Raw genomic sequence first — 55,031 nt, 5'->3', positions numbered from 1 at the left:
TCGGCGATTGAAGGTCTGCCTTTTACGTTGACCAGCGACGGCGACGATGCCGAGCTGGTGCTGATCGCCGCCAGCGAAGGCGATCGCTACGACATCGACCACTATCGCAGACTTTTTGCACCGGCAGCAGCGCGGCAGGTGCCGTGCTTCTGCACCAATCCCGACAAGATCATGCTGACGGCAGTGGGGCCTCGCTTTGGCGCCGGCCAGCTTGCGGATCTCTACGAGAGCCTCGGCGGCAGCGTCACCCGCATTGGCAAGCCCTATGCGCCGATCTTCGATGCCGCGCTGGCACTGGCGGGTAATCCGGACCGAAGCACCGTGGTCTGTGTCGGCGACAGCGTCGAACACGATATCGCCGGTGGAATTGGTGCCGGCGTGGCGACTGCGCTGGTCTTGTCAGGAATATTAGCAGACACCCGCGACCTGGCCGACCTTTTCGATGGGCTGAACGCATACCCGGATTACACCACCGATTTTTTCAAGTTTGCTGATTGAGGACGGTAATTTCCCCGGGTGATCACTGCCTCCTGGTCGTGCTACTTTCGAGGGCACAACTCTTGGCGCCATCGCTAGTTCGGAGGCTATTGATCCTGCATGCGTGATTTTCAGCTCCCCGGACGGTCGCCGGTTCGTGCAACGGAAGCGATGGCCGCGACATCGCACCCGCTGGCGACATTGGCGGCGGTCGAGATGCTGCGGTCCGGCGGCAACGCAATGGACGCAGCCGTGTGCGCGGCGGCAGTGCAGGCAGTCGTCGAGCCGCAATCGACCGGCATCGGCGGCGACTGTTTCGTCCTCTACTGTCCTAATGGCCAAGGCGAGGTTCTGGCCTTCAACGGCTCGGGCCGCGCACCTGCCGCAGCGACGGCTGAGTGGTATCTGGACAGGGGGCATGACGCGCTGCCTGAGTCCGGCCCGCATGCGGTCACCGTGCCGGGCGCCATCGACGCCTGGTGCCGGCTGCTCGAGGATCACGGCAGAAAGGGCATCGACGCCGCGCTCGCGCCCGCCATACGCTACGCCGAACAGGGCTATGTCGTCCAAGACCGCGTCGCCTTCGACTGGGCCGAAAGTGCTGCCCTGCTGGCCGCCGACGAACATGCGGCGCGGATTTTTCTGCCGGATGGAAAGGCGCCGCTGGCCGGCGAGTTGCACCGGCAGCCGCAATTGGCCGACACGCTACGCATCGTTTCGCGCCGTGGCCGTGCCGGCTTTTATGAAGGTGAGGTCGCCGACGACATGGTGTCGCGTCTGCGCGCGCTTGGCGGGCTGCATGCGCTTGAGGATTTCGCGGCGACGAAGGGCGATTATGTCAGGCCCGTCGGCACGTCCTATCGGGGTTACGACATCCACCAGATGCCGCCGAACAACCAGGGGCTGACGGCACTGATCATGCTGAATGTGCTGTCGGGCTTTTCGCTCGGCTCGCTGGAACCGAGCGGTGCCGAGCGCCTTCACCTCGAGATCGAGGCGGGGCGGCTTGCTTATCAGGACCGCGACAATTTCATCGGCGACCAGAATCACGTCCATGTTCCCGTGGAGCAGTTGTTGTCCAGCTCCCATGCGGACCGGCTGCGTGCCGCCATCGATCCGGCGCACGCGATGACGCATCTGCCTCGCCTTGAGCTTCAGCCAAGCGATACCGTCTACATCTCCGTGGTCGATCGCGACCGCAACGCGGTCAGCTTCATCAACTCGACCTTTCATTCGTTCGGCAGCGGGGTGGTCGGCCCCAGGACCGGCGTCGTCCTGCAGAATCGCGGCAGCAGCTTCCGTTTGGCGGCAGACCACCCAAACTGCATCGCCCCGGGAAAACGCCCGATGCACACCATCATGCCGGGCATGGTGACAGCCAAGGGCCGGGCGGTCATGCCGTTCGGCGTGATGGGTGGCGGTTACCAGCCGTTCGGCAATGTCCACCTGCTCACCAACATGATCGATTTCGGCATGGACCCGCAGGAGGCGCTGGATGCGCCGAGGGTGTTTTACCGACAGGATATGGTGGAGGCGGAGCGCGGCGTTCCGGCCGATGCGATCGCCGGCCTGCGCGAGCGGGGCCACCAAGTGTCCATCCCGACCGAGCCGCATGGCGGCGGTCAGCTGGTGCTGATCGACTGGGACAAGGGTACGCTTACCGGCGCGTCCGATCCACGCAAGGATGGTTGCGCGCTGGGTTATTGACGATCTGCTGCGCCCTGCGTGCTGGTCCTGTTCAGTTTTGGCGCTGCCGCCACCAGCGCTTTGCCGATCGCCGACTGCGGGGCACCGATGACCGCACGGGCATCGCCGCTCTCGGCGACGTGGCCGGCGTCGAGGATGACGACACGATGAGCGATGGCGCTGATAACGCCGAGATCGTGCGAAATGAACAGATAGGCGATCCGTTCCTCGCGCTGCAGGTCGAGCAGCAATTGCAGGATCTGTCGGCGCACCGATACGTCGAGCGCGGACACTGCCTCGTCGAGCACGATCAGCGACGGCTTTGTGGCGATGGCGCGGGCAATCGCGACGCGCTGGCGCTGGCCACCCGAGATCTCGTGGATGGCGCGGCTGGCGAGATCAGCGCCCAGGCCGACGCGGTCCAGCAAAGCAGCAATGCGGTGCGGACGCTCGGTGCGGGATGCTATGCCATGGATGCGCAGAGGGTCGTCGAGCACGCGCGCTACGGTGGCGCGCGGGTTGAAGGCGGCGAGCGGGTCCTGAAACACCATTTGCAGACGCGCGCGCCGCGCGCGCAAGGCAGCGCCGTTCAGGGCCAGGAAATCGCCGCCTTCGAACTCGATACGACCAGCGTCCGGTTCGATCAGCCGCAGCAGCAGCCGCGCGATCGTCGACTTGCCGCTGCCGGAAGGCCCGGCCAATGCCAGCGTCTCGCCGGACCTGATGTGAAAGGAAACGTCATCGACGGCGGCGATCGTCTTGCCGCCGCGACGATATCGTTTGGTCAGGCCGGAAACGGCCAGCAATGGACGGCTCACCCCGACGCTCCTGCCTGCCGCAGCAGCGGTTCGGCGTCGAGGCCGAGATGGGCGTCGAGCAGCGCTCTCGTGTAGGCGTGGCGTGGGCTGGCGATGATCTGCGCCGTCGCACCGAGCTCGACCAACTCGCCGTGCCGGAACACGGCAATACGCTCGGCCAGCTCGGCGGCCAGCGCGATGTCGTGGCTGACGAACAGCAGCGTCATGCCGTCCTCGGCCACCAACTGCCGGATCAGCGCGACGATCTCGGCCTGGATGATGGTGTCGAGCGCGCTGGTCGCCTCGTCGGCGATCAGCAGTTTCGGACCGGCCGCGATCGCTGCGGCGATCGCCACGCGCTGCTTCTGGCCGCCGGAAAGCTGGTGCGGAAAGGCGCGCAAAGCGGCGTCTGGATCGGGCAGCCGGACGCGTTCGAGCAGGGTTTTTGCCCTGGCATAGGATTGCGACCAAGTAAGGCCGAGATGCGCGTGCGCGACCTCCGCAATCTGCTCGCCGACCGCCATCACCGGATCGAGGCTGGCCGACGGGTCCTGGAAAATGAAGCCGATGTCGCGGCCACCGAGGGGAATGAATTTAGGCTGGCGTTCCGTCCCACCCCCCTCTGTCCTGCCGGACATCTCCCCCGCAAGGGGGGAGATTGCTCTTTCACCCCTGCTTTCGCCAATCGCCGAAGTTGGCGAAAAGGAGCCGGCGATCGAATGGCCGATCTCCCCCCTTGCGGGGGAGATGTCCGGCAGGACAGAGGGGGGTGCCTTGGCACCAAAGGATGGCGACGATGGCAAAAACCACTCGATGCGACCCTCAACCTTGGAAGATCCCGGCAGCAGCCCGGCTATCGCCAGCGCCAGTGTGCTCTTGCCCGAGCCGCTCTCGCCGATGATGGCGAAGCGCTCGCCGGCGGCGACATCGAGGCTGACATGTTTCAACGCCGCCACCTCGGCGCCATCGCGGCGGTAGGTCACCGTCAGATCGCGGATCGAAAGCAGCGCCGTCACGACAGGCTCCTTCTCACAGCGGTCGTCTCGACGACGCCTTCGCCGGCGAGATAGACGCCGAGCACTGTCAGCACGAGTGCTACACCCGGAATGATCGACAAAAAGGGCGCGGTGCGCAGCACGGCGCGGCCTTCGGCGATCATGCCGCCCCAGGTCACGCGGTTGGGGTCGCCGAGGCCGAGAAACGAAAGGGCCGCCTCGGTGAGGATTGCGGCGGCGACGATCACCGACGACAATGCCAGCACCGGCGGCAACGCGTTGGGCAGCACTTCGCGAAAAGCGATCTCCAGCGGATGCATGCCGACAACACGGGCGCCGGCGACAAAATCGCGTTCCCGGATCGACAGCACTTCGGCGCGGGCGACACGCGCCGGCCCCGTCCAGGCGCCGAGCGCGATCGCCGCGATGACGACGCCGAGCGATGGCCCGACGACGCTGACGAAGGCCAGCGCCAGCAGGAAGCTCGGCACGGTCTGGAAGGCGTCGGTGATACGCATCAGCACTTCGTCGACGCCGCCGCCGGCAAAGCCGGCCAGCGTGCCGACTATCGCGCCGACGGCAAGGGCTGCGGCTGCCGCCGCCAGCCCGACCGCCAGCGAAGTGCGGGCGCCGTGGAAAAGTTCGGCCAGCACATCACGGCCGAGCCGGTCGGTGCCGAGCGGCAGCGACCAGTCCTGAAAGGGCGGCAGCAATGCCGGCCCGGCAATCGCCTGCGGATCGCCGGGAAAGACCAGCGGTGCGGCAAGCGCCATGGCGAACAACGCCGCCAGGATGATCCCGCCGGCGAGCGCTTCCGGCGTGCGGAAAAAACGGCGAAGCGGGCTCACGCACTGGCCTCGCTGGCGCCGACGCGCGGATCGAGGACGGTGTAAGCGATGTCGACGAGAAGGTTGATCACGATAACCAGAACGGCGCTGGTGAGAATGATGCCGAGCAGCAGAGGCGTGTCGCGCGCCGCCACCGCTTCCTGTGCCAGCCGGCCAAGGCCGGGCACCGAAAAGACGCTTTCGATGACGACGCTGCCGCCGAGCATCTGCGCCGATTGAAGTCCGAGCATGGTGACCAGCGGCAACAGCGCATTGCGGGCGACGTGAGCGAGCACGATGCGGCGGCGGGACAGGCCCTTGGCGCGAGCGGCGAGGACAAAATCCTGCCGCCAGACCTCGGCCATGCCGGCGCGCATCATGCGCAGGTAGAGCGCCAGATAGATGAAGCCGAGTGCGGACACCGGCAGGACGAGATGGCGGGCAATATCGGCCGCGCGGTCGAGGCCGGTCTTGGCCGACGCGAGGCTCTCGATGCCGCCGATCGGAAACCAGCGCAGGTCGACGGCAAAGACGATGATCAGCACCAGCCCGAGCCAGAAGCCGGGTACGGCATAGAGCGCCAGCGAGCCGATCGACAGGAAGCGGTCACGAAAGCTGCCGGGCCTGGCTCCGGCATAGATGCCGAGCGCTGAGCCGAGCCCGAAGGAGAGCGCGGTCGCGCTGCCCATCAAAAGCAGGGTGTTGGGCAGGCGTTCGAGGATCACCTCGCGGATCGGCCGCGAGAAAGTCACCGACTGGCCGAGGTCGAGATGCAGCAGTGCCCAGAGATAGTTCGCCAGCCGCGTCAGCGCCGACTGGTCGAGGCCCCAACGATGGCGCAGCAATTCGATCATGCCGGCGTCGCCGCCGGTCGAGGCGATATAGGCGTCGACCGCATCGCCGGGCGCGGCTTCCAGCAAAAGGAAGGTGCCGATGACGACAATCAGCAGCACGAAGATGCTGCCGACGAGGCGGCGGCGAAGGAGGAGGAGTGCGCGCGTCATGGCGCACCGACATTGGCAGGTGGGCCAATTCTTCTGGGTTGTGTTCTACGGCGCCCCCCTCTGTCCTGCCGGACATCTCCCCCACTTGGGGGGAGATCGGCGGTCATTGTCGTTTTCGCCAATCTCCAGTGTTGCAAAGCTGCCTTTAACGCCGAAGCTGCCAATCTCCCCCCTTGTGGGGGAGATGTCCGGTAGGACAGAGGGGGGCGCCGTAGAACTCTCATCACCGAAGCTGAGCACCCGGATACACCATGTGCAAGTCTGGAGCGAACCTTGCTAAGCCTCCAGCCAGGTGTCCGCCCAGTTCGACACCGCCCAGCGCGGGTTGTTGGCGACATTCCCCACCGTGTCTTTGATAACGCTGATGAAGCTCCATTCGGCGACGTTGATCAGCGGCAGGTCGGCTGCGACCTTTTTCTGAAACTCCTTGTAGAGTTCGGTGCGGGCTGATGTGTCGAGCGTCTCGGATGCCTTGGCGATGAGGGCATCGAGTTCATCGTTCTTGTAGCCGCCCTGGTTGGAGAACGGCACGCCGTCGGGAATGCCGCTCTGCACCAGGATGGTGGTCGAGATCGCAGGGTCGCCGCGGAACACCGGCGGCCCGACCGCAAGGTCGAAGGCGTGGTCGGTGTAGACGGCCTTGATGTGGGCGGCGGAGTCGTTGTTGACCAGCTGGGCGTCAATGCCGATGGCGGCGAGTGCCTGGCGCAGATAGTCGCCGAACTGCTTGGTCTCGTTGAAATAGGGCGCCGGCAGCAGCTTCAGTGAAAAGCGTTTGCCGTCGTCACCCCTGATGTAGCCGGCTTCATCGAGCAGGGCGTTGGCCTTGGCCACGTCGAAGGCATAGGTCGGCACGTCGGCCGTATAGAATTGCGGATCGTTCTTGGGCACCGGGCCGGTGGCTGTGGCGGCGTAGCCGAGGAACACTGTCTTGACGACGAAATCCTTGTCGATGGCGTGGGCGATCGCCTGGCGCACCTTCAGGTCGGCCAGTTCCTTGCGGCGATGGTTGATCTCGACGACGAGCTGATAGGTTAGCCCCTCATAGCCCTTGGTGATCACCTTGAGGCCAGGCACTTTGGAGATGCGGTCGAGATCGGCCAGAGGCACGGCGGAAAAGGCGGCGAGCTGGATCTCTTCCGCCTCAAGCGCGCTTGCCGCCGAAGTGCGGTCGGGCAGCACCTGATAGATGATCTCGTCGAGGTAAGGCTGGTCCTTGCCCCAGTAGTCGGCATTCTTCTCCAGCCGGTAGTATTCGCCAGGTTTATGTTCGGCGAATTTGAAGGGGCCGGTGCCGACAGGCGCATTGTTGGCCGGGTTTTCTTCGATCTTACCTGTTTCGTAGATGTGCTTGGGCACGACGCTGCTCAGCGCCGGCAAGGCGTTGCGGATCAGCTGGAATGGTGTCGGCTTGGCGAATTTGAACACGGCGGTCAGTTCGTCGGGCGTATCGACCGCCTCCAGGTCTTTGAACACGGTACGGCCGAGATTCTGCAGCGGCTTCCATATCTGCAGCGCCGAGAACGCGACGTCGGCGGAGGTGAAAGGTTTGCCGTCATGCCATTTGACGCCTTCGCGCAATTTGAATGTCACCGACAAGCCGTCGGCGGCGCCCTCCCAGCCTGTCGCCAGGCGTGGGTCGAGCCCGTCCTTGCCATCAAAGGATGCCTCGGCGAGCGGTTCCACGACCTTGCTCGAAATGAAGAACACGCCGTTGGACGCGACGATCGCCGGATTGAGGTTGCGCGGCTCGGAATCGGCGGCGACGATCAGCCGCCCGCCTTTCTTCGGCGTCTGTGCCCGACCGATGGTCGGCAGCGCCGTCGAAGCCAGAAGCAATGCCGAACCGGCAAGCACGGTGCGTCTGGAAATCGTGAACTCTGACATGATCGAACTCCGTCCCTCTCAGCCACCCGGCCGGGTAGGCCACCCTCGGACGCCAGGTGGCATCCTTGCAAGGGTGATTATGAGCTTCGCCAAGGGTTTCGCCAGAGACGGATTTGGCGCATCCTCACGTGGCTTTGAAAATTTCGTCCGCTGGACCAGTTAGAGGGAAGCGGTTCATTCGAGCTGATCTGGTAGGACCAGATTTGGTTAAGTCTTGCTATATACGAAGACGAAGTATGCCAGAATGGCCGTTCCACCTGTTTCTGGCTGGACCAGGCAGGGGAAAATGGTGCAGATTTGACTGACAGCCAGAATATCATGACCAAAACAGCCGGCGATCCGACCGGTCGGCCACGGAATTCAGGGAGAGAGAAAGATGAACGTCGTCCCGGGCAAGAATGCCGTCAGCACCATCCCATTCGACCATGCCAGGGTCGATCGACTGATGGAGGAGGCGGGCATCGATGTGCTGCTCGCTACCTCCAAGCACAACACGCAATATCTGCTTGGCGGCTACAAGTTCATCTTCTTCGCCGCCATGGATGCGATCGGCCACAGCCGCTATCTGCCTGTTGTTGTCTACGAGAAGGGTGGGCCGGAGCATGCCGCTTATATCGGCAACCGCATGGAGGGCGGCGAGCACCAGAACAACCCGTTCTGGACGCCGACCTTGCACGCCGCCTGCTGGGGCACGCTCGACGCCGCCAACCTTGCGGTCGAGCATCTGACGAAAATCGGCAAGGGCAACGCCCGCATCGGCATCGAGCCGGCTTTCCTGCCGTCGGACGCCTACACGCTAATCCGCAAGGCATTGCCCGACGCCAAGCTGATCGATGCGACTGATATGCTGGAGCGCATGCGTGCCATCAAAACCGAAGCGGAGCTGGAGAAGCTGCGCATCGCCTCCGAACTGATCACCGATTCCATGCTGGCAACCATTGCCTGGGCACGTGAAGGCACGACCAAGACCGAGATCATCGAGCAACTCAGGCGCGAGGAAACCAATCGCGGCGCGCATTTCGAATACTGCCTGCTGACGCTGGGCTCCAGCCACAATCGCGCCGGCTCGCCACAGGCGTGGAAAAAGGGCGAGGTGATGTCGATCGATTCCGGCGGCAATTATCACGGCTATATCGGTGACCTCTGTCGCATGGGCATCTTAGGCGAGCCGGACGCTGAACTGGAGGATTTGCTGGCCGAAGTCGAGACGGTGCAGCAGGCGGCCTTCTCCAAGGTCAAGGCAGGCACGCTGGGCGGCGACATGATTTCTCGCGCGGAGGGCGTGCTGAAGAGATCCAAGGTCGCGTCCTATACCGATTTCTTCGCCCACGGCATGGGGCTGATCACGCATGAGGCGCCGTTCCTGATGACCAACCACCCGGTGACCTACGAAGGCACCTATGCCGAACAGCCATTGGAGAAAAACATGGTGCTGTCGGTCGAGACAACGATGCTTCATCCAACGCGCGGCTTCATCAAGCTGGAGGACACGGTTGCGGTCACCGACACCGGCTATGTGATGTTCGGCGACCGGGGCCGGGGATGGAACAGGGGCGGGGTGGCTTAGCGCGCGTTTTTGCGGCCAGAACCCAGTAACTCTGGAAGAGTTCGATCCCCCTTGGAAGACGGCGCGAAACCGTCGGTGCCTCGATAGACCTCAAGGCGCCGTTGCGTCGAAATCGATTGCAAATCCCGCGCCAATAGCGCTTCGCGCAATGAGATCGCCAAGTTCCCAATCCGTGAGTTCGCAAAGCGGAAACGCTCTTCTCACGACGTGGCTGACCTCGGATATCGAAACGCTCGGGTGGTCGACATTGTCGATCAGGTAGCGGACGATCGCCAGGCGAACGTCCGACAAGGTAGGCGTCTGCGCGAGCGCGGGCATCTCCGGCCTTACGAATGGAGCCGTGGTTCTGTGCCCTCGGCCGCCGTTACGTCGAAAGCGACGGGCACACCGTGAGTGACGCATGCCGCCGCCAGCATCTCCTCCAACTCGCGGTCGGTGGCCTTGCAAGCCGGCATGAGCGTTCGGATGGCGCGGATTGCCTGTACGATCGAAAGGAAGCGGGCCTTGGCTCTGGAAAGAACATAGGCCTCGGCCGCCCTTTCAACCGTGACGGTGTGAAAAGTGTTGGTCATCAAGATTCCCTCCCTGAAACCCGTTACCAACATGATTTACGGCCAACTCGCGGCGGTCTTCAAGATTATGTCTGAAAGCGGACAATCAGGCGGAGGCCAGGCCGAAATAGCGCTGCTCCTCCTCGCCGTAAGCGCCCTGGGTCAGCTTGATCATTCCGGCGCGGTCGACGATGGTGATCTCGCCGCGCCTGGCGTGAACCAACCCCCGATATTCAAGCATTTGGAGGGCAGTGGTAACCCCCGGGCGCCGAGAGCCAAGCATCGTCGCCAGAAATTCATGTGTCAGGTAGATCTTATTGCCTTCAGCGCGATCATGGACCATCAGCAACCAGCGGGCCAGCCGTTCCTCGATTTTCGAATGACCGTTGACCAGTGCCGTCCGGGACGACTGGACGAGGAACGCGTGGGCATAGCGCAGCAGTGACTCGCGAAGGGTGGACCTTTCTGCAACCGCAGAGCGAAGATTTTCAACCGGCAGGCTCCAGCCATTGCCGGCGACCTGGATATAGGTTTCATTGGGAGACCTGTCTTGGCCGAGAATGACCGCAACCCCGGTCATGCCGTCGTTGCCGATGATGCCGACTTCGCTTTGTCGCCCTCCGGTCATGGTGGCGACCACCGAAGCGATACCCACCTCTGGAAAATACACGTGCTCGATCGGATGATAGGGGATTTCCAGCCGAGCTTTGATGCCCAGTTCGACGTGACGCATTGCCGGCTGCAAAAGCGCGAAATCCTCTGAGGAGAGGGCTTTCAATATCTGGTTGCGAAAAAGGGATTGCGGCATGGCTCTCTCCCTGGCGGGCAAGAGCACGTACCCTCTTACTGTCGGCTGCATCCGAAGCGCTGGCGGCCGATGTGACAGCATAGGCTGTTAAAGCGTGATTGGCAAAGCTTCGCCGGCGCTGAAGCTGGGTGCGACGGTTTGCCGGCAAACCGGTGAGAGGTATTCGAACTGCCACCGGCGAACGGTACTATCAATGGCTCCCGCCCGGCGGCAGCAGCCGGAAATCCGGAAGGTCGCGCAGCGCCAGCTCCGGCCCAGCTGGTGAGTAAACGACGAAGAGCTGCATCGGCGCGTCGCCGGTGTTCAGCGTCGAATGGAAGCGGCTTTCCGGCACATAGATAGTGCAGCCGGGGCCGACCTTCGCAACAACCGGATTGCCGTTCTCGTCCTCGACCATCTGCTCGCCGTTCCCCGATATGACGAAGATGATCTCTTCCGCACCCGGATGGTTGTGGCGCGTGTGGCCCTTGCCGGAGGGCAGGTCGACGACGCCGCCGGAGAAGCGTGTCGCGCCGTTCACCTCGGGCGCTACTGTCAGCGAGAGCTTGCCCCAGTCGAAGCCGAAGGCGCTGACGTCCTTCGGATAGACAAACACCTTGCTTTTGTCAGTCATCGTCTCATCCCTTCTTTTTCTTCGCAGTCGTTTTGGCACCAAGCGTGACGGCCTTGAAATCCGCGGTTTGCCTGGCGATCGCCGCTTCCGCCGGGAGCCGCTCCATCGAGCTGGCACCGTAGAAACCATGCAGGCCCTTGCAGCGTTCGAGGATGTAGCGGGCGTCGTCAGGCATCGAGATCGGCCCGCCATGGCAAAGCAGGATTACGTCCTTGCGCACGACACGCGCCGCTTCAGCGATGGCGTCGATCTCCTTGACGCAGTCGTCCAGTGACTTGGCCGACGTCGCGCCGATCGAGCCGCCTGTCGTCACGCCCATATGGGCAACGACGATGTCGGCGCCAGCCTTGGTCATGGCGCGCGCCTCGTCGGGATTGAACACATAAGGGGTGGTCAGGAGGTTGAGTTCGTGTGCGGCGGCGATCATGTCGACTTCGAGCCCGAAGCCCATGCCGGTTTCTTCAAAACTCTGCCGCATCTGGCCGTCGAACAGGCCGATTGTCGGAAAGTTCTGCACGCCGGAAAAGCCCATCGTTTTCAGCTCGGCCAACAGCAGCGGCATGATGACGAAAGGATCGGTGCCGTTGACGCCGGCCAGCACCGGCGTCTTCTTCACCACGGGCAGCACCTCGTAGGCCATTTCCTTGACAATCTCGTTGGCGTTGCCATAGGCGAGCAGGCCGGCGGCCGAGCCGCGCCCGGCCATGCGATAGCGGCCGGAATTGTAGATGATGATCAGGTCGATGCCGCCGGCCTCTTCGGCCTTGGCCGACAGGCCGGTGCCGGCGCCGCCGCCGACAATCGGCACGCCGCCGGCAATCATCTTGCCGAACTTTTCCAGGATCTTCTTGCGCGGTATGGCGGCCATGTCTTTCTCTCTCACTGTCTGGGGATATCGAGAAAGGCCGCTGTTGCAGCCTTGGCGAATTCCGGATCGTTGATATGCAGCGGCAGGCGCGTCACACGTCGCTTGTCATCAGGCAGGATCGTGCGCTCGATGGCCTCGAAGAGTGCTGCATCGGCTTCAGGGTCGAAGAAGGCGCCGCCTTCGATATCGAGTGCCGAGACGCCCTTTTCGGGAATGAGGAACCGGACCGGGCCGTCGCAGAGGCTCAGTTTGGTGCCGATCCATTCGCCGATCCTGCGGCTTTGGTCAGGTGTCGTGCGCATCAGCGTCACGTTCGGATTGTGCTCGTAAAACAGCCGCCCGCTGTAGCGTTCCGGAATGGTCGGCGGCGCCCAGAAATTCACCATATCGAGGGCCCCGACCGAGCCAACATAAGGTAGCCCAGTGCGGGCGATCGCGCCGAAGCGGTCTTCGGTTGCCGGCAGCACGCCGCCGAACAAGAGGTCGCAGACCTCGGTCGTGGTGATGTCGATGACACCGGACAGCAAGCCGCTGTCGGCCAGTTTTTCCATGGTGCGGCCGCCGGTTCCGGTGGCGTGGAAAACCAGGCAGTCATAGGTCGAGCGAAGCTGCTCGGCGATGGAAGTCACGCATGGTGTGGTGACGCCGAACATGGTGAGGCCGATCGACGGTTTGCCGTCGGGGGGCGGCGCCGGCTTTGCCGCCATGCCTGATATCGCCTGGGCGGCACTGTGCAGCACGACACGCGAAAGCCGGTTCAGGCCGGCCATGTCTGTCACCGACGGCATCATGACGATGTCGGAGACATCGACATAAGGCGCGGTGTCGCCCGAGGCGAGCGTCGAGACCATGATTTTCGGCAGGCCGAGCGGCAGAGCGCGCATGCCTGATGTGATGATCGACGTGCCGCCGCCACCGCCGATGCCGATCACACCCGATATATCGGTACGCGATTGGACGAACCGGGTGAAGGCGATGGCCATTGCAGCGACCGCGGTGCCGCGGTCGTCGATGCCCAACACGGCACTGCTGCCGCCGGGATGGTGACCCGCGACCTCGTCGGCCGGGACATCGACCGGCACCGTCGCGCTGCGTGTCCCGACGTCGACGGTGGCGACAGCAGCACCGGTGGCAGCGACCGCATCGGCCAGAAAAGCCAGCTCCTCACCTTTGGTGTCGGCGGTGCCCACCACATAGACGCGCTTCATTGCGTTTCCCCAATCCCTGGGCGCGCTCGGCGTTGCCGCCTGCCGCTCTTTTGCCCGGCCGTTCGGCTATGCGAAGGCCATTGCAATTTTTTGAGACGCGCGTATCGTATTGACATGAATGTCTCACGTCAACAAGCGGCAGTACCCGACGACGCCGACTTTCGATCGGCGCGCGGACCGCGGGCACGCACAAGGCGGTTGATGCTGGAGACGGCGACAAGGCTGATGCAGGCAGGCGCCACGCCCTCGGTCAGCGAGGTCGCCGAAGCCGCGGAAGTCTCGCGCGCCACCGCCTATAGGTATTTTCCCAGCCAGGCGGCGCTGGTGCAGGCGGTGGTCAACGAAGGGCTCGGGCCGATCCTCACCTGGAAATCATCCTCGACCGATCCCGAGCGCCGGGTGGTCGAATTGTTCGATACCGCCATGCCTCGCATCGAGGCCTTCGAGGCGACCTTCAAGGCGGCGCTGAAGTTGTCGCTCGACCAGTGGGCGCGCCGGCAGGCGGGCACGCTGGGCGGCGAGCCGGCCTTTACGCGCGGCCATCGCGTCGATCTGCTCAAGGACGCGATCACGCCACTCAAGGACCGGCTGCCGCCACGCGAATTCAAGCGCCTGGCGCAGGCTCTGTCGCTGATCTTCGGTGTCGAAGTGCTTATCGTGCTGAAGGATATATGGGGGCTGGACAGCCGCAGGATGATGTCGGTCGCGCAATGGGCAGCCGGGGCCCTGGTGCGAGCTGCAGTGGCGGAATCGATGGCCGAAGGAGACAGAAGCGCGCCGGCGACAGCGACGGAATAGTATCGATCTGGTTCGACCAGATGGGGACGCCGATTACTGACAATAGCCGTTGTGCCGTAGCCCGAACAAGGCTCTTGCGTATCAAGGAGTAGGAAAATTTAAGAAAAACAGGCAGATGTCGCTGGAATTCGCTTGTTTGAGTGTCTGTCATCGTCCAAGAAAGAGCTTGACGTGCGTCCGGAATTGGTAATACCAGATCAAGGTAACAAAGCGGATTGAATGTGAGGGCCATTTCGGCTGAGCGAGGAGGCTCAAGGCCGGATGGTGCATCACGGGAGGAACTACCAGGGTCGGCCTCGCCGCCGGCTCGCATGATACGGTAGAATGCGCACAAGGGAGGAAATCATTATGCGCAAGACAATGACCAGCATGCTTGCTGGTATCGGCTTAGTGCTCGCCTGCGGAACGTCCGTCTACGCGCAGGATAAGGAACTCACCATATTCTGGGCTGAATGGGATCCGGCGAACTATTTGCAGGAACTCGTCAATCTTTACGAAGCCGAGAGCGGCGTGAAGGTCACGGTCGAAACCACGCCTTGGTCCGACTTCCAGACCAAGGCATTCACCGAGTTCAACGCCAAGGGCAGCGCCTACGACATGGTCGTCGGCGACTCGCAGTGGATCGGCGCCGCATCCGAGGCGGGCCACTATGTCGACCTCACCGACTTTTTCAACAAGCACAATCTGAAGGAGGTGATGGCGCCAGCGACGGTCAAGTACTACGCCGAATATCCGTCCAACTCCGGCAAGTACTGGTCGATCCCGGCCGAGGGCGACGCGGTCGGCTGGTCCTATCGCAAGGACTGGTTCGAAGACCCGAAGGAGATGGAAGCCTTCAAGGCCAAGTATGGCTACGATCTCGGCGTGCCGAAGGACTGGAAGCAGTTGCGCGACATCGCCGAATTCTTCCACCGTCCCGACGAGAAGCGCTACGGCGTCGCCATCTACACCGATAACTCGTATGACGCGCTGGTGATGGGCGTCGAGAACGCCATCTTCTCCTACGGCGGCGAACTTGGCGATTATGCCAGTTACAAGGTCGACGGGATCATCAACTCCGAACAGAACGTCAAGGCGCTCGAGGCCTACAAGGAGCTCTATTCCTTCACTCCTCCTGGTTGGGCCAAGAGCTTCTTTATCGAGGACAACCAGGCGATCACCGAGAACCTGGCGGCGATGAGCATGAACTATTTCGCCTTCTTCCCGGCGCTCATCAACGAAGCCTCGAACCCGAATGCCAAGGCCACCGGCTTCTTCGCCAACCCCCCAGGACCGAACGGTGACCAGTTCGCCGCGCTCGGCGGCCAGGGCATCTCCGTCATCTCCTATTCCGAGAACCAGGAAGAGGCGATGAAGTTCCTGGAATGGTTCATCAAGGAAGATACGCAGAAGAAATGGGCGGAACTCGGCGGTTACACGGCAAGTGCCAAGGTGCTCGAGTCGCCTGAATTCCAGAACGCAACGCCTTACAACAAGGCCTTCTACGAAACCATGTTCAAGGTGAAGGACTTCTGGGCGACGCCGGAATATGCCGAGTTGCTCATCCAGATGAACCAACGCGTCTATCCGTACATCACCGGCAATCAGGGCACGGCCAAGGAAGTGCTCGATTCGCTCGCCGCGGACTGGAACGCGACATTCAAGAAATACAACCGCGTGAAGTAAACGGCATTAACGCTCGGAGGGGGCGGGAGCTCGCCCCTTCCGTTTTCTTTTCCGGACAAGGAAGGAACGGGCCTTGGCCACTGCAGTCATGACCACTCTGGATCCAAATTCGCGCTCCGCCGCCCGCGGCATGAGCGATCTCACGATCCGCAATCTCTTCATCATTCCGACGATCGTTTTCCTGATCGTCTTCAACATCTTTCCGCTGATCTATTCGCTCGGCTATTCGTTCACCGACTTTCGCGCGTCGAGCCCGGCGGCGGCCAATTTCGTCGGACTGCAGAATTACCGCGAGCTGCTCAACGATCCGTTCATCTGGTCGAATTTCGCAATCACCGCCAAATACGTCATCGTCTCCGTAGTCGGCCAGGTCATCGTCGGCTTTGGGGTGGCGTTGCTGCTCAACCGCGATATCCCGTTGAAGGGCCTGCTGACGACCCTCCTGCTGTTGCCGATGATGCTGTCGATGGCCGTCGTCGGCCTGTTCTGGAAGCTGCTCTACGACCCGTCCTTCGGCATCATCAACTATACGCTCGGCCTCGGCTCCTTCGAGTGGCTCTCCAACCCCGACATGGCGCTCTACGCGGTTGCCATCACCGACATCTGGATGTGGTCGCCCTTCGTGATGCTGCTGTCGCTCGCCGGCCTGTCGGCAGTGCCGAAGCACCTCTACGAAGCGGCCGCGATCGACCGCGCCGGATCGTTCTACACCTTCTTTCGCATCACGCTTCCCTTGGTCGCGCCGATTCTGATGATCGCGATCATCTTTCGCACCATGGAAGCGTTCAAGACCTTCGATCTCGCCTACATCCTGACCAGCCAGCCAACCACCGAGGTGATCTCGATCCGGCTCTACAAGATGGCGTTCCAGGAATGGCAGACCGGGCGCTCCTGCGCGCTAGCCTACATCGTGCTGATCATGATCCTGGCGATCACCAACATCTACGTCAAATACCTGAACAAGGTGAAGGAGCGCTAGAATGGCCGCTGTCACCACCTCTACCGAGCGTTCGCTCAACAAGCTCGCCATCGTCGGTGTGCTGATCATCACAATGATCTTTCTGGCGCCGATCTACTGGATAGCCTCGACGGCGTTCAAGCCGCGCAACCTTGCCACCACTATCCCACCGACGGTGGTGTTCCAGCCTGAGATATCGCCCTTCGTGAAGCTCTTCACCAAGCGGTCGCAGTTGCGCACCGCGCCGACGCCGGAGCAATACGCCGCCGCCCCGTGGTGGGAGCGGCTGGTGTTTGACGGCGGCGAGAAGGTGGTGCGCTCGGGCAGGGGCGAGGTGCAGTGGTCCGGCTATCCGAGCCGCTTCATGAACTCGCTGATCGTCGCCATCACCTCGACCGTCCTGGCCGTCGGCATGGGCACCTTCACGGCTTACGGATTCTCGCGCTTCAAGATCAAGGGGGAGCAGGACCTGCTCTTCTTCATCCTGTCGACGCGCATGCTGCCGCCGGTGGTGGTGGCGATCCCGATGTTCCTGATGTACCGGGTCGTCGGCCTCAACGACACGCATTGGGGCCTGATCATCCTCTACACCGCCTTCAACCTCAGCTTCTCCGTATGGCTGATGAAGGGGTTCATGGACGAGATTCCGAGGGAGTACGAGGAGGCGGCGCTCGTCGACGGCTACACGCGCATGGAGGCCTTCTTCAAGATCGTGCTGCCGGAAGCGGCCACCGGCATCGCCGCCACCGCCGTGTTCTGTTTCATCACGGCGTGGAACGAATATGCCTTCGCGCTGATCATGACCAACCGACGCGCCCAGACGGCACCGCCCTTCATCCCCAGCCAGGTCGGTTCCGGCTTGCCGGACTGGACGGTGATTGCCGCCGGAACCTTCCTGTTCCTGCTGCCGGTCGCGATCTTCACCTTCCTGCTCCGCAACCACCTCTTGCGCGGCATGTCCTTTGGAGCGATCCGCAAATGATCCGCCATGCTACAATCCAGCGCACGGCCGAGGTCGTGATGGTGTTCGGCATCATCGCGCTCTGCCAGCCGTGGAATTTCTTCCTGCACCGCTACGGGCTGACGATCATCATCGTCGGACTGCTGACCTTCATGATCACCGGTTGGGTCGGTCCAAGGCAGAAACCGCAGGCGACCGGCGCGCTGGAAAAAGAAGGCCACGCATGACCCAGATCGAGCTTCGTGGCGTCCAGAAATTCTTTGGCGCCGTTCAGGTCATCAAGGACCTTAATCTCAAGATCGCCGACAATGAGTTCATCGTGCTGCTCGGCCAGTCGGGCTGCGGCAAGACGACGACACTGCGCGCTATTGCCGGGCTGGAGACGATCGACGGCGGCGATATCCTCATCGACGGCAAGCCGGTCCAGCATCTCAAGGCCGCCGACCGCGACATCGCCATGGTCTTCCAGTCGTTCTCGCTCTATCCGCATATGAGCGTCTACGAGAACATCGCCTTTCCGCTCAGGGCCACGCGCCAGAGCAAGGCCGAGATCGACAGCGAGGTGCGCTCGGTCGCCAAGACGCTGCAGATCACCGATCTCCTCGCCAAGAAACCCTCGGCGCTGTCGGGCGGCGACATGCAGCGCGTGGCCATCGGCCGGGCGCTGGTGCGGCGGCCGAAGGCAATGCTGATGGACGAGCCGATCGGCGCGCTCGATGCCAAGCTGCGCGAGGAGATGCGGGCCGAGATCAAGCGGCTGCACATCAAGCAGGGCTCCACCACCATCTATGTCACGCATGACCAGATCGAGGCGATGAGCCTCGCCGACCGCATCGTCATCATGCATGAAGGCGTGCTGCAGCAGGTCGGTTCGCCGGACGAGGTCTATTCGCGACCGGCGAATCTGTTCGTCGCGCAGTTCGTCGGCAGCCCGGTCATGAATGTCGCCGATGCCTCGGTGGCGGAAAAAGCCGCGTCGGCCTCGGTGACGGTTGGCGGAGCGGCCACCGGCTTCGAATTCCCGCGCGCGCTGCTGGCGAAGCTCAACGGCCATGCCAGCGCCAAGCTTGCGCTCGGCATCCGGCCGGAAGGCGTCATCGTTCGCCGCGAAGCCGCCGACGGGTTCTTGCCGGTCGAGGCGCAGATCGTCGAGCCGCTCGGCTCTTTCGACATCGTCGACCTCAAGGTCGGCTCCAAGATGCTGCGCGCGCGCACCAAGAGCGGCTTTGTCACTGGACCGGGCGAGAGGGTCTTCGTCAGGATCGATCCGGCCCAGGCGCATTTCTTCGATACGGCGAGCGGCAAGTCGCTGGAGGTGAGACTCTGATGGCCCATATCCAGCTTAAAAACATCTCGAAGACATTCGGCAATCACACTGCATTGACCGGGCTCAACCTCGACATTGCCGATGGCGAGTTCTTCGTGCTGCTCGGCGAGACCGGGGCCGGCAAAACGACGACGCTGCGCATGGTCGCCGGCCTGGAGAAGCCGACCGAAGGCCAGGTCTTCATCGATGGCGTCGACGTCGCGAACTGGGGTGCGGCCGAGCGGGATGTGGCGCTGGTGCTGCAGCAATATTCGCTTTATCCACGCTATACGGTGCGCCAAAATCTCGAATTTCCGCTGAAGCCGAAAATCCGCCGGCTGCCCGACGCCGAGATCAAGGATCGCGTCGACCGTGCCGCCAGGACGCTGCGAATAGAGCATCTGCTCGATCGCAAGACCGACCGGCTTTCGGGCGGCGAGATGCAGCGTGTTTCGATCGGTCGTGCCATCGTGCGCAAGCCGCGTGTGTTCCTGATGGACGAGCCGCTGTCGGCGCTCGACGCCAAATTGCGCGAGGCGCTGCGCACCGAGCTGAAGAACCTGCAAATGCAGCTCGGCGCGACCTTCCTGTTCGTGACGCACGACCAGATCGAGGCGATGTCGATGGGCGACAAGGTCGGCGTGCTCAACCATGGCCGCATCGTCCAGACCGGCACGCCGTATGAGATCTACAACAATCCGCGCGACACCTATGTGGCGAGCTTCGTCGGCTCGCCACCGATGAATCTCATCGAGGGCAAGCTCGTCGACGGCCGCGCGGTGATGGCACCGTTGAATTTCGAGCTGCCTTTTGCGGGGAGGGCGAAAACGAGCGGTGTCACCGACGGTCGCCCGCTCGTCTTCGGTATTCGTCCCGAGGATGTCTATCTCGAGAGCGGGGCGCCGGTGGAAGCGCGCGTCCACGATGTCGAGAACCATGGCGTCGAGAAGATCCTTACGCTGCGGGTCGGCGATGCCATGCTGCGGGCCACGGTGCCGGCCAGAACCGATGTCGAGATCGAGCAACCGGTGCGCTTTGCCTGGGATCCGGACAAGGTGGTGCTGTTCGACAAGAGTAGCGGAATAAGCCTCCGCCACGCGGGGTAAAGCAATTCCAGGAAAAGTGTGAAACGGTTTTCCCGGGAAAAACGCATAGCGCTTTCCCTAGGGAATTGCGCAGAAACAAAGAGATAGAGCGTTTCGGCGTTTCCGTGAAACGGTGAAGCGCTCTAGAGCGCGTCTGTTGGGCAGCAGGATGCTCGGCGGCTTAAAGCCCCTGGCCAGATTTAGCCGGCTTGACGGGTCTCAGCCTGTTCCTCGGCCCGGAAATGGCTGGGAGCCGTTCCGATGACGCGCTTGAACGCGCGACTGAAGGCCGCGTCGGATTCATAGCCCAGGCGAGCGGCGACGACGGAGATCTTCAGCCGGTCGCGGACCAGCCATTGCCGTGCCTGGTGCATCCTCACCTGGGTGACGTATCTCGCCGGCGTTTCGCCGACGATCGTCGCGAAGCGCTCCGCGAAACCTGATCGCGAGGCGCCCATCATCCTGGCGAGCGTTTCCACGGTCCAGTCGCGGTCCGGTTCGAGGTGGATTGCGGCCAGCACGCGACCGATCTCGCGGTCTCTCACCGCCGCAATCCATCCGGACGAGTCGCCGCAGCCGCGCTCGACCCATGACCGGATGACGGTGGCGGCGAGCACATCGGCAAGCCGTGCGAGAATGCCACCTGAGCCGACACGCTCCAGCGTCACTTCGCGGGCCATGGACTCCAGCAGATGCGGGATGCCGGGTTCATAGGCTTCCAACTCGTGCGCGCGCATCACGTCCGGCATCATGCCGAGCAATGGATGCAAACCGTCGAGATTGAAATACATGCTGCCGAAAAACAGCAGGGTCCCCGGCCGGCAACCTTCGTTGGACAGGCAGTAGACGCCCTTGCAGACCTCGGCGACCTGGTAGCCCTGGATCGGCGAAGCCTCAACGCCCGGCTCGCTTGCCAGGACGTGTGCTGCACCGCGTGGCAGCAACACCGCGTCGCCCGCCTTGAGCTCTACCCATTCGCCGGACGGTTGCAGCAGCCAGCATCCCTTGCGGCCGATGAAATGAAACCGCGCCGCCGTCTGGGCCGGAAATTGAAGCCCCCAAGGCTCCTGCATTTCACAGCGGCCATATTCGACGCCGTCGAGCCGCAGCCCGCGCAATATGTCCGTCAGCGGATCGCCGGTGATCGGAACTTTGGACGAATAGTCAAGCATAATGGTGTTTCTAGCATGGAAACTCCAGGCGGTCACTCCCTATGTTGCACTGCAGCCAAATGTTGCGCTGCAACCAGATCGGAGATTCACCATGACCGAACCCGTGACAGGCGTCATGGACGCCGCTGTTCTCGACTCTTCCGAATCCGAAGAACGATCCGAGCCGGCGTGGGGCGCGGTGGTATCGCTGGCGCTTGGCGTTTTCGGCCTGGTAACGGCCGAATTCCTGCCCGCCAGCTTGCTGACGCGGCTGGCGCAGGATCTCGGCATCACCGAAGGCGCCGCCGGGCAAGCTGTCACTGCGACAGCGGTCGTCGGGGCGATCGCGGCGCCGACCATGGCCATCGTCACCAAGCGGCTGGATCGCAGGCTGGTCATGTGGGGCCTGACCGTTCTTCTGATCGTCTCGAACCTGCTCGCGGCGTTCGCGTCGTCGCTTCCTGTGCTTCTGGCTGCCCGCGTCGTTCTTGGCATCGCCCTCGGCGGCTTCTGGTCGATGTCGGCGGCCATGGCGATGCGGCTCGTGCCGATGCGGCTGATGCCGCGCGCCATGTCGATTATCCTAACCGGCGTTTCGGTCGCCACCGTTACCGCAGCCCCGGTTGGCGCTTATGTCGGCGACGTCTGGGGATGGCGCACCGCTTTCATGATCGCGGCGGTCGTCGGCGCCCTGGCGCTGCTGGTGCAGATCGCCACCCTTCCGAAGCTGCCGCCGATGGGTGTGGCAAACTTTCGAACCTTGCTGGACGTGATGAAGCGCCCGACGATCAGGGCGGCACTTCTGGTGGTCCTGCTGGTCGCCTCGGGACACTTTGCCGGCTTCACCTATGTCCGCCCGTTTCTTGAGAAGGTGCCTGCGCTGGACATCGAGACGATCTCTCTGGTGCTGCTCGCCTTTGGAATCGGTGGGTTCTTCGGCAATTTTGCCGGTGGCTTCATGGCCGAGCGCAGCCTTAAGACCGCCGTCGGCCTGGCACCTCTGCTGATTGCTCTGGCAGCCGCCTTGCTGCTTACTCTCGGAGCCTCGCCAGTCATCGCGGCGATAGCGGTTGCCGCCTGGGGCTTTGCCTTCGGTGCGGTGCCAGTCGGGCTACAAACCTGGCTGGTGCGAGCCGCTCCCGACCAGGCCGAGAGCGCCGGTGGGCTGATGGTCGCCGCGTTCCAGGTGGCCATTGCGCTGGGCGCCGTTTTCGGCGGCGTGCTTATCGACAATGCCGGCGTTGCCAGCGCTTTCGCCTATTGCGGGATCGCGACGTTGCTGGCGGCCTTGGCGGCGTTCCTGCTCGGCCCGAAGCACGCAGCCTAGCCCGTCCGCCCTTGCGGATTCATCTTTGATCGGCCCGGAGATCGGTTACGCTCTTCGGGCCGTTATCGCCGTTACGAAACGCGTCAGGCTGTTTTCGACATAAGCAGTCACTTCGACCTTGGGGTCGAAACTCCACCACAGCAGCGAGCCCTGCCAGTGCGAAGCCATGAGCAGGCCGATGCCTTCAGGCGGATCGGCTGCTGAGGCAAAACAGGCGTCGAGCACGTCACACAGAGAAGCTTTCCACGACGCGCCGCGTGCGCGAAGCAGCGGATCGCGCAGATCCTCGCGCAGCACCAGAAGGCCCTCGGCATAGGATTCGATGCCGCCATAGTCCTGCGACAGCGCCACCAGCAGGCCAATCGCTCCATCAGGGGTTCTTGGGATCGTCTTCGACAGCCTCGCCGTCTTGTCATCAAGCCGGTCCCATGCCTGCAACAGAGCCCTCTGCTTCAGAGCGGCCTTGCTTTTGAAACGCTGCACCAGCGTCGAGCCGGAAAGTCCGCAGGCCACGGACAGCCGCTCGAAGGTGAGCGCTTCCGGGCCATGCGCGTGGATCAGCCGGTTCGCCGCTTCGAGCACGTCTTCGTCGGACTGGGTTTTTGGCCGGGGCATCTTGACATCCATTTATAACCGAATGATCATTTATATATTGTGACACTGGCAAAGACCAGACCTCCTTGTCGAATCGAGTTTCGGAGAGCCTAATGACGCTTCGTGGAAAAGTCGCTCTGGTCGCGGGCGCCACCCGTGGCGCCGGCCGAGGCATTGCAGTCGAACTGGGCGCTGCCGGCGCGACTGTTTACGCCACCGGCAGGTCGACGCGCGAGCATCCGTCCGAATATGCACGTCCTGAGACCATCGAGGAAACGGCGGAACTGGTTTCGGCGCTTGGCGGCAAGGGCATTGCCGTGCAGGTCGATCACCTGATTTCGGAAGACGTGCGCAAATTGGTCGACCGAATCCGCGCGGAGCAGGGCCGTCTCGATGTACTGGTCAACGACATCTGGGGCGGCGAAAAGCTGTTCGAATGGAACAAAGCGGTCTGGCAGCACAATCTCGAGAACGGCCTGCGCATGCTCAGGCTGGCAATCGACACGCACCTGATCACAGCTCACCACGCGCTGCCGCTGCTGATCGAGCGTTCGGGTGGGCTGCTTGTCGAGGTCACCGACGGCACCGCCGAATACAATGCCGACCACTACCGACTCTCGCCCTTCTATGATCTCGCCAAAGTGTCGGTGACGCGCATGGCATGGGCCCATGCCAAGGATCTCGCGGCGTATGGTGCTACGTCGGTTTCGCTCACGCCCGGCTGGTTGCGTTCGGAAATGATGCTTGAGGCGTTCGGCGTCAAGGAGGACAACTGGCGCGATGCGACAGCGAAGGTGCCGCATTTTGCCATCTCGGAGACGCCGCGCTTTGTCGGCCGCGCGGTGGCGGCGCTTGCGGCCGACCCGGATCGTTCGCGTTGGAACGGACAATCGCTGTCGAGTGGCGGGCTGGCGCAGGTCTACGGTTTCACCGATCTCGACGGCTCGCGGCCCGACGCCTGGCGCTATGTTCCCGAGGTTCAGGACGCCGGCAAACCAGCCGATGTGACCGGGTACCGTTAGACCGCTCGAACGCTGGCAGCCGGCAATGGTTTCGGTTTCAGGCCGCGCGGCCGTCGAAGTCGAAAATCGACACAGCGTCCAGATCGAGGTCGTCTACGCAATGGATGTTGACGTAGGCGCTTCGTTCGTCCCCTTCGCTGACATCCTCGGCGAAGGGATGGACGCCGCAGGTCCGGCAGAACCGGTGGGCGATGACTTGGTTGCCGAAAGTGTACCTGCCAAGATCGTCGCCCCAGGCAAACACCCGCAACGTCTCATGCGGCACGGCCCATAGCAGCGCGCCCTTGCGTGAGCAGATCGAGCAATTGCATCGCACGGCTCCGGTCAGATCGCCTTCGATCTCGAAGGCGATCTTGCCGCAGTGGCAGCTGCCTTTGTACAGCATCAGGTCTCCTCCTTCCATTCAACGGGGTGCAAATCTGTCCCTGCCAGGTTATGCCTCTGCAGTCCATGCACCAGTCGTTGCCTGTAAGACGTTGCAGGCGTCCGGAGTCCGACACCGAAATGCAATCAGCCCGCGATCGTCTTGAAGCCGTCCTTTCGCGTCTCGCCGTCCGCGCGAATAATGAAAGCGTGTTCGTAAAACTCTATCCGGAAGCCGCTCGGGTAGCAGCCGATGCCGCCGATGCCAGGCGCAAAGCCGGCGTGACGCTCGGACCGCTCGACGGAGCGATCGTATCGATCAAGGACTTGTTCGACGTCGCAGGCGAGCCGACCACGGCCGGATCGCTGTTGCTCGGCGCCGCGGCGCCGGCGCTGCGGGATGCCGTCATCGTGCGGCGGCTGCGACAGGCCGGCGCCGTCATCTTCGGCAAAACCAATATGACCGAATTCGCTTTCACCGCGATCGGCGTCAATCCGCATTACGGCACGCCCGGCAATGCGACCGACGCCAGCCGGATTGCGGGCGGCTCATCCTCCGGCGCCGGTGTTTCGGTCGGCGAAGGTACGAGCGAGATCTCGATCGGTTCCGACACCGGCGGTTCGGTGCGCATTCCGGCATCGCTGAACGGTGTCGTCGGCTTCAAGCCGACGGCGCGGCGCGTGCCGCGTGATGGCGTTTTCCCGCTGTCGGTCACGCTGGACTCCATTGGTCCGCTTGCCCGCACCGTGGCCGAATGTGCTGCAACCGATGCCGTGATGGCCGGCGAAGAGCCTCTGGCTCTCATTCCACTTCCGCTTGCCGGACTGCGCATCGGCGTTCCACGCGGCGTGCTGTTCGACGATACGGAGGAAGAGGTCGCGGTGGCGTTCGACCGATGTGTTCGAACGGTAGAGCTTGCGGGTGCACGCCTCGCCGACCTGTCCATCGATGACCTCCTTGCCGATTTGCGAGGGGTAACCGGGCGGGCCTCGATCGCTGCGATGGAGGGCGCCGAGGTCCATGCAGATTGGCTGGCGACTGGCGCGACAACGCCGGTCGATCCGCGGGTGAGCGAGCCGCTGTCGCGCGCCGCCGCCGTTCCGGCCACGGCCTATATAAGGGCAATCCGCCGCCGCGCGGCGCTTGTCGACGCCATGGACGAGCGGCTGGCGTCGATCGATGTGCTGGCCCTGCCGACCACGCCGGTCACCGCACCGACCATCGTGTCGATGACCAGCGACGATGTTCTATGTGAGCGTACGGAAGGCCTTTTGCTGCGCAACACGCAGGTTGCCAACCAGTTCGACCTCTGTGCGATCTCGCTGCCGATGCCGGGAATGACGCGCCCGGCCGGGCTGATGCTGGTGGCGCGCAATGGCCACGACCACCGTCTCCTGCGCATTGCGGCGGAAGTCGAGGCACTGCTTCGCCGTTGAGGTGCCGTCAGGCGTCGGCCGGAAACCGCCGCCTATAGTGCTCGATCACTTCGGGATTGCGCAGATTGACCGGTAATTTGTTGGCCAGCACGAGCAAGGCTTCACCCGCAGCGCCGACGCCCATGCGCATCATAGATTCTTCGGTGATGCCGGCCATGTGCGGCGTGACCATGACATTATCGAAGCCGAAATAGGGATGATCTGAGGGCAGCGGCTGCGTCGCAAAGACATCGAGTGCAGCCCCGCCGATACGGCCCTTTTGCAGCGCTTCGATCAGCGCGTCGTCGTCGACCACCGGGCCGCGCGAAATATTGATCAGCAGCGCATGCGGCTTCATGCGCGCGATACGCTCGCGATTGATCAGGCCGCGCGTCTCCGGTGTCAGCGGGCAGCACAGAACGACGATGTCGCTCTGCTCGACCAGTGCGTCGATCGACAGAAAGCCGACCCGGTCCGGCGCCGGCCTCATGCTGCGCGTGGTCGCCACCACGTTGAGATCGAAACCATGCGCCGCGATATGGCCGACTGCCCGTCCGATGGCACCGAAGCCGACGATGCCAATCGTCTTGCCGGCGAGCTCGCTGGCGAAATTGGCGTGGTCGCGGCCGGCCAGCCAGCCTTTTGTCCGCAAATCGCGGTCCACCATGCGAAAACGCCGAAGCAGCGCCAGGGTCGCGAACATCACGTATTCGGCGACCGACCGTGCATTGACCGCCGGCACGTTCGCTACCAGCACGCCGGCTGCGGTGGCCGCTTCCATCGGGATCATGTCGAGCCCGGCGCCATGGCGGATTGCAGCCCGGAGCTTCGTTGCACCTTCGAAAAGTTCTGGCGGCAGCGGCGCGCGAACGATGATGATGTCGGCATTCCCCGCCTCAGTCGCCAGCGTGTCCGCATTGAGGCCGGAGGCGACAGCGAGTTCGCCGGCACCAGTCAGCATGGCGGAGGCGCGCGGGTGCAGCGTGTGCGTCGACAGGATTTTAGGCATATCAGACCTGCTCGAGTGCTGGGCTGTGAGGTTCTGCGCCGCCGCCTTCGATCAGGCCTTTCCAGTAGCTTTCCGCGCCTTGCAGATGGGCGCTCATCAGCGCCTGGGCGAGATTGCCGTCGCGGCGCAGCAGGGCCCCGTAGATCTGAATGTGCTCGGCATGCGAGCGAACGCCACGTTCGGGATCGTTGAAATAAATCGGCAGGCGTTGCTCACCCATCATGTAATAGACGCTGCATATGTTGTGAAAAACGCTGTTCTTGGTTGCCCGCACGATCTCAAGGTGAAACTCGCGATCCTCCTTGGCCAGGCCTTCGCCCGCAGCAATGCGCTCCTCCGAAGCCTTCAGGATTTCGCGCAGCCGCTCGAAATTCTCCTCGGTGGCACGCGAACAAGCAAGCTCAGCGGCCTTGATTTCGTGAATCTTGCGCAACTCGACCGTCTCGTAGATCATAATCGGGTCGAGCGGCAGGCCGGCTCGCGCAAACAGTGCCATCGCTTCGACGCTGGGCTGCTTGGTGTCGATATAGATGCCGGATTTGGCCCGGCGCTCGACGATACGCATGGCTTCGAGGATGGCCAGCGCCTCGCGGATCTGGCCACGGCTGACGGCGAAATGCTCGGCCAGCTCACGCTCCGACGGCGTTCGGCCCGTCTCCTTGTCGGAGTGGGAGAACAGATAGGCGGCGAGCTCAGCGAGAAGGTTCTTTTCTTTCATGATCAGCCGCGTAGCGCGTGCGCCTCCAGGAACCGCTCCGAAAGGGTGAATCCCAGCCCGGGCTTCTCGGGGATCGCTATCATACCGTCCTTTGCTTCGACAGTCTCTTCGATCAGATCGTGGATCATCGGGTTGGCGCCGAGCGAATATTCGACGGTAAAGCTAGCCGGCGAAGCAGCGCAGACATGGAGCCCGGCGAAGAAGCAAGGGGCGCCTGCCCACAGATGCGGCGCAAAGCGCAGATTGAAGGCGCTGGCGATGGTGCCGATCTTCATCGCCTCGCTGATGCCGCCGCAAAAGGCCGGGTCCGGCTGGAAGATATCGGCCGCCTTCAGCGTGGCGAGGTCGCGGAACGCATAGCGCGTCGCTTCGCTTTCGCCGGTGGCGATCGGGATGGATCCGGACGCCCGCACTTCGGCCATGCCTGATTTGTCGTCGGCGATGACCGGCTCCTCGAACCAGGCCAGATCGAGATCGCCGGCGAGATGGATGAAGCGCTTGGCTTCCGCCACCGTATAAGTGCCATGGGCATCGACCATCAGGTCGACATCGGGGCCGAGCGCCTGTCTTGCGGCGCGGACGCGGGCGGCGGAATTGTGCGGGGTGCCGTCCATCGCGCCGACGCGCATCTTCAGCGCCTTGAAGCCGCCCTTGGCGATATAGGATTTCAGCTGGTCGCCGATCGCCTCGGAGGAGGCCCAGCCACCGGAAGCATAGGCCGGCATGCGGTCGAGTTTGCGACCGCCAAGCAGCCGCCAGACCGGAACCCCCAGCGACTTGCCCAGAATATCCCACAACGCGATATCGACGGCGCTGATCGCGGCGACGCTGATGCCGCGCCGCGCCAGCTGCGGCATGGCGTGGCCGTTTTTCGCGGCACTGTCGTGGCGCACGCCATTGTATAGCATCTCCCAGATGACCCCGATGTCGGCCGGATCGCAGCCGATCAGCTGCGGGCCGATTTCGTGGTTCAGCATGTGGACGAGTGCGCCATAGCTGCCGGTGCTGCCGGCGGCATTCTTGCCTTCGCCCCAGCCGACCAGCCCGTCATTGGTCTCGATGCGCAGGATGGCGGCGTCGAACGTCGTTACCTGACCGAAGTCGCTGCGATGCTGCTTCGCGGCTTCGATCGGTATGCGAACCCACCAGGCTTGGACCGTCTTGATGCGCATGTTCATCCCCGGCCCTGCCGCCGGTCAGGGCGGAAAGGCTCATTCCCAAACGGGTCGACTACTTGATCAGCGGCAGCAGCGTTTCAGCGTTGATGCGCATCTGATCGGTGTAGAACTTTTCCGTCAGCACGCTGGAACCATGATCCTGAATGAACTTGAGCTGCTCGGGCGAAATGTCGACAGGATTGCGTTCGACCATGTCGGGATAGGGAGCGGCCGGCGTGCGGTCGACAGGGGCGACGAATTCATTGGTGAGCGCGCCGTCGTAACCGACCTCCTTCAGCGTGCTGACGATCTTCGGCCAGTCGATTTGTCCGAGACCGGCGGCGAAGCGGTTATTGTCGGCGACATGGAAGTCGAACAGGCGCTTGCCGACCTGCCGGATGGCGTCATAGACGTTAAATTCTTCCATGTGGATGTGATAGGCGTCGAGGCAGACGCCGCATTCGGGGCTGACCGCATCGGCCAGCGCCAGCGCCTGCGCGCCACGATTGAACAGATAGGTCTCGAAGCGGTTGAGTGGCTCGACCGCGATTTTGACGCCGACCTTCTTGGCGTGGGTGAAGCATTCCCTGGTGGCGTCGACCACCCATTTCCATTCTTCTTCTTCGGTGCCGTCCGGCACCACCTTGCCGACGGTGGCGGGAACAAGGGTGATGATCTCGCCGTCGAGCTCGCTGACCATCGTCAGCACGTCCTTGACATACTGCACCGAGCGCTCGCGCTGGCCCTGGTCTTTGGCGGCGAGATTGCGCTCGCCCAGCATCAGCGTCACGGCCCCCCAGCAGCGGATACCGTGCTCCTTGAGGAGCGCACGCGTCTCGTTGGTCTTGTACTGTTCGGGCTCGCCGGAAATCTCGATCGACTCATAGCCAAATTTCTTGATGCGCCTGAGCGTCGTCTCCAACGGTTCGGCCCGCATCCAGTTGTGCGTCGAAAGATGCATGGTCTGTCCTTCCCAGAATTCGCCTGTAACAATTCGCCCGCGACGCCCCCCCAGATTGCGTCGCAAGATTCCTCCCCAAGGCGCTCCAGCATTTGCCGTGAACTGGTTCGACCAATTGGGCCTCCTGAGAGGTCTACAGCAATTTCATATGGACGGCAAGAAGTCCTGCATGGTAACTCTGTTAGTGGATTAGTCCATTGATTAAGCTGGTATATTTTCTCGCTATTGGGCAATCACGGCAGCTCTGATTGCGAGCGGAGCCGCTTGACCAAATATCCACATTTGGTAATACCAGAATGGCGGCGCAAATATGCGCCTGTCGAGAAAAGACCGAAGAGGCTGGCCGTGCTTTCAATCGGCGCTATGCTTGGTCCTGACAAAAAGGGAGGATGCCGATGCCGTCGACAATGAAGGGTCCTGGGCTGTTTCTGGCGCAGTTCGCGGGCGATGCCGCACCATTCAATTCGCTGCCGTCGATCACCAGATGGGCGGCCGGGCTGGGCTACAAGGGCGTGCAGATCCCGACCTGGGACAGCCGCCTGTTCGACCTCGAGAAGGCGGCGTCTTCCAAGGCCTATTGCGACGAAGTGAAGGGCATCTGCACGGATGCCGGCGTCGAGATCACCGAGCTATCGACGCATCTGCAGGGACAATTGGTGGCGGTGCATCCGGCCTATGATGCGCAGTTCGACGGCTTCGCGCCCCCTGCGGTGCACAACAATCCTAAAGCCAGGCAGCAATGGGCGGTCGAACAGATGAAGTTCGGTGCCAAAGCTTCAAAAAATCTCGGGCTCAAGGCCTCGGTGTCGTTTTGCGGAGCGTTAGCCTTCCCCTACCTTTATCCTTGGCCGCAACGGCCGGCGGGATTGATCGAGGAAGCATTTTCCGAACTCGGCAAACGCTGGAAGCCGATCCTCGACGTCTATGAGGACAATGGCGTCGACCTCGGTTACGAGATCCATCCGGGCGAGGACGTGTTCGACGGCGCGACGTTCGAGATGTTTCTCGACGCGGTGGGCGGCCACAAGCGCTGCAATATCAACTACGACCCGTCGCATTTCCTGCTGCAGCAGCTCGATTATCTCGAATTCATCGACATCTATCACGAGCGGATCAAGGCGTTCCACGTCAAGGACGCCGAGTTCAACCCGACCGGCCGGCAAGGCGTCTATTCCGGCTATCAGAGCTGGACGAACCGGGCCGGGCGTTTCCGCTCGCTCGGCGACGGGCAGGTGGACTTCGGCGGCATCTTCTCAAAGCTCGCCCAATATGACTATGATTCATGGGCGGTGCTGGAATGGGAATGCTGCCTGAAGCATCCGGAGGACGGTGCGGCCGAAGGCGCTCCCTTTATTGAGCATCACATCATCAGGGTGACGGAAAAGGCGTTTGACGATTTCGCCGGCGGCGCGACCGACAAGAAGGTGCTGCGCGCCATGATGGGAATCTAGCGCGGCTTTCCCTCCCCCTCGAGGGGAGGGTCGATCCGCGCAGCGGATCGGGGTGGGGTTGCTGGGCGTAAAGCTCGGCATGAACCGACCCCTCCCGGCCCTTCGGGCCACCCTCCCCTCAAGGGGGAGGCTATTTCAGACGAGGGAGAAAATCATGGTCGGCGCATCGAAGTCGGAAACGGGAGGCGGCCCGATCCGTTACGGCATGGTCGGCGGCGGGCAAGGCGCCTTCATCGGTGCCGTGCACCGGATCGCGGCGCGCATGGACAATGAGTTCGTGTTGGTCGCCGGTGCCCTGTCGTCCGACCCGGCGCGTGCGAAAGCGTCGGCCGCGGAACTCGGGCTCGATCCCACGCGCAGCTATGGCTCCTTCGCCGAGATGGCCAAGGCCGAGGCCAAGCGGCCGGACGGCATCGAGGCGGTCGCCATCGTCACGCCCAACAATGTGCATGTGCCGGCGGCGAAGGCGTTTCTCGAAGCCGGCATCCACGTCATTTGCGACAAGCCGCTGGCGACGACGCTGGCCGAGGCAAAGAGACTGGCGGCACTGGTCGAAAAGACCGGCAAGGTCTTTGTGCTCACCCACAACTACACCGCCTATCCGATGATACGGCAGGCGCGCGAAATGGTGGCCAAGGGCCAGCTCGGCGACATCCGCATCGTGCAGTCGGAATATCCGCAGGACTGGCTGACCGAAGACCTTGCCGCCACCGGTCAGAAGCAGGCGGCCTGGCGCTCAGATCCCAAGCAGGCGGGTGCAGGCGGTGCGCTGGGCGACATCGGCACGCATGCCTATAATCTCGCGCGCTTCGTCTGCGGGCTGGAGCTCGATTCGCTATCGGCCGATCTCGACGCCTTCGTGCCGGGGCGGCAGCTCGACGACAATGTCAACGTGATGCTGCGCTTCAAGCCGGTCGGCAAGTCGCATCCGGCCAAGGGCATGATCTGGGCAAGCCAGGTGGCGCCCGGCCACGAGAATGGGCTGAAGCTGCGCATCTATGGCTCGAAGGGCGGGCTTGAATGGGTGCAGGCCGACCCGAATTATCTCTGGTACACGCCGTTCGGCCAGCCGAAGCAGTTGCTCACCCGAAATGGTGCCGGCGCGCTGCCCGTCGCCGGGCGCGTCAGCCGGGTTCCGTCAGGCCATCCGGAAGGCTATCTCGAAGGCTTCGCCAACATCTACCAGGAGGCGGCCCGCGCCATCCGCGCGGCGCGCCGCAAAGGCGGCAAGCCGGCTAAGGACGTCGTCTTCCCGACCATCCAGGACGGTGTCGAAGGCATGGCGTTCATCGAAGCCTGCGTGAAGTCGTCTAAGAAGAACGGGGCTTGGACGAAACTCTAAAAACAACCGGAACTCATGGGGAGGGGGCGTCGATGAAAATCGGCATGTGTATGTTCTTGTGGACGACGGCGGTGTCGAAGAAACACGAGCCACTGCTCAGGGACATCAAGGCGACCGGTTTTGACGGCGTCGAGATACCGATCTTTTCAGGCACGCCGGACGATTACAAAAAGCTCGGCGAACTGCTCGATCGTATCGGACTGGAGCGCACCGCGGTTTCGGCAATGGGCGATGCCTCGATGAACCTGATCTCGCCGGATGCCGCGACGCGCAAGGCCGGCATCGACTATATGAAATGGGCGATCGACTGCTCGGCTGCGCTCGGCGCCAAGACGTTGAGCGGCCCGCTGCATTCGACACTCGGCGCATTTTCCGGCAGTGGGCCGACGGCGGCGGAGAAGAAGCGCTCGGTCGCCTCGCAACGCGCCATCGGTGACCACGCCGGCAAGAAAAACGTCACCATCGGGCTGGAAGCGCTCAACCGCTTCGAATGCTATCTGCTCAACACGATGGACGATCTGTCGGAGCATGTCGACGCAATCGACCGGCCGCATATCAAGGCGATGTACGACACGTTCCACGCCAATATCGAGGAGGCCGACCCGATCGGCGCCTATACGCGCAACCGCAAAAATGTCGTCCATATCCACATCTCGGAGAACGATCGCGGCGTGCCGGGGCGCGGCCACATTCCGTGGAAAGAGACGTTTTCGGCCATCCGCAAGAGCGGCTATGACGACTGGCTGACGATCGAGGCCTTCGGCCGCTCGCTGAAGGACTTGGCGGCGGCAACCAAGGTCTGGCGCGATTTTTCGGAAAACCCGGAAGCCGTCTATCGCGACGGCTGCAAGCACATCAAGAGCGGTTGGAAGAGGGCAGGTCCTTAAGACGCAGCCAAGTCTTCCCTCTCAGGCGATCTGAGCCGCCGGCGGGCGGGCGGAAACGCGCTCGGGCCGCTCATCGTTGCCGTTTCCAACTGTCCCCATCAGCTTGCGGCGAAGATAGCTGGAGATGTTGTCGAAGACAAAAACGACAAGCAGGATCAGCAGAACCATATAGAAAACATTGGCCCAGTTGGTGTTGGTGCGCATGGCTTCCCATAATTTCAGGCCGATGCCGCCGGCGCCGACAGCGCCGATGATCGTTGCCGACCGCGTGTTCGATTCCCAGAAATAGAGGGATTGGCTAAGGAATACCGGCAGAACCTGGGGCAGCACGCCATAGCGCTGCACCATTGCCGGCGCGGCGCCAACCGAGCGGATACCCTCGCGCTGCTTGTCATCGATGTTTTCCAGCGCCTCGGAGTAGAGTTTGCCCAGGGTACCGGTGTCGGTGAAGAAGATCGCCGACATGCCGGCCAGCGGCCCCGGACCGAAGCCGCGCGTGAAAAACAGCGCCCAGATCAGCATGTCGACCGAGCGGAGGAAATCGAAGAAGCGTTTTGTTGCCTGATTGGCAATCCAGCTCGGCGTGACGTTGCGCGCAGCCAGGAAGGCGAGTGGGAAGGCGACGATCGAGGCCAGCACCGTGCCGACGAAAGCCATGACGATGGTCTGCAAAAGCTTCAGCCAGACGTCGCCGTGCTGCCACTCGGCATTATTGAGGATGTTGTCCCAGGCGAGCGCTGCGTTTGGCCGCGACGGATCGATGCGTGCCCCAGAGATAATCAGTGACGCGACCTCGCCGAACGGCTTTCCCCAGAATGGCGAGTTCGTATCAAACACAAAATTGGCCCAGCCGAAGAAACGTCTCCAGGCGACGACTTCGTCGCTTTGGACTTCAGCGCGGCCGAGAAAACCAAACGAGACATAGGCTGTCGAGCCTGGCCTGCGTTGCTCGATCCAGTCAGGCAGCGGTGTGCGTGGCGTCACAGAGCTGTCCTTGGCAATGTCGAAAATGACGCTTTCGGCGCCGCGCGTCACGGTGACAAGGTCTGGCGTGATGGCGATCTGGCCATTGCCAAGAGTGACAGTCGCCGCCACAACCGCGTTTTCGCGCACTACTTCAGGCGTAGCCGGAACCGATTGGCCAAACGGGGCGGCCGGGTTCTCGGCAGTTGGCGCACCAGGCGCCATAAACGAATCCTGCGACGACTTGTTCGTCGCGGCCGCCGGTGCAGGTGCGGCGTCGACCCGCCGCTCGATCACCGCCATCTGCTTGGCCACCCAGTCGGGATTTGGATTGGATCCCAGTTTGGAAAAACGGGAGTAGTCGATCGTCAGATGGTTGTCGTTGAATTCGATATCGGGCCGGATTTCGTAAGACACCCAGTCGGCGAGATAAGTGCCGGCAAGGTTCCAGTTTGCCTTCTCGAGAACGGCGCCGATCGAGAAGAACCACGCGCAGTAGAAGGTGTAGAGAATGCAGAGAATGACACCGAGCGGGGTGGCGTAGCGCTTCCATAGGGAGCGTCGGAACGCATCCGGATGGCGGGCGGCGATGTTATCGATAGCGTCGGCGTTCATGCCTTACTCCCCGCGCCCATATGCGAACGCTTGCCGGCCGACAAGACGGTGTCTCAGCCACGCCGAAAACTGATCGACGGCGACAATCGTACAGAACAGCAGGAAAACGATGGCGATTGTCTTGGCCTCATGGCCTCGGCCGATCGAAAGGCGCAGGGATTCGCCGATGCCGCCGGCGCCGACGGCGCCAAGTATGGTCGACGCGCGCACATTGATCTCGAAACGAAGCAGGAAATAGCTCATGAAGTTGGGCAGAACCTGAGGCACGATGCCGAACCACACCCGTTCGACCCAGTTGGCGCCGACGGCGCGCAAACCTTCTTCAGGCTTCATGTCGGCATTTTCGACGACTTCGAAGAACATTTTTCCGAGCGCGCCGACGGTATGGATGCTCACGGCAATGATCGCAGGGATGGGTCCCAGCGAGAAAATCGCCAGGAAAAAGCCGGCAATGACAATTTCCGGAAAGGCGCGGACAATCTCAAGGAAGCGGCGCGTGGCGAACCGGAGCCAACGACTGGCCGTGATATTGCCTGCGGCGAAGAAGCAGAGCAGGAAGCCGAATGTCGCGCCCACCAGCGTCGAAAACAGCGCGATGTTCAGCGTCTCGATCATCCGGTGGAAATACTCCGGAATGTAGATGCTTTGGGTCAGATAGACCCGGCCTTCTGGATAGTCGAACTTGAGGCTGCCATCGTCGTAAGGGGATGGCAGGTCGAATAGAGCGCGCACCGGGTCGAACCAGTCGCGCGGCTTCAACTCGCCGAAAAAGTCGGCGACGTGGGGAAGGCGGTCGAAGAACTTTCCGGCGTTGGTCTCGTTAGCGAACCAGAGCGAGCCAGAGAGTGCAAGGAGCAGGAAAACCAGGCCCCCGATCGTGTAAAGGCGCCGGCGGGCGGCGAGGTCGCGCCAGTGCCGTTCGACAGTGGCCCCCTCCGGTGAAAGCGCAGGCGCTCGGTATACGTCGGTCGCACTCATCGATAGATCCCCGGCCCTGATGCGGCAACGCCGCCGGTGCACATGGCCCCGGCGGCGTTGTGGCAGTTTGCTTTACGAGCCGATCTTCGCCTTACGCGCGTCGATGATTGGCTGATAGAACGCTGGGGTGACCGGTGAGTAGCCCTTGTAATCGCCGCCTTGGATCGCCGAGAAACAGGCCGGATCGGTTTCCGGAAGCTTGGTCAGGAAATCGGTGATCTTCTGCTTGGCGCCGGCGTCGATCGACGTCCGCAATACCAGCGGGCCGTTCGGGATCATCGGCGACTGCCACAATTCGACGAGGTCGTCCATCTTGAGCACGCCCTTGTCGACCATCTTGCGCAGATTGCCCGAGCTGTAGCCGTCCTTGAAGTCGCCGACGCCGGAAGCCCAGGTGGTGCCGGCATCGAAGGTGCCCTTCAGGACTTCGAGGACAAGCTGTTCATGGCCGCCACCAAAGCCGGTCGACGCGAAGTAGCTCTTCACATCCATGCCGATGTCCTTGGGCAGTGAAGTGACCGGGATCAGGTAACCCGAAGTCGAATCGGGATCGGCGAATCCGAGTTTCTTGCCCTTCATGTCGGCGAGCGTCTTGATGCCGGAATCGGCACGGGCGACCATGACCGAATGATAGCCGGTCGAACCGTCGGTCTGGACCGTCGTCAGGATCGGTTCAACCGCGTCCTTGTTTTCGAGATAGATCTTGGCATAGGCGGAAGCGCCGAGCTCGGCATAGTCAAGCGTGCCGCCGAGCAGGCCCTGGATGACGCCGTCGTAGTCGGCGGCCGGGAAGAGCGAGACTTTCTCGACGCCCAGCACTTCCTTGATGTGGTCGGCGAAGCACTGGTAGTTGCGCAGACGGTCGGCCTCGTTCTCGCCGCCGAGAATGCCGACGCGGAATTCCTTCAGGTCCTGTGCCTGAACCGCGCCCATCGCCATGGCGATGATGGAAACAGCACCGAAAAGCATCTTTCTAAACATGTCGGGTCTCTCCTGTTGGTTCCGGCATCGCGCCGGTAGCGTTCGAATTTTGACGGCGCCTTTGACGCGGGCTGGCGATCCAGGCGCTCTTTTGCTGCCCATGGTTTCCCGGATACCGGTATCCAATTGTCGGGATCATGGAACTAGTAGCCGGGAAAAGCGGGCTCGAGCGGTCCGGCGGATGCGGCGATTTTTTGCTTGATGGTCACGCTGGTCGAGGTGATGGCCTCGGAGATCTCGCCGCCATTGCTGTCGGCGCCATAGACCATGCGCACAGCCTCGCGGTTGAGGTCTTCGGGCGGGCCGTCGAACACGACCTTGCCGGCGGCCATGCCGATGATCCGGTTGCAATAGGTGCGCGCGGTGTCCAGCGTGTGCAGATTGGTGACGACGGTGATGCCCTCGCGCAGATTGATGTCCTGCAGCGAATCCATCACCACCTTGGCATTGAGCGGGTCGAGCGAGGCGATCGGCTCGTCGGCGAGGATGACCTTCGGCTGCTGCATCATGGCGCGGGCAATCGCAACGCGCTGCTGCTGGCCGCCGGACAAGGTGCCTGCCGGCTGCAGCGCCGTGCGGGCAATGTCGAGACGCTCGAGCGCCGCAATCGCCTCGGCCCGTTCTTCGCGAGAGAAGACACCGAGCAGATTGACAAGGGTCGAGCGGTGATTGAGCCGGCCGAGCAGCACGTTGGTCAGCACGTCGAGACGCGGCACCAGGTTGAACTGCTGGAAGATCATGGCGCAATCGCGCTGCCAGCGCCTGAGCAGCGAGCCGCGCAGGCTGGAGACTTCGGCGCCGTCAAAGAAAATCGACCCTTGGCTGGGATCGATGAGGCGGTTGATCATGCGCAAAAGGGTCGACTTGCCGGCACCGGAACGGCCGATGATGCCGACCATCTGGCCGTGCGGGATCGAGATATCGACATCGCTGACGGCGGTGTTCTTGCCAAACCGGCGGGTGACGCCGCGGATTTCCAGCGTGGCTGTGGTTGCTGACATAGGCTAGTTCCAGTCCGGTCGCAGTGAAGGTCTGTTAACCTTCGCTAGCGCAACGCCATGAACCTGCGGTGTCGGATTGATGTCAGTTTTGTTACTGCCCACAGGCGCGTCGAGTAGGAAGGCGAGTCCACCCAAATCGCTGCCGCCTGGACAGCCTGCATGGGATCAGCCGAGAACCAGCAGCTCCTCGAAATGCTTCATGTCCTTGAAGCGGCAAAATGCCGGAGGCCGCAGCTCGATCACCGGAGCCTGACGGGCGAGCAGCGAGAGGCAGTCATCGAATAGCTGTTGCCATTGTGATGCCCTTTCGTCGTCGAGACGACGGATCAGATAGGCGAAAGTTATGTGAAACGTGTAGCCGTCGTGATCCGGATGGCGGTATCCGAACGGCACCGACAGGGCTTCGCGCCACGCGCGCATGATGCGCTCGTCCTCGTCGGAGGCGCCGGCAACGGTCAGGCCGGTCGGCACGATTTCGACAACCCTGACTTTGAACGCGCCATGGTCCTCGACGGCCTTCAGGCGCTCAAGATAGAGCCGGGTCATGTCATCGATGCTGGTATCGAGAGGCACATCCTCAGGCCAGTAGGGAAGACGGCGGCGATATTCGATGATGCCCTGGAACAGCGTCATATGCAGGCTGGAGATCGGCGTGAAGGCCAGCCGGTCGGCATCGGGCATGGCGCGCATCCGTTCCCGCACTTCGATGACCGCCGCTTCGGAAGCTGAACCACTGTCGAGATGGCAGACGACCGTGTTGCCGGGCTCGATGAGAAAATTGCCTGACGTGTCGTAGCGCGTGCCGAGATGCACGGGAGGGTTCGGGTTCGAGCCGGCGAAGAATCCGGCGAGCGATGGTTTGATGGATTGAAGCATGGCGATCTCCATGGGAAGACCGTCTCCTGTCCGAGTCATGTGTCAGGGATGTGAAACGGCGGGTCGCCCTCCGTCAGCCGTATTTTTCCAGAAAGGCTTCCGCCGAAAGCGCGCGAAAATCCTCAAGTGCGGCGCGCAGGCGGACATGGTCCCAATTCCACCAGGCAAGTGCCTGATAGCGTTCCGCCGTGCGGCGGTCGAAGCGTTCGCGGATCGGTTTCGCCGGCACGCCGCCGACGATGGTGTAGGGCGCGACGTCCTTCGATACCACGGCGCCGGCGCCGACCGCCGCGCCATCGCCGACGGTGACTCCGGGCAGGATGGTCGAGCCGTGGCCGAGCCAGGTGTCGTGGCCGATGTTGACGTGCTTGGCGCGGCGCTGGGCGAAGAATTCGCTCTCGTGTTCGGCGTCGTCCCAATAGTCCGAGGCGCGATAAGTGAAATGGTGCAGCGTCGGCCGCCAGGTCGGGTGATTGGTGGCATTGATGCGGACGCTGGCGGCGATGTTGGCGAATTTGCCGACCGTCGCGCACCAGACACCGCAGTCCTGCATCATGTAGGAATAGTCGCCAATTGTGCTCTCCGAAACCCGGCAGCGGTCGGCGATCTCGGTCCAGCGGCCAAGCGTCGAGTTCTCGACTTCCGCCGTGTCATGGACGAGCGGCGCTTCCGACAGCTTTCTTGTCATGCAGCGATTTTCCCGGCGGCAAAGGCGGTCACGTCGATGACACGGTCGGCGACCGCCTCGCGCACGTCGTGGTCGTGGAAAATCCCAAGCAGCGCGACGCCGGCCGCCTTCTTGGCCGCGATCAGCGCAATCACCACATCGCGGTTCCTGGCATCGAGCGAGGCGGTCGGCTCGTCTAGCAGGAGGATCGGGTGCTCGGTGATGAAGCCGCGCGCGATGTTGACGCGCTGCTGCTCGCCGCCGGAGAAGGTCGCCGGCGGCAGCATCCAGAGTTTTTCCGGCAAGTTGAGCTGCGCCAGCAAGGCGCGCGCCTTATTGCGCGCAACCTCACGGTCCGCGCCGCGCTCGACCAGCGGCTCGGCGACGACATCGAGGGCAGAAACGCGCGGTACGGTGCGCAGGAACTGGCTGACATAGCCAATCGTGAGCCGGCGCACGGCAAGCACGGTGCGCGGGGTAGCCGTCGCGAGATCGATGAGCCCGTCTTCGTGCTGGACGATGATCTGGCCTTCGTCGACGGCATAGTTGCCGTAGAGCATCTTCAGGATCGAGCTCTTGCCGGCGCCGGACGGGCCGCCGAGCACTGCGCATTCGCCGCTCCTGATCGAGAACGACACGCCGGCGACGACAGGCAGTTTGATGCCGTCGCGCAGATGCATGGTGAAGCTCTTGGCGACATCGGAGACGACGAGCGGGGTTGCCATGGTTACACCTGAAGTATCGAGGAAACGAGAAGCTGGGTGTAAGGCGCGCGCGGATCGTCGAGCACGCGGTCGGTGAGGCCGCTTTCTACGACGCGACCATCCTTCATCACCATCATGCGTTGCGACAAAAGCCGCGCCACGGCGAGGTCGTGGGTGACGACGATGGCCGCAAGGCCGAGATCGGTGACCAGGCCGCGCAACAGATCGAGCAGGCGCGCCTGCACCGAGACGTCGAGGCCGCCAGTCGGCTCGTCCATGAACACCAGCCGCGGCCCGGTGACGAGATTGCGAGCGATCTGCAGGCGCTGGCGCATGCCGCCGGAAAAGGCGCGCGGCTCGTCGTCGATGCGGTCCTCGTCGATTTCGACACGCGACAGCCAGTCGACCGCAGTGGCGCGGATCTTGCCATAGTGGCGGTCGCCGACCGCCATCAGCCGCTCGCCGACATTGGCGCCGGCCGACACCGTCATGCGCAGCCCGTCGGCCGGGTTTTGATGGACGAAGCCCCAGTCGGTGCGCATCAGAAAGCGGCGTTCCGCCTCACTCATGCGGTAGAGCTCACGGAACTGGCCGTCGCGCATACGGTAGCTGGCGGTGCCGGAACTCGGCAGCAGCCTGGTCGACAGGCAATTGAGCAGCGTCGTCTTGCCGGAACCGGATTCGCCGACGACAGCCAGCACTTCACCCGGCCAGAGGTCGAACGTGACATTCTCGCAGCCGACGCGCGAGCCGTAGAATTTTGACAGCGCTGAAACACGCAGCAGCGGTTCGTCGGTCATTGCGCCGGCTCCGTTTTTTCCAGGGCAAGAGGGGCTTCGGGCGCAAGATGGCCGCGATGGCCTTGTTCGCGCCGCTTCTCGCAATGATCGGTGTCGGAGCAGACGAACATGTGGCCGCCATGGTCGTCGAGGATGACCTCGTCGAGATAGACGTTCTCAGCCGCGCATAGCGCGCAGGGCTGGTCGAAGGTCTGCACCTCGAACGGATGGTCCTCGAAGTCGAGACTGACCACCTCGGTGAAGGGCGGCACTGCATAGATACGCTTTTCGCGGCCGGCGCCGAACAGTTGCAAAGCCGGCGAACGGTGCATTTTCGGGTTATCGAACTTCGGCGTGGGCGACGGGTCCATCACATAGCGGCCCTCGACCTTGACCGGGTAGGCATAGGTGGTGGCGATGCGGCCGTGTTTGGCGATGTCCTCGTAAAGCTTCACATGCATGAGGCCGTATTCCTCCAGCGCATGCATCTTGCGCGTTTCGGTTTCGCGCGGTTCGAGGAAGCGCAGAGGTTCGGGGATCGGCACCTGATAGACCAGCACCTGGCCCGCACTTAGTGGATGTTCGGGGATGCGGTGGCGGGTCTGGATGATAGTCGCTTTGGCCGTCTCGGTGGTGACGGAGACATTGGCGACCTTCTTGAAAAAAGCACGGATCGAGACCGCATTGGTGGTGTCGTCGGCGCCCTGGTCGATGACCTTCAACACGTCGTCCGGGCCGATGATCGAAGCGGTGACCTGGACCCCGCCAGTGCCCCAGCCATAGGGCATTGGCATTTCGCGCGAGGCGAACGGCACCTGATAGCCGGGGATGGCGATGCCCTTGAGGATCGCCCGGCGGATCATCCTTTTGGTCTGCTCGTCGAGATAGGCGAAGTTGTAGGTGGCGATGTCGGTCATGGCGATCACATCCGCATTGTGCTATCGAATCGGCGTCCAAGACGCGGAAACAGGGGCGAAATCGGATGACCCAAACCGGTTGGATGTATCTCGGAATTCTCCTGCTGATGTTCGCCTGCGTGGTTGCCTTTATCCTTCGAAGAATGGTTTCTCCCGCAGCCAGGGTAGGCGCGCACAGCGAGAGCATTGGCCCCAGCGGCGGGCATGGCGACCATTCGCACGACAGCGGTGGCGGTGATGGCGGGTCGGGCGACTAGGCTCATTCCGCGGCCTCCTTCTTTTCTTCCAGCATGTCGGCATTTTCGCGGGCGTCGTGCTCGGCGCGCATGCGGCGCACCAGGTCGAGCTCGGCCTGGAAATCGACATAGTGCGGCAGCTTCAGATGCTCGACGAAGCCGGTCGCCTGGACATTGTCGGAATGCGAGATGACGAACTCCTCGTCCTGGGCCGCGGCGACGACATCTTCGCCGAATTCAGTTGCACGAAGAGCGCGGTCGCACAGCGCCATGGCCATAGCCTTACGCTCGCTCTGGCCGAAGACGAGGCCGTAGCCCCGGGTGAATTGCGGCGGCGCCTTGGCCGAGCCCTTGAATTGGTTGACCATCTGGCACTCGGTGACGCGAACGGAGCCGAGCGGTACTGCGAAGGGCAGCTCCGGCACGTCGAGTTCCAGCTCGACCTCGCCGATGCGAACCTCGCCGACGAAGGGATGGTTGCGGGCATAGCCGCGCTGCGTGGAGTAGCCGAGCGCCAGCAGAAAACCCTCGTCGCCGCGTGACAGCGCCTGCAGGCGGATGTCGCGCGCCATTGGAAATTCCAGCGGCTCGCGGGTGATGTCGCCGGGGACATGATCCCCAGGCATGTCGCCATCAGGCTCGATCAGGCCTTCGCGGGCGAGGATCGCGGAGACGCGCGGCATGGCTTCCGCCTCGGTGGCGCGCTGCAGCGGCTCGGCGACATCGCCGCCCGCGGCGAGTTCGGGGTCCAGCAGCCGATGTGTGTAGTCGAAGGTCGGGCCGAGCAGCTGGCCACCGGGCAGGTCCTTGTAGGTCGCCGAAACGCGCCGCTCGACCAGCATCGCGCCGGTGTCGATCGCCTTGGTGTAGCCGAAGCGCGGCAGCGTGGTGCGATAGGCGCGAACCAGGAAGATCGCCTCGATTATGTCGCCGCGCGCCTGAACGATGGCCAGTGCCGCCAATTCCCTGTCGTAGAGCGAGCCTTCGCTCATCACCCGGTCGACGCCGAGCGCCAGCTGCTCGACGATCTGATCGAGGCGCAGCGCCGGCACCGAACGGTCGCCGCGGCGGCGGTCGGCGAGCAGGGCGTGGGCGTTGACAATGGCGGCTTCACCGCCTTTTACCGCGACATACATATCACGCCTCCATCATCTTGATGCGCGTCGTGCGCGGCAGGCAGGTAACACCGTCGGGGGTGGCGAGGACGATGTCGATGCCACGCGGAAAGCGCTTGATGTTCTGCTTCCACTGCTCGACGAAGTGGCGCGGCATCTGCGCCGGCGCGATGGTTGCAGTCTTTTCGATGCCGGGACCTTCGAGCAGCAGAGGGGCGCCTGAAACGAGATCGCTGACTTGCAGGATCAGCGTCGTGGAGCGGTCGGGGTAGTCCTGGGTACCTTGCGAAAAGCCGTCGAGCGCCATCATCTCGGCCGGCGTGGCGATCAGCGCGAAATGTGCATCGGCCGGCGTGTTGGCGAGCGGCGCGCCGGTGTGGAAGCCCAGCCAGGATTTCACCGCTGCTGGGGCTTGCAAAACGGGGTCGAGCCAAAGCGGCGTGTCGTTGTCGCACAGCGCCAGCGCGATAGCGCCCGCGGTGGCAGACAGCGGCGCCGGCGGGCGGGCAAAGACCGGCAGGGGCTGCAAGGTGCCCGGCCGCGCCATCGCATCCATCACGGCGCGGAACACCGTCTGGGCGTCGAACACGGGATCGGCAAAGCCGCCCTCAATCGCTTGCGTTGCGATGTCCATCAGTCTTCTCCGCGTACCATGGTGAAGAAATCGACCTTCGTTGCCGCCGTCTCGGCGCGCCGCCGTTCACGTGCGCTGGCCAGTGCGGTTTGTAAGGGCGCGATTAGCTTGGTCTCGACCTCGTTGCGGCGGGCGGGGTCCTGCCAGAGCGCGTCGGCGATTGCCGCAAGTTTTGCTTTCTGCTTGTCACGGCCGAGGGCGTAGCAATGGCCGACTTCTCCCGAGGCAAGCCGCACCGTCGCGCGGGTGACCGTTGCCTCGCCGACATTGAACGGCGCGCCGCCGCCGCCGATGCGGCCACGCACGGTGACTAGGCCGGTTTCGGGACCGCGCAGGAGTTCCGCTTCCGAAGGCAGGCCGGCCTCGTTCCAGAGGCGGACGATATCGTCGCCGGTCGATTGCGCCAGCGTCGCCATGACGGCTTTGCGCTCGGCCTGATCGCGCGCTTCCTGTCCTCGCATGACCGCCATCCCTTCTCCGCAAATTTGTCTATTGATTTAGACAATTATACAAATTATACCTATTCTCTAAAGCGTGTCCATGACGGATGGATGACAGGGCAAAAAAGATTGGGGCAGAAATGAGCGGGCCGCAGATTGCCAGCAGTATAGAGCGGCGCAGCGGCGTCTCACTGTGGCGGCAGATCGCCGACCGGATCCTGCATTCGATTGCCGTCGGCGACTTTGCCGAGAATGCCGCGCTGCCGCCGGAAGTCGCACTGGCCGAGCGCTATGGCGTCAACCGCCATACCGTGCGCAGCGCCATCGCAGCCCTTGTGCAGGACGGCGTGCTCAGGGCCGAGCAGGGGCGTGGCACTTTCGTGCTGTCGCGCAAGCGGCTGTCCTATCCGATCGGCGCCCGCACCCGTTTTTCGGAGGGCTTGCAAGGGCAGACATCGGAGCGCCGCAGCGTGCTGCTCGAATCTGCGGTCGAGCCGGCCAGCCGGCGGATCGCCGAAGGGCTGGGGCTTGCCAAGGGGTCGCATGTCATACGCCTTGAGACACGCGGCGAAGCCGATGGGCGGTCGGTCTCGCGTGCCACCGGCTGGTTCGACGCGGGACGCTTCGCCGGCATCGATGCCGCCATGGCTGAAACCGGATCGGTCACCGCTTCGCTCGAGCGTTTCGGGGTCAGTGACTATCTCCGGCAATCGACGGTCTTGTCGGCGCGCCACGCCGATGCCGCCGATCTTGCCGATCTCGATCTACAGCCCGGCGCCATCGTGCTGGTCACGGTCGCGGTCAATGTCACGCTGGACGGCCAGCCGATCCAGTTTGCTGAAACGCGGTTTCCGGCTGAGCGTGTCGAGCTTAGACTGTCGGCGCTTTAAGGTGCGCCGATATTCAGCTGAGGCCGGCCTGCAAAACAAACCGGGCACCCTGTTTGAACGCGTCACAACCTGCTGCAGGGATCCACTAACAACGGACCCGTTGTGAGACACCGAGATCATCGACGATGATTCCTACGTTGTCCATCCGTTTGAGCGCCATCTGGGGCGCGGCGCGTCTCGGACTTCCTGCGCCGTCACGGCGCAGCACGATCGCAGCGTTCTCAGCCTCAATTGACATGTTATATTTTAATAACATATTTTGAGAGAAAGCAGGACCATAGGAGGTTCGTCATAGCGCAAAGCGAGGAAATTCGGCTTGAGCAGCAAGCGGCGGCGTCTCCCGCCCGGGTCTGGGGGGCGCTGATCCGGCCTGCACTCTGGTGGAACGAGGGGGTGAAGCTGGAGCCGAGGATCGGCGGCCACTTCTTCGAGCCCTGGAGCGACGGCGTTCTCGAGCACCGCACCACCGGGACGATTACCGAAATAGACCCGCCGCACCTTCTGGCCATGACCTGGAAGGACGAGGAATGGGAGTTCGAAACCGCCCTCACCGTCACCATCGTCGGTCAGAGCGGTGGGGCGCTCATTTCGCTCCAGCATCGCGGCTGGGAGGGGGCGCCGGTGGAAGAGCGGGCGCCGCTGATCTCGGATCACCGCGGGGGCTGGTCACGACACCTCAAAAATCTTGCGGCGTGCGCCGAAAGTATGACCGACAGGGGCTGAAGGAGAGATCATGGTGGGGCGGAAGTCTCCGCTGGCGCCATGTGAATTGTCAAAGCGATCTAGCGACGCGACACCGCCCGTAATTTAGAAGTGCGACAGTGACGGGCAAGGACAGTCACATTCCCTGCAAACTAGGTCTCGCCGCCGGGGCACTCCGGTCTCATCCGACCTGGATGACCGCCTTGATCAGGCCAGATTTCTCATGCGCCCAGCGGGCGAGGTCGCGCGGCGTCTCGTCAAGCGTCGTGCGATGGGTGACGAGCTTCGCCAGCGGCACAGCACCATCGCGGATCGAGGCAGCGACATGGTCGAAATCGGCGCGAAGCGCATTGCGGCTGCCGATCAGCGTCATTTCGCGCTTGTGGAATTCGGGATCGGAAAAAAGGATGTCGTCCTTGACGACGCTGACCAGGACCAGCGTCCCGCCATGCGCGACATGGGCGAAGGCCGACTGGACGGACTGGGTGTTACCGGTGGCGTCGAAAACCACGTCAAAACCTTCGCCGCCGGTCGCCTCCCGCACCAGATCGGTCGCAGACGCCCGCGAACCGTCGAGGGTCGCGAAGCCGAGTTCGCTAGCGGCGAAATCCAGCCTCTCCGCGCTCATGTCGAGCAGCGTCACGTCGAGACCGGCGATGCGGGCAAACAGCGCCGTGCCGAGCCCGATCGGCCCGGCGCCAATGACCAGGGTGCGCGCGGCTGGCTGCGCCAGCGACCGCCGCACGGCATGCGCTCCGATCGCCAGGAATTCGACGGCGGCGGCATCGGCCAGCGACAGGCCGTTTGCCGGATAGAGATTTTGCGCCGGCACCAGGATCCGTTCGCACATGGCGCCGTCGCGATGCACGCCGAGCACCTCGATCTTGACGCAGCAATTCGGTTTTCCTTGCCGGCAGGCGATGCATTTGCCGCAAGCGAGATAGGGGTTGATGACCACCGGCTCGCCGACGGCCAGATCGACGCCGTCGCCGGCCTCGATCACAGTGCCGGAAACCTCGTGGCCCATGATGCGCGGGTAGGCCAGGAACGGATGCTTGCCCTCGAAGATGTGATAGTCGGTGCCGCAGATGCCGACATGACTGACCGCGACCAGCGCCCAGCCCGGCGGTGGTGTGCTCGGTGCCGGACGGTCTTCCAGAACAAGCTCGCCGGGCGACCGGCAGACGACGGCTTTCATGCTTCAATCCAGTCTGTTCATGGAACCGCCGTCCCTAGCGCCGGGCCGGCGGTTGTTAATATGGTCTACTTGCCGCGGCGGCGCAGGCCGTCGAAATAGACGATGACGATGATCAGCACCCCGGTGATGATGCGTTGCCAGAAGGCGTTGACGTTGAGCAGATTGGCGCCGTTATTGATGGTGGCCAGGATGAAGGCGCCGAGCAGCGGTCCGTGCACGGAGCCAACAGCGCCGAACAGCGAGGTACCACCGATCACCGACGAGGCGATCGCCTGCAATTCCCAGCCCTCGGCCTGCGTCGGATTGCCGATGCCGATGCGCGACGCGAGCAGCACGCCGACGAAAGCCGCGCAGAGGCCTGAGAGCGTATAGGCCATGTAGATGGTGCGCTGGACATTGACGCCAGACAGACGCGAGGCCTCGGCGTTGGAGCCGACCGAGAACAGATATCGGCCCCAGCGGCTGTGATGCAGGAAGATATAGGCCGGGATGCCGACCAGGATCACCATCCAGAACAGATTGGGGACGCCGAGAAACGAGCTGCGCGAAAACAGCTGGAAGGCGTCGTTGTTGATCGAGATCGAGTTGCCGTTGGTCATCAAGAGGCCGATGCCGCGCAAGGATGTCAGCGTCGCCAGCGTGATGATGAAGGGCGGCAGACCCATCCTGACGATGCCGAAGCCATGAAACATGCCGATGGCGACGCCGACCAGCAAGGTGATCAGGATGGCGAGGAAGAGCGGTACTCCGGCATTAATCAGCATCGCCACGATTACGGTGGCGAAGCCGACCACGGCGCCGACGGAAAGGTCGATGCCTCCGGTGATGATGACGAAGGTCTGTCCGACCGCCAGGATGGCGATCATCGAACCCTGCCGCAACAGGTTCGAGATGTTGTTGGCCGAGGCGAAGCTCGGCGTCGCCACCGACAGGATGATCCACAACAGCACCAGCAGGGCCAGCAGCGTCAGCCCGAACAGGGCGTTGTAGTTGCGCTTCGGTTTTTCGGCCGGAATAGCCTCCGTGCTCATATCTGTCCTCCCGGTTTTTCTTGCTTCTCGGCGAGCGCCTGTGTGAGAATTTCCTCGTGATCGGCGGTGCGGAACCCATGCGTGGCCACCAGCTTGCCGCGCCGGAACACATGGAGCGTGTCGGCGAGTTCATAGACCTCGGGCAGGTAGGACGAGATCAGGATGATGCCGGCGCCCTTGGACAACAGTTCGCCGAACAGACGGTAGATCTCCGCCTTGGTGCCGACATCGACGCCAACTGTCGGCTCGTCGAAGATGAACAGCTTGGCGCCGTGCGCCAGCCATCTGCCGATGACGATCTTCTGCTGGTTGCCGCCGGACAGGCTGGAGGCGAGCGCGTTGCGCGTCGGCGTCTTGATCCTGAGATTGGCGATCTGCCGATCCGCCTCGGTCTTCTCCTGTGCGCCGGAGATTAGCAGCTTGCTGGAAATGCGCTTGTAGATCGGCAGATTGAGATTGAGGCCGACCGGCAAATTGAGGCAGAGGCCTTGGTCGCGGCGGCTTTCCGGTGCCAGCGCCATGCCGAGCCTGATAGCGTCATGCTCGGAGTTAACCTGAACCTCCTTGCCCTCCCAGAGGATCTGGCCTGCCGACTTGCGATGACGGCCGTAGAGCGTGGTGACGAACTCGCTGCGCCCGGCACCGATAAGGCCGTAGAGCCCGACGATTTCGCCGGCACGGACCGTCATCGAGACATTTTCGAAGCCCTTGCCGGATAGATTCCTGGCTTCGAGGAGCGTCGCGCCCGGCGTAAAGTGCTCTTTGTGATAGACCTGCTCGATCGAGCGGTTGATCATCATCTTGACCAGCTCGGCGTCGTTGGTCTCGGCGATGTTCCTGGTGCCGACAAGCGTACCGTCGCGCAGCACCGAGACACGGTCGGCAAGCTCGAACACTTCTTCCATGCGGTGGCTGATGTAGATGATGGTGACGCCTTCGCCCTTCAGCCGGCGGATCAGCGTGAACAGCTGGTCGGCCTCTTTGCGCGTGAGGTAGGCGGTTGGTTCATCGAAGATGAGGAACTTGGTGCCGCGCACCGTGGCGCGGGCGGCGGCGATCAATTGCTGCTGGCCGATGGTGAGATCGCCGAGCACGACATGCGCCGGCAGGTCGAAGCCGAGATCGTCAATGATGTTCTGCGCCTGCCTGACCATGGCCCGCTGCTGCAGGATACCGAAGCGGGAATCCTCTTCGCCGAGGAACATGTTGGCCGCAACGGTGAGGTGGCGGCACAGCACGACCTCCTGGTGCACGGCATTGATGCCGAGCGCCATCGCTTCATGCGGGGTCGCCAACGCCGCCGGTTGGCCCTCCCACATGACGTCGCCTGATGTGCGCGGCATGACGCCGGTCAGAAGCTTGATCAGGGTCGATTTGCCGGCGCCGTTTTCACCGACGATGGCATGGATCTCTCCGGCCTTGAAGGCGAGGTTCACCGGCTTCAGCGCGTGCGTGCCGGGATAGCGCTTTTCCAGCCCCTTGAGTTCGAGGATCGTCCTGCCGGGCTCCAGCGTTGGGGCCGGGTGCAATTCCTGCGCCGTGGACGTCATGACAATCCTCCCAGATTGGCCTCACGATTGACGCAAGTGTAGGTCGTTTCCGGGGCAAAAGCCCCGGAAACAGTGCGCCTGTTGGCGATGCTCAGTCGAGCTTCGGGTTGAGCAGCGCGTCGATCTTCGGATCCTTCATATTGGCCTTGGTCACCAGATTGGCGCCGGTGTCGACATTGGCTTCGACCTTCTCGCCTTTCGAGGCGGCGAGCGCCGTCTTGATGCCGTCATAGCCCATCCGGTACGGGTCCTGCACGACGAGCGCCGAAATGACGCCGTCGTTGAGGAACTTGATCAGCTTCTCGTCGCTGTCGAAGCCGACGAGCCCGACCTTGCCGGCCAGGCTGTTCTCGGCGATCGCCTGACCGACGCCCTGCGCCATGATCAGGTTGGAGGCGAAGATGCCCTTGAGGTTCGGATTGGCGGTGATCAGGTCGGTCGCGATGTTGAGGCCGGTCGTGGCCTGGCCGTCGGCATATTTGTCGGCGACGAGCTTGAGGCCGGGATATTTAGCGGCAAGCTGCTCCTTGAAGCCCTGGGCGCGCTGTTCGAGCGAACCGGCACCCGGAAGAGCGGTGATCAGGGCGACGTCGCCCTCGACTTTGCCGCCATTGGCTTCGCCGATCGCGGCCGCCAGGCCATCGGCGGCGACGCGTCCGCCCTGGATGTTGTCGGTGGTCAGGAACGAGGTGAACGCCTTGGAGTCGGCGCCGGAGTCGATGCCGATGATTTTGACCTTGGTGGCAGCCTCGTCGATCGGCTTGCCGAGCGCCTTGGCTTCGGTCGGCGCGATGACGACCGCGGCCGGACTGCCGGCGACGGCGTTTTCAAGGATCGAGATCTGGCCGTTGACGTCGGTCTCGGCCTGGGCGCCGAGCTCCGGCACGTTGACACCGAGGTCCTTGCCGGCTTTGCGGGCGCCCGCCAGAACGATCTGCCAGTAGAAAGAGGTGGTGTCCTTGACGATGATCGGAATGGTCACGTCCGCCGCCGAAGCCGGCGCCGAATGCATCACGCCGGCAAGCATCGAGGCGGCGGCGAGCGCCACGAATGCACGGCGGTTGAGAATGCTGGTCACGAATTTCATTAGGTTTCCTCCCTAAGTCGCCCGGTGAACGTTACGGAAGCTCCACTCGGATAGGCGCTGCCCAAATAGAACTTTATCAATAAAAAACATTTGCAGTGTTTTGATAATGCATGAATTGGGTCGACGCAAGCTGTGTTTCGAACCGGCCTCCGTATGGCTTGATGGGAAAGAAAGTCTCCTTCCTGATCCCGTTGCCACGCTTCAGGGCTTCCCGCTCTCTCTCCCGGTACGGAATATTAATTCCACTTTATAGTCAATATGGAATGTATATTCTTTCTGAAAATCGTGAGACTGTGATGCATGCAGTCATTGATCGCACGCTCGCCGCCTGTCGGCGTTTTGTCGGCGGGGCTAGGTTCGGCGACGCCCTGGATCTTTGTTTTTGCGCAATTCCGCAGGGCAAGCGCTACGCGCTTTCCCGGGAAAACCGTTTCACACTTTTCCTGGAATTGCTAAAGGGTCGCGCCGAGGTGCCATGGGACGAACTCATTGTCGCCGTAGCCGAACGCCTCGCTCTTGGTCTTGCGGCCCGAAGCCGTCTCGACGATCAGTTCGAAGATCTCGCGACCCATGCCGGCGATGGTCTTTTCGCCCGAGGCGATAACACCGCAATTCACGTCCATGTCCTCTTCCATCTGATGATACATGGTCGAGTTGGTGGCAACCTTGATCGACGGCGTCGGCCGGCAGCCAAAGCAGGAGCCGCGGCCGGTGGTGAAGACGATGACGTTGGCGCCGCCCGCAACCTGGCCGGTGGCAGAGACCGGGTCGTAGCCGGGCGTATCCATGAACACCAAGCCGTGTCCGCTGACCTTCTCGGCATAGCCGAAGACGCCGTTGAGCGGCGTCTGGCCGCCCTTGGCGACCGCGCCAAGCGACTTCTCAAGGATGGTGGTGAGACCGCCGCGCTTGTTGCCGGGCGAAGGATTGTTGTCGATGGAGGCGCCGTGCTTGGCGACGTGGTCTTCCCACCACTTGACATAGCCATCGAGCTTGGCGGCGATCTCGGGGGTCGCCGCGCGATAGGCGAGCAGATGCTCGGCGCCGTAGATTTCCGTCGTCTCGGAGAGAATACCGATGCCGCCGACGCCGGCCAGGATGTCAACGGCGGCGCCCAGCGCCGGATTGGCGGTTATGCCGGACATGCCGTCGGAGCCGCCGCACTGCAGGCCGACGACGATTTCGCTGACCGGGATCGGCTCACGCTCAAGCTTGCCGACCTCCTCAGCGATCTCGGCCAGCACGGCCATCGCCTTCTCGACGGATTTGCGCGAGCCGCCGGCTTCCTGGATGTTGAAATGGCGTTTTCCTGCGGCGACGCCCTTCTGGCCATAGAGGGTGAGCTGGTTGACCTCGCAGCCGAGCCCGACCATCAGCACGCCGCCGAAATTCGGATGGCGGGCATAGCCGGCGAGCGTGCGGTGCAGCACCATCATGCCGTCGCCGGTGGCACTCATACCGCAGCCCTGGCCGTGGACGATCGGAACGAAGCCGTCGATGCCGGGGTATCTTGGCAGAAGCGTGCGGTTCGCCTCGTCGGCGATGGCGTGGCAAACGGTGGCCGAGCAATTGACGCTGGCGAGAATGCCGACGAAGTTGCGCGTGCCGGCACGACCGTCGGCGCGACGGTAACCCATGAAAGTGCGGGTGCGGTCGGCTTCGGTCGCGTGCACGGCCTCGCTTGGCGGCACCACCGGCAGACGGCCAGACTCAAAGACCAGATTGTGCGAATGAACATGCTCGCCGGGTGCGATGGCTTCAGTGGCGCGGCCGATCGCCTGGGCGTATTTCACCACGGCCTCGCCGGCCGCAATCGGCCTGATCGCCACCTTGTGGCCGGGCTCGATCAGCGCGGCGGCGACGGCGCCGCCCGGCAATGGCGTACCGATCTCGATGCGGCCATTGGCGACCGCCACATTGTCGGCGGGAGACAGAAGAATGCTGTTTGCGGCGTTCACGGGCGGTTTCCTGGGTATGGTCCTGGGATGGGCGCGGATTGACACGCGCCACTTAACATATAATGTCTTTTATCGTGAAAAAACATTTTTGCGTCAATCGTTTTTTCATGGATGCGCGGGGCGTCTTGGGTATTGAAGGACGCTCCAGTATTGGAACTGCGTATTCCTTTTGGAAAGCGATTCCGCTTTTCGAGGGCATGCGTTAGGAGCATCTGTCATATCGCGCTTCAAGCCAGCCGCTGCAAGCGTCGGCGCGCAACGGGGCAGGGGATGTCGAAGAGCAATAACGTCTACAAGGACGCCTATAATCGCGGTCTCAGGCTGCTTGACGAAACGAAAAGCCTGCCGTCGGAGCCGGAACTCGGCGTGCTGCTCGGCGTCAGCCGCACGACCATCCGCACCATCCTGGCGCGCATGGAAGAGACGGGGCTGATCGCCTGGAACAAACGCAGCAAGACGGTGTTGCGCGCCCCGCGGCCGGACGATTTTTTTCCCGAGGAAGAGACCGACACGCTATCGCAGATCATCGAGCGCTCCTTCATGCGGCGGCTGCTCGCGGGTGGCGCCGAGGCCGGAATGCAGATCAACGAGCTCGAGTTGGCGCGCGAGATCGGCGTTGGCACCACCAGCGTGCGCGAGTTCCTGATCCGCTTTTCCCGCTTCGGGCTGATCGAGAAACGCCGCAACAGCCATTGGGTGCTGAAAGGTTTTACCCGCGCTTTCGCGCTGGAATTGACCGAAATCCGCGAGATGTTCGAATTGCGCTCGGCTGCCGCCTTTGCCGCCCTGCCGCAAGACAGTGCGGTCTGGGCCGACCTCGACCTCCTGGAAGACGAGCATCGCTTGCTGGCGCGCGAAATCGCCACGCGCTTCAACGAATTCTCGGAGCTCGACGAGCGCTTTCACCGGCTGATCCACCGCGCGTCGCACAATCGCTTCATCGTCGATTTCTACGACGTCATCGCCATGATCTTCCACTACCACTACCAGTGGAACAAGGCGCAGGAGCGCGAGCGCAACGAAGTGGCGGTGACGGAACATTTGGCTTATATCGCCGCGCTCAAATCGCGCGATCTCGGCAAGGTCGACACCGCCTGCCGTAAGCATCTGAAGTCGGCGCGGCACACGCTGCTGACATCGATTCCGGAAGGCCAGCAGCCGCAACAGGCTTAAAGCGCGTGGCGTCTGAACATACGACGCGCTTTAAGTTCCTGTTCTTGTGCATGTCGTTATCCTAAAACCGCTGCGGCTCAAGTCCGAGGGCATGCTTTGGGCGACATGCATTGATCGCGCCGCGTTGCCGCAGCAGCGATTTGGCGATTTTCCGCTCGCTCGCCGCGTGCTAGGTATTGCCGTTGCTGCGTAAAGAGGCAGGTCTTTGAATATCCGGCGGAGACGATGGAGCATACCGGCCGCGTTCGCTGCGGCCTATTTGCTCGTGCTCCAGTCGGTGCTTGGCGCATTCGCCTCCGGCTTAAGCCCGGCTGCTTCGCAACTCGATGCCTTCGGCAATGTCATCTGCACCCAGGAGGGCGCGGCGCAGCTTCCAGGCGGCGATCCGCCGCACCAGCAGCACGTGCCGGCCTGCTGTGCGCTTGGCTGCAGCATGGCCTCGGTGGCTTACGCACCGCCGCCCGCTGCCGCCGCGGTGCCCGGCCATTTTTCCGCCGAAACCGTCGCGTTTGTGCTGCCGGCGTTCCGGCACCTCGATTTCAGCCGCGACCGCTCGCCGTCGAATCCGCGCGCGCCGCCGGCGTCGGCCTGATCCTTTTCGGGTAGACTCGCAGAACCTTTCGCGGGTGCGTCCGTCGACAATTGAAATGTTCGCGACGGGCCACCGGCGCTATCTCTCAATTCTTGGAGCTATCATGTCTCACTCACTCCGTGCGCGGTTCGGCTGCAACAGGCTTTTCCTGCGCAGCTTCGAGGAACGACTCGGCATCGCCGTGTTCCTCCTCGCCCTTCTGTTCGTCAGCGCCCAGGCCGGTTTCGCCCATGAGTTCAGGGTTGGCGACCTTGAGATCGTGCATCCCTGGTCGCGCGCCACGCCGCCGGGCGCCAAAGTGGCCGGCGGCTACTTCACCGTCACCAACACCGGCAGTTCACCGGATCGGCTGCTGTCGATCTCCTCCGATGTATCGGACAAGGCCGAATTGCACGAAATGGGCGTCAAGGACGGCGTCATGACCATGCGGCCGGTCACCGGTGGCCTCGAGATTCCGGCCGGCGGCAAGGTCGCGCTGGCGCCCG

57 protein-coding genes (2 of these 57 only partly in view) are annotated in these 55,031 nt (G+C 62.8%); 22 read left to right on the top strand and 35 right to left on the bottom strand.

Annotated elements, in window-relative coordinates; all coding sequences use genetic code 11:
• Both NKH73_RS20990 and ggt read left to right on the top strand, forming a co-directional pair.
• On the top strand, window positions 1-498 hold the 3' portion of the coding sequence (locus NKH73_RS20990) for a TIGR01459 family HAD-type hydrolase (protein WP_352935694.1). It extends 357 nt beyond the left edge of the window; the window shows 498 of its 855 coding nt (coding positions 358-855); its start codon lies off the left edge, out of view; its stop codon occupies window positions 496-498.
• Window positions 499-597: 99 nt separating this feature from the next.
• Window positions 598-2,184, top strand: a complete 1,587-nt coding sequence (ggt, locus tag NKH73_RS20985; RefSeq protein WP_352935691.1) for a gamma-glutamyltransferase — start codon at window positions 598-600, stop codon at window positions 2,182-2,184.
• On the opposite strand, the gene NKH73_RS20980 is transcribed toward ggt, so the two are convergent.
• From NKH73_RS20980 to NKH73_RS20960, 5 genes are all read right to left on the bottom strand, one after another.
• Window positions 2,178-2,981, bottom strand: a complete 804-nt coding sequence (locus NKH73_RS20980; protein WP_352935688.1) for an ABC transporter ATP-binding protein — start codon at window positions 2,979-2,981, stop codon at window positions 2,178-2,180. The two genes, ggt and NKH73_RS20980, sit on opposite strands and share 7 nt — an antisense overlap.
• Window positions 2,978-3,976, bottom strand: a complete 999-nt coding sequence (locus NKH73_RS20975) for an ABC transporter ATP-binding protein (protein ID WP_352935685.1) — start codon at window positions 3,974-3,976, stop codon at window positions 2,978-2,980. The genes NKH73_RS20980 and NKH73_RS20975 overlap by 4 nt, the downstream gene beginning before the upstream one ends.
• The gene (locus NKH73_RS20970; protein WP_352935682.1) at window positions 3,973-4,803 is read right to left on the bottom strand and encodes an ABC transporter permease; all 831 of its coding nucleotides are present in this window, start codon (window positions 4,801-4,803) and stop codon (window positions 3,973-3,975) included. Before NKH73_RS20970 ends, NKH73_RS20975 begins: the two co-directional genes overlap by 4 nt.
• The gene (locus NKH73_RS20965; RefSeq protein WP_352935679.1) at window positions 4,800-5,786 is read right to left on the bottom strand and encodes an ABC transporter permease; all 987 of its coding nucleotides are present in this window, start codon (window positions 5,784-5,786) and stop codon (window positions 4,800-4,802) included. Before NKH73_RS20965 ends, NKH73_RS20970 begins: the two co-directional genes overlap by 4 nt.
• 276 nt (window positions 5,787-6,062) lie before the next feature.
• Window positions 6,063-7,673 (bottom strand): ABC transporter substrate-binding protein, encoded by a 1,611-nt coding sequence (locus NKH73_RS20960; protein ID WP_352935676.1) that lies wholly within the window; start codon window positions 7,671-7,673, stop codon window positions 6,063-6,065.
• A 376-nt stretch (window positions 7,674-8,049) separates the two neighbouring features.
• On the opposite strand from NKH73_RS20960, the gene NKH73_RS20955 reads away from it, so the two are divergent.
• Window positions 8,050-9,240 (top strand): M24 family metallopeptidase, encoded by a 1,191-nt coding sequence (locus NKH73_RS20955; protein ID WP_352935673.1) that lies wholly within the window; start codon window positions 8,050-8,052, stop codon window positions 9,238-9,240.
• 90 nt (window positions 9,241-9,330) lie between these two features.
• Here NKH73_RS20955 and NKH73_RS20950 read toward each other — a convergent pair whose 3' ends face one another.
• The 6 genes from NKH73_RS20950 to NKH73_RS20925 form a co-directional block, all read right to left on the bottom strand.
• Window positions 9,331-9,531 carry a hypothetical protein gene (locus NKH73_RS20950; RefSeq protein WP_352935671.1) on the bottom strand — a complete coding sequence of 67 codons (201 nt, stop codon included), beginning with the start codon at window positions 9,529-9,531 and terminating at the stop codon, window positions 9,331-9,333.
• 35 nt (window positions 9,532-9,566) lie between these two features.
• A complete protein-coding gene (locus NKH73_RS20945) occupies window positions 9,567-9,812 on the bottom strand; it encodes a hypothetical protein (protein WP_352935669.1) in 246 nt (81 codons plus the stop codon).
• Between the two features lie 85 nt (window positions 9,813-9,897).
• On the bottom strand, window positions 9,898-10,626 hold the full coding sequence (locus NKH73_RS20940; protein WP_352935666.1) for a Crp/Fnr family transcriptional regulator: 729 nt from the start codon (window positions 10,624-10,626) through the stop codon (window positions 9,898-9,900).
• 163 nt (window positions 10,627-10,789) lie between these two features.
• Window positions 10,790-11,212, bottom strand: coding sequence for a cupin domain-containing protein (locus NKH73_RS20935; protein WP_352935663.1), 423 nt, complete (start codon window positions 11,210-11,212; stop codon window positions 10,790-10,792).
• 4 nt (window positions 11,213-11,216) lie between these two features.
• A complete protein-coding gene (locus NKH73_RS20930; protein WP_352935660.1) occupies window positions 11,217-12,080 on the bottom strand; it encodes a phosphoenolpyruvate hydrolase family protein in 864 nt (287 codons plus the stop codon).
• A gap of 11 nt (window positions 12,081-12,091) precedes the next feature.
• Entirely contained in the window at window positions 12,092-13,288 is a 1,197-nt protein-coding gene (locus NKH73_RS20925) for a Tm-1-like ATP-binding domain-containing protein (protein WP_352935657.1), read from the bottom strand.
• A 114-nt stretch (window positions 13,289-13,402) separates the two neighbouring features.
• On the opposite strand from NKH73_RS20925, the gene NKH73_RS20920 reads away from it, so the two are divergent.
• From NKH73_RS20920 to NKH73_RS20890, 7 genes are all read left to right on the top strand, one after another.
• A complete protein-coding gene (locus NKH73_RS20920; RefSeq protein ID WP_352935654.1) occupies window positions 13,403-14,086 on the top strand; it encodes a TetR/AcrR family transcriptional regulator in 684 nt (227 codons plus the stop codon).
• A gap of 348 nt (window positions 14,087-14,434) precedes the next feature.
• The gene (locus tag NKH73_RS20915; RefSeq protein ID WP_352935651.1) at window positions 14,435-15,751 is read left to right on the top strand and encodes an ABC transporter substrate-binding protein; all 1,317 of its coding nucleotides are present in this window, start codon (window positions 14,435-14,437) and stop codon (window positions 15,749-15,751) included.
• A gap of 73 nt (window positions 15,752-15,824) precedes the next feature.
• Window positions 15,825-16,730 carry a carbohydrate ABC transporter permease gene (locus NKH73_RS20910; RefSeq protein WP_029348308.1) on the top strand — a complete coding sequence of 302 codons (906 nt, stop codon included), beginning with the start codon at window positions 15,825-15,827 and terminating at the stop codon, window positions 16,728-16,730.
• Between the two features lies 1 nt (window position 16,731).
• Entirely contained in the window at window positions 16,732-17,691 is a 960-nt protein-coding gene (locus NKH73_RS20905; RefSeq protein WP_352935648.1) for a carbohydrate ABC transporter permease, read from the top strand.
• A complete protein-coding gene (locus tag NKH73_RS20900; RefSeq protein WP_352935645.1) occupies window positions 17,688-17,897 on the top strand; it encodes a hypothetical protein in 210 nt (69 codons plus the stop codon). The genes NKH73_RS20905 and NKH73_RS20900 overlap by 4 nt, the downstream gene beginning before the upstream one ends.
• The gene (locus tag NKH73_RS20895; RefSeq protein ID WP_352935642.1) at window positions 17,894-18,997 is read left to right on the top strand and encodes an ABC transporter ATP-binding protein; all 1,104 of its coding nucleotides are present in this window, start codon (window positions 17,894-17,896) and stop codon (window positions 18,995-18,997) included. The genes NKH73_RS20900 and NKH73_RS20895 overlap by 4 nt, the downstream gene beginning before the upstream one ends.
• Complete coding sequence (locus NKH73_RS20890) at window positions 18,997-20,082, top strand: ABC transporter ATP-binding protein (protein ID WP_352935639.1); 1,086 nt, start codon at window positions 18,997-18,999, stop codon at window positions 20,080-20,082. The genes NKH73_RS20895 and NKH73_RS20890 overlap by 1 nt, the downstream gene beginning before the upstream one ends.
• A gap of 179 nt (window positions 20,083-20,261) precedes the next feature.
• Here the strand turns inward: NKH73_RS20890 and NKH73_RS20885 are convergent, their stop codons facing one another.
• Window positions 20,262-21,233: an AraC family transcriptional regulator gene (locus NKH73_RS20885; RefSeq protein ID WP_352935636.1), complete on the bottom strand. Its 972-nt coding sequence runs from the start codon at window positions 21,231-21,233 to the stop codon at window positions 20,262-20,264.
• A gap of 91 nt (window positions 21,234-21,324) precedes the next feature.
• Between NKH73_RS20885 and NKH73_RS20880 the strand changes: the two genes are divergently transcribed.
• Window positions 21,325-22,539, top strand: coding sequence for an MFS transporter (locus NKH73_RS20880; protein ID WP_352935633.1), 1,215 nt, complete (start codon window positions 21,325-21,327; stop codon window positions 22,537-22,539).
• Window positions 22,540-22,584: 45 nt separating this feature from the next.
• Here the strand turns inward: NKH73_RS20880 and NKH73_RS20875 are convergent, their stop codons facing one another.
• A complete protein-coding gene (locus tag NKH73_RS20875; RefSeq protein WP_352935630.1) occupies window positions 22,585-23,154 on the bottom strand; it encodes a TetR/AcrR family transcriptional regulator in 570 nt (189 codons plus the stop codon).
• A 92-nt stretch (window positions 23,155-23,246) separates the two neighbouring features.
• Between NKH73_RS20875 and NKH73_RS20870 the strand changes: the two genes are divergently transcribed.
• Window positions 23,247-24,155, top strand: a complete 909-nt coding sequence (locus tag NKH73_RS20870) for an SDR family oxidoreductase (protein ID WP_352935627.1) — start codon at window positions 23,247-23,249, stop codon at window positions 24,153-24,155.
• Window positions 24,156-24,192: 37 nt separating this feature from the next.
• On the opposite strand, the gene NKH73_RS20865 is transcribed toward NKH73_RS20870, so the two are convergent.
• Window positions 24,193-24,540: a GFA family protein gene (locus NKH73_RS20865; protein WP_352935624.1), complete on the bottom strand. Its 348-nt coding sequence runs from the start codon at window positions 24,538-24,540 to the stop codon at window positions 24,193-24,195.
• Between the two features lie 119 nt (window positions 24,541-24,659).
• On the opposite strand from NKH73_RS20865, the gene NKH73_RS20860 reads away from it, so the two are divergent.
• Window positions 24,660-25,955 (top strand): amidase, encoded by a 1,296-nt coding sequence (locus NKH73_RS20860; protein ID WP_352935622.1) that lies wholly within the window; start codon window positions 24,660-24,662, stop codon window positions 25,953-25,955.
• A 7-nt stretch (window positions 25,956-25,962) separates the two neighbouring features.
• Here NKH73_RS20860 and NKH73_RS20855 read toward each other — a convergent pair whose 3' ends face one another.
• The 4 genes from NKH73_RS20855 to NKH73_RS20840 are packed head-to-tail and all read right to left on the bottom strand — an operon-like array spanning window position 25,963 to window position 29,779.
• Window positions 25,963-26,943 (bottom strand): hydroxyacid dehydrogenase, encoded by a 981-nt coding sequence (locus tag NKH73_RS20855; RefSeq protein ID WP_352935619.1) that lies wholly within the window; start codon window positions 26,941-26,943, stop codon window positions 25,963-25,965.
• A gap of 1 nt (window position 26,944) precedes the next feature.
• A complete protein-coding gene (locus NKH73_RS20850) occupies window positions 26,945-27,661 on the bottom strand; it encodes a FadR/GntR family transcriptional regulator (protein WP_352935616.1) in 717 nt (238 codons plus the stop codon).
• Between the two features lie 2 nt (window positions 27,662-27,663).
• Complete coding sequence (locus NKH73_RS20845; RefSeq protein ID WP_352935613.1) at window positions 27,664-28,833, bottom strand: mandelate racemase/muconate lactonizing enzyme family protein; 1,170 nt, start codon at window positions 28,831-28,833, stop codon at window positions 27,664-27,666.
• 58 nt (window positions 28,834-28,891) lie between these two features.
• Window positions 28,892-29,779 (bottom strand): sugar phosphate isomerase/epimerase family protein, encoded by an 888-nt coding sequence (locus NKH73_RS20840; RefSeq protein ID WP_352935610.1) that lies wholly within the window; start codon window positions 29,777-29,779, stop codon window positions 28,892-28,894.
• Window positions 29,780-30,174: 395 nt separating this feature from the next.
• Between NKH73_RS20840 and NKH73_RS20835 the strand changes: the two genes are divergently transcribed.
• The 3 genes from NKH73_RS20835 (at window position 30,175) to NKH73_RS20825 (ending at window position 33,459) form a co-directional block, all read left to right on the top strand.
• Window positions 30,175-31,230: a sugar phosphate isomerase/epimerase family protein gene (locus NKH73_RS20835; protein WP_352935608.1), complete on the top strand. Its 1,056-nt coding sequence runs from the start codon at window positions 30,175-30,177 to the stop codon at window positions 31,228-31,230.
• A 154-nt stretch (window positions 31,231-31,384) separates the two neighbouring features.
• Window positions 31,385-32,572 carry a Gfo/Idh/MocA family protein gene (locus NKH73_RS20830; RefSeq protein WP_352935606.1) on the top strand — a complete coding sequence of 396 codons (1,188 nt, stop codon included), beginning with the start codon at window positions 31,385-31,387 and terminating at the stop codon, window positions 32,570-32,572.
• A 32-nt stretch (window positions 32,573-32,604) separates the two neighbouring features.
• Window positions 32,605-33,459 (top strand): sugar phosphate isomerase/epimerase family protein, encoded by an 855-nt coding sequence (locus NKH73_RS20825; RefSeq protein ID WP_352935604.1) that lies wholly within the window; start codon window positions 32,605-32,607, stop codon window positions 33,457-33,459.
• Between the two features lie 21 nt (window positions 33,460-33,480).
• Here NKH73_RS20825 and phnE (NKH73_RS20820) read toward each other — a convergent pair whose 3' ends face one another.
• From phnE (NKH73_RS20820) to NKH73_RS20780, 9 genes are all read right to left on the bottom strand, one after another.
• The gene (phnE, locus tag NKH73_RS20820; RefSeq protein WP_352935602.1) at window positions 33,481-35,037 is read right to left on the bottom strand and encodes a phosphonate ABC transporter, permease protein PhnE; all 1,557 of its coding nucleotides are present in this window, start codon (window positions 35,035-35,037) and stop codon (window positions 33,481-33,483) included.
• Window positions 35,038-35,040: 3 nt separating this feature from the next.
• Window positions 35,041-36,015 (bottom strand): phosphonate ABC transporter, permease protein PhnE, encoded by a 975-nt coding sequence (gene phnE, locus NKH73_RS20815; protein WP_352935599.1) that lies wholly within the window; start codon window positions 36,013-36,015, stop codon window positions 35,041-35,043.
• A 72-nt stretch (window positions 36,016-36,087) separates the two neighbouring features.
• Window positions 36,088-36,996: a phosphonate ABC transporter substrate-binding protein gene (gene phnD, locus NKH73_RS20810; RefSeq protein ID WP_352935596.1), complete on the bottom strand. Its 909-nt coding sequence runs from the start codon at window positions 36,994-36,996 to the stop codon at window positions 36,088-36,090.
• Window positions 36,997-37,139: 143 nt separating this feature from the next.
• A complete protein-coding gene (gene phnC, locus NKH73_RS20805) occupies window positions 37,140-37,997 on the bottom strand; it encodes a phosphonate ABC transporter ATP-binding protein (protein ID WP_352935593.1) in 858 nt (285 codons plus the stop codon).
• 165 nt (window positions 37,998-38,162) lie between these two features.
• Complete coding sequence (locus tag NKH73_RS20800; protein WP_352935590.1) at window positions 38,163-38,873, bottom strand: DUF1868 domain-containing protein; 711 nt, start codon at window positions 38,871-38,873, stop codon at window positions 38,163-38,165.
• A 73-nt stretch (window positions 38,874-38,946) separates the two neighbouring features.
• On the bottom strand, window positions 38,947-39,561 hold the full coding sequence (locus NKH73_RS20795; RefSeq protein WP_352935587.1) for a DapH/DapD/GlmU-related protein: 615 nt from the start codon (window positions 39,559-39,561) through the stop codon (window positions 38,947-38,949).
• On the bottom strand, window positions 39,558-40,265 hold the full coding sequence (gene phnL / locus NKH73_RS20790; protein ID WP_352935584.1) for a phosphonate C-P lyase system protein PhnL: 708 nt from the start codon (window positions 40,263-40,265) through the stop codon (window positions 39,558-39,560). The genes NKH73_RS20795 and phnL overlap by 4 nt, the downstream gene beginning before the upstream one ends.
• Window positions 40,266-40,267: 2 nt before the next feature.
• A complete protein-coding gene (gene phnK / locus NKH73_RS20785) occupies window positions 40,268-41,044 on the bottom strand; it encodes a phosphonate C-P lyase system protein PhnK (RefSeq protein ID WP_065009749.1) in 777 nt (258 codons plus the stop codon).
• The gene (locus tag NKH73_RS20780; protein WP_352935581.1) at window positions 41,041-41,940 is read right to left on the bottom strand and encodes an alpha-D-ribose 1-methylphosphonate 5-phosphate C-P-lyase PhnJ; all 900 of its coding nucleotides are present in this window, start codon (window positions 41,938-41,940) and stop codon (window positions 41,041-41,043) included. The genes phnK and NKH73_RS20780 overlap by 4 nt, the downstream gene beginning before the upstream one ends.
• 65 nt (window positions 41,941-42,005) lie before the next feature.
• Between NKH73_RS20780 and NKH73_RS20775 the strand changes: the two genes are divergently transcribed.
• Window positions 42,006-42,197 (top strand): hypothetical protein, encoded by a 192-nt coding sequence (locus NKH73_RS20775; protein ID WP_352935578.1) that lies wholly within the window; start codon window positions 42,006-42,008, stop codon window positions 42,195-42,197.
• A 2-nt stretch (window positions 42,198-42,199) separates the two neighbouring features.
• Here the strand turns inward: NKH73_RS20775 and NKH73_RS20770 are convergent, their stop codons facing one another.
• The 3 genes from NKH73_RS20770 to phnG are packed head-to-tail and all read right to left on the bottom strand — an operon-like array spanning window position 42,200 to window position 44,386.
• Window positions 42,200-43,312 (bottom strand): carbon-phosphorus lyase complex subunit, encoded by a 1,113-nt coding sequence (locus NKH73_RS20770; protein WP_352935575.1) that lies wholly within the window; start codon window positions 43,310-43,312, stop codon window positions 42,200-42,202.
• A 1-nt stretch (window position 43,313) separates the two neighbouring features.
• On the bottom strand, window positions 43,314-43,925 hold the full coding sequence (phnH, locus tag NKH73_RS20765) for a phosphonate C-P lyase system protein PhnH (RefSeq protein ID WP_352935572.1): 612 nt from the start codon (window positions 43,923-43,925) through the stop codon (window positions 43,314-43,316).
• Window positions 43,925-44,386 carry a phosphonate C-P lyase system protein PhnG gene (phnG, locus tag NKH73_RS20760; RefSeq protein ID WP_352935738.1) on the bottom strand — a complete coding sequence of 154 codons (462 nt, stop codon included), beginning with the start codon at window positions 44,384-44,386 and terminating at the stop codon, window positions 43,925-43,927. Before phnG ends, phnH begins: the two co-directional genes overlap by 1 nt.
• A 119-nt stretch (window positions 44,387-44,505) precedes the next feature.
• Here phnG and phnF point away from each other — a divergent pair, with 119 nt between their 5' ends.
• On the top strand, window positions 44,506-45,255 hold the full coding sequence (gene phnF, locus NKH73_RS20755) for a phosphonate metabolism transcriptional regulator PhnF (RefSeq protein ID WP_352935569.1): 750 nt from the start codon (window positions 44,506-44,508) through the stop codon (window positions 45,253-45,255).
• A gap of 231 nt (window positions 45,256-45,486) precedes the next feature.
• Window positions 45,487-45,978, top strand: a complete 492-nt coding sequence (locus NKH73_RS20750) for an SRPBCC family protein (RefSeq protein WP_352935566.1) — start codon at window positions 45,487-45,489, stop codon at window positions 45,976-45,978.
• 160 nt (window positions 45,979-46,138) lie between these two features.
• On the opposite strand, the gene NKH73_RS20745 is transcribed toward NKH73_RS20750, so the two are convergent.
• The 5 genes from NKH73_RS20745 to NKH73_RS20725 form a co-directional block, all read right to left on the bottom strand.
• The gene (locus NKH73_RS20745) at window positions 46,139-47,155 is read right to left on the bottom strand and encodes a zinc-binding alcohol dehydrogenase family protein (RefSeq protein WP_352935563.1); all 1,017 of its coding nucleotides are present in this window, start codon (window positions 47,153-47,155) and stop codon (window positions 46,139-46,141) included.
• Window positions 47,156-47,220: 65 nt separating this feature from the next.
• On the bottom strand, window positions 47,221-48,186 hold the full coding sequence (locus NKH73_RS20740) for an ABC transporter permease (RefSeq protein WP_352935561.1): 966 nt from the start codon (window positions 48,184-48,186) through the stop codon (window positions 47,221-47,223).
• Window positions 48,183-49,736, bottom strand: coding sequence for a sugar ABC transporter ATP-binding protein (locus NKH73_RS20735; protein ID WP_352935558.1), 1,554 nt, complete (start codon window positions 49,734-49,736; stop codon window positions 48,183-48,185). The genes NKH73_RS20740 and NKH73_RS20735 overlap by 4 nt, the downstream gene beginning before the upstream one ends.
• A gap of 91 nt (window positions 49,737-49,827) precedes the next feature.
• Entirely contained in the window at window positions 49,828-50,823 is a 996-nt protein-coding gene (locus NKH73_RS20730) for an ABC transporter substrate-binding protein (RefSeq protein WP_352469201.1), read from the bottom strand.
• A gap of 452 nt (window positions 50,824-51,275) precedes the next feature.
• Window positions 51,276-52,781, bottom strand: coding sequence for a UxaA family hydrolase (locus tag NKH73_RS20725; protein ID WP_352935556.1), 1,506 nt, complete (start codon window positions 52,779-52,781; stop codon window positions 51,276-51,278).
• A 270-nt stretch (window positions 52,782-53,051) separates the two neighbouring features.
• Here NKH73_RS20725 and NKH73_RS20720 point away from each other — a divergent pair, with 270 nt between their 5' ends.
• The 3 genes from NKH73_RS20720 to NKH73_RS20710 all read left to right on the top strand — a co-directional run.
• Window positions 53,052-53,954 carry a GntR family transcriptional regulator gene (locus tag NKH73_RS20720; protein WP_352935553.1) on the top strand — a complete coding sequence of 301 codons (903 nt, stop codon included), beginning with the start codon at window positions 53,052-53,054 and terminating at the stop codon, window positions 53,952-53,954.
• Window positions 53,955-54,186: 232 nt separating this feature from the next.
• A complete protein-coding gene (locus NKH73_RS20715; RefSeq protein WP_352935735.1) occupies window positions 54,187-54,546 on the top strand; it encodes a DUF2946 family protein in 360 nt (119 codons plus the stop codon).
• A gap of 103 nt (window positions 54,547-54,649) precedes the next feature.
• Window positions 54,650-55,031, top strand: the 5' portion of a protein-coding gene (locus NKH73_RS20710) for a copper chaperone PCu(A)C (RefSeq protein ID WP_352935550.1). It continues 158 nt past the right edge of the window; 382 of the gene's 540 nt are visible here — the first part of the coding sequence; it begins with the start codon at window positions 54,650-54,652; its stop codon lies beyond the right edge, outside the window.

Source organism: Mesorhizobium sp. M0938 (genome assembly GCF_040319125.1).
Classification (GTDB): domain Bacteria; phylum Pseudomonadota; class Alphaproteobacteria; order Rhizobiales; family Rhizobiaceae; genus Mesorhizobium; species Mesorhizobium robiniae.
The sequence above is the reverse complement of the archived record's forward strand: the minus strand, read 5'-3'. Positions and strand labels throughout refer to the sequence as shown.

Excerpts from the sequence above, each read along its gene's own strand:
- NKH73_RS20860 (WP_352935622.1), top strand. The coding sequence starts at position 24,660 with ATGCAATCAGCCCGCGATCGTCTTGAAGCCGTCCTTTCGCGTCTCGCC.
- NKH73_RS20850 (WP_352935616.1), bottom strand. The coding sequence starts at position 27,661 with ATGAAAGAAAAGAACCTTCTCGCTGAGCTCGCCGCCTATCTGTTCTCC.
- phnF (WP_352935569.1), top strand. The coding sequence starts at position 44,506 with ATGAGCGGGCCGCAGATTGCCAGCAGTATAGAGCGGCGCAGCGGCGTC.
- NKH73_RS20885 (WP_352935636.1), bottom strand. The coding sequence starts at position 21,233 with ATGCTTGACTATTCGTCCAAAGTTCCGATCACCGGCGATCCGCTGACG.
- NKH73_RS20890 (WP_352935639.1), top strand. The coding sequence starts at position 18,997 with ATGGCCCATATCCAGCTTAAAAACATCTCGAAGACATTCGGCAATCAC.
- NKH73_RS20960 (WP_352935676.1), bottom strand. The coding sequence starts at position 7,673 with ATGTCAGAGTTCACGATTTCCAGACGCACCGTGCTTGCCGGTTCGGCA.
- NKH73_RS20870 (WP_352935627.1), top strand. The coding sequence starts at position 23,247 with ATGACGCTTCGTGGAAAAGTCGCTCTGGTCGCGGGCGCCACCCGTGGC.
- NKH73_RS20835 (WP_352935608.1), top strand. The coding sequence starts at position 30,175 with ATGCCGTCGACAATGAAGGGTCCTGGGCTGTTTCTGGCGCAGTTCGCG.
- NKH73_RS20830 (WP_352935606.1), top strand. The coding sequence starts at position 31,385 with ATGGTCGGCGCATCGAAGTCGGAAACGGGAGGCGGCCCGATCCGTTAC.
- NKH73_RS20920 (WP_352935654.1), top strand. The coding sequence starts at position 13,403 with ATGAATGTCTCACGTCAACAAGCGGCAGTACCCGACGACGCCGACTTT.
- phnL (WP_352935584.1), bottom strand. The coding sequence starts at position 40,265 with ATGGCAACCCCGCTCGTCGTCTCCGATGTCGCCAAGAGCTTCACCATG.
- phnC (WP_352935593.1), bottom strand. The coding sequence starts at position 37,997 with ATGTCAGCAACCACAGCCACGCTGGAAATCCGCGGCGTCACCCGCCGG.
- NKH73_RS20780 (WP_352935581.1), bottom strand. The coding sequence starts at position 41,940 with ATGACCGACATCGCCACCTACAACTTCGCCTATCTCGACGAGCAGACC.
- NKH73_RS20915 (WP_352935651.1), top strand. The coding sequence starts at position 14,435 with ATGCGCAAGACAATGACCAGCATGCTTGCTGGTATCGGCTTAGTGCTC.
- ggt (WP_352935691.1), top strand. The coding sequence starts at position 598 with ATGCGTGATTTTCAGCTCCCCGGACGGTCGCCGGTTCGTGCAACGGAA.
- NKH73_RS20905 (WP_352935648.1), top strand. The coding sequence starts at position 16,732 with ATGGCCGCTGTCACCACCTCTACCGAGCGTTCGCTCAACAAGCTCGCC.
- phnG (WP_352935738.1), bottom strand. The coding sequence starts at position 44,386 with ATGCGAGGACAGGAAGCGCGCGATCAGGCCGAGCGCAAAGCCGTCATG.
- NKH73_RS20965 (WP_352935679.1), bottom strand. The coding sequence starts at position 5,786 with ATGACGCGCGCACTCCTCCTCCTTCGCCGCCGCCTCGTCGGCAGCATC.
- NKH73_RS20770 (WP_352935575.1), bottom strand. The coding sequence starts at position 43,312 with ATGTATGTCGCGGTAAAAGGCGGTGAAGCCGCCATTGTCAACGCCCAC.
- NKH73_RS20945 (WP_352935669.1), bottom strand. The coding sequence starts at position 9,812 with ATGACCAACACTTTTCACACCGTCACGGTTGAAAGGGCGGCCGAGGCC.
- NKH73_RS20865 (WP_352935624.1), bottom strand. The coding sequence starts at position 24,540 with ATGCTGTACAAAGGCAGCTGCCACTGCGGCAAGATCGCCTTCGAGATC.
- NKH73_RS20745 (WP_352935563.1), bottom strand. The coding sequence starts at position 47,155 with ATGAAAGCCGTCGTCTGCCGGTCGCCCGGCGAGCTTGTTCTGGAAGAC.
- NKH73_RS20800 (WP_352935590.1), bottom strand. The coding sequence starts at position 38,873 with ATGCTTCAATCCATCAAACCATCGCTCGCCGGATTCTTCGCCGGCTCG.
- NKH73_RS20925 (WP_352935657.1), bottom strand. The coding sequence starts at position 13,288 with ATGAAGCGCGTCTATGTGGTGGGCACCGCCGACACCAAAGGTGAGGAG.
- NKH73_RS20875 (WP_352935630.1), bottom strand. The coding sequence starts at position 23,154 with ATGCCCCGGCCAAAAACCCAGTCCGACGAAGACGTGCTCGAAGCGGCG.
- NKH73_RS20895 (WP_352935642.1), top strand. The coding sequence starts at position 17,894 with ATGACCCAGATCGAGCTTCGTGGCGTCCAGAAATTCTTTGGCGCCGTT.
- NKH73_RS20795 (WP_352935587.1), bottom strand. The coding sequence starts at position 39,561 with ATGACAAGAAAGCTGTCGGAAGCGCCGCTCGTCCATGACACGGCGGAA.
- phnH (WP_352935572.1), bottom strand. The coding sequence starts at position 43,925 with ATGGACATCGCAACGCAAGCGATTGAGGGCGGCTTTGCCGATCCCGTG.
- NKH73_RS20825 (WP_352935604.1), top strand. The coding sequence starts at position 32,605 with ATGAAAATCGGCATGTGTATGTTCTTGTGGACGACGGCGGTGTCGAAG.
- NKH73_RS20930 (WP_352935660.1), bottom strand. The coding sequence starts at position 12,080 with ATGGCCGCCATACCGCGCAAGAAGATCCTGGAAAAGTTCGGCAAGATG.
- NKH73_RS20955 (WP_352935673.1), top strand. The coding sequence starts at position 8,050 with ATGAACGTCGTCCCGGGCAAGAATGCCGTCAGCACCATCCCATTCGAC.
- NKH73_RS20880 (WP_352935633.1), top strand. The coding sequence starts at position 21,325 with ATGACCGAACCCGTGACAGGCGTCATGGACGCCGCTGTTCTCGACTCT.
- NKH73_RS20720 (WP_352935553.1), top strand. The coding sequence starts at position 53,052 with ATGTCGAAGAGCAATAACGTCTACAAGGACGCCTATAATCGCGGTCTC.
- NKH73_RS20730 (WP_352469201.1), bottom strand. The coding sequence starts at position 50,823 with ATGAAATTCGTGACCAGCATTCTCAACCGCCGTGCATTCGTGGCGCTC.
- NKH73_RS20775 (WP_352935578.1), top strand. The coding sequence starts at position 42,006 with ATGACCCAAACCGGTTGGATGTATCTCGGAATTCTCCTGCTGATGTTC.
- NKH73_RS20855 (WP_352935619.1), bottom strand. The coding sequence starts at position 26,943 with ATGCCTAAAATCCTGTCGACGCACACGCTGCACCCGCGCGCCTCCGCC.
- NKH73_RS20900 (WP_352935645.1), top strand. The coding sequence starts at position 17,688 with ATGATCCGCCATGCTACAATCCAGCGCACGGCCGAGGTCGTGATGGTG.
- NKH73_RS20735 (WP_352935558.1), bottom strand. The coding sequence starts at position 49,736 with ATGACGTCCACGGCGCAGGAATTGCACCCGGCCCCAACGCTGGAGCCC.
- NKH73_RS20740 (WP_352935561.1), bottom strand. The coding sequence starts at position 48,186 with ATGAGCACGGAGGCTATTCCGGCCGAAAAACCGAAGCGCAACTACAAC.
- NKH73_RS20840 (WP_352935610.1), bottom strand. The coding sequence starts at position 29,779 with ATGCATCTTTCGACGCACAACTGGATGCGGGCCGAACCGTTGGAGACG.
- NKH73_RS20935 (WP_352935663.1), bottom strand. The coding sequence starts at position 11,212 with ATGACTGACAAAAGCAAGGTGTTTGTCTATCCGAAGGACGTCAGCGCC.
- phnK (WP_065009749.1), bottom strand. The coding sequence starts at position 41,044 with ATGACCGACGAACCGCTGCTGCGTGTTTCAGCGCTGTCAAAATTCTAC.
- phnE (WP_352935599.1), bottom strand. The coding sequence starts at position 36,015 with ATGAGTGCGACCGACGTATACCGAGCGCCTGCGCTTTCACCGGAGGGG.
- phnE (WP_352935602.1), bottom strand. The coding sequence starts at position 35,037 with ATGAACGCCGACGCTATCGATAACATCGCCGCCCGCCATCCGGATGCG.
- phnD (WP_352935596.1), bottom strand. The coding sequence starts at position 36,996 with ATGTTTAGAAAGATGCTTTTCGGTGCTGTTTCCATCATCGCCATGGCG.
- NKH73_RS20845 (WP_352935613.1), bottom strand. The coding sequence starts at position 28,833 with ATGCGCATCAAGACGGTCCAAGCCTGGTGGGTTCGCATACCGATCGAA.